The 56,003-nt window shown below is 70.3% G+C and carries 51 protein-coding genes (1 of these 51 running past the window's edge); 26 read left to right on the top strand and 25 right to left on the bottom strand.

Going from position 1 to position 56,003, the window contains the following annotated elements; genetic code table 11:
• The 3 genes in view from CLM62_RS24315 to CLM62_RS24305 are tightly spaced (at most 34 nt apart) and all read right to left on the bottom strand, a layout consistent with a single transcriptional unit that may run on beyond the window.
• Window positions 1-216 carry the start of a transporter gene (locus CLM62_RS24315; protein WP_095752018.1) on the bottom strand. Its footprint begins 1,386 nt before the window's first position, so only the first 216 of its 1,602 coding nucleotides appear in the window; it begins with the start codon at window positions 214-216; the stop codon falls past the left edge of the window.
• On the bottom strand, window positions 213-1,007 hold the full coding sequence (locus CLM62_RS24310; protein ID WP_095752017.1) for an ABC transporter ATP-binding protein: 795 nt from the start codon (window positions 1,005-1,007) through the stop codon (window positions 213-215). Before CLM62_RS24310 ends, CLM62_RS24315 begins: the two co-directional genes overlap by 4 nt.
• Window positions 1,008-1,041: 34 nt before the next feature.
• Window positions 1,042-1,704, bottom strand: coding sequence for a bifunctional DNA primase/polymerase (locus tag CLM62_RS24305; protein ID WP_095752016.1), 663 nt, complete (start codon window positions 1,702-1,704; stop codon window positions 1,042-1,044).
• Between the two features lie 553 nt (window positions 1,705-2,257).
• Here CLM62_RS24305 and CLM62_RS24300 point away from each other — a divergent pair.
• On the top strand, window positions 2,258-3,643 hold the full coding sequence (locus tag CLM62_RS24300; RefSeq protein WP_095752015.1) for a transcriptional regulator: 1,386 nt from the start codon (window positions 2,258-2,260) through the stop codon (window positions 3,641-3,643).
• A gap of 235 nt (window positions 3,644-3,878) precedes the next feature.
• The gene (locus tag CLM62_RS24295; protein ID WP_095752014.1) at window positions 3,879-6,002 is read left to right on the top strand and encodes a hypothetical protein; all 2,124 of its coding nucleotides are present in this window, start codon (window positions 3,879-3,881) and stop codon (window positions 6,000-6,002) included.
• 39 nt (window positions 6,003-6,041) lie between these two features.
• Here CLM62_RS24295 and CLM62_RS24290 read toward each other — a convergent pair whose 3' ends face one another.
• Window positions 6,042-7,346, bottom strand: coding sequence for an ABC transporter substrate-binding protein (locus tag CLM62_RS24290; RefSeq protein ID WP_095752073.1), 1,305 nt, complete (start codon window positions 7,344-7,346; stop codon window positions 6,042-6,044).
• A gap of 118 nt (window positions 7,347-7,464) precedes the next feature.
• Here CLM62_RS24290 and CLM62_RS24285 point away from each other — a divergent pair, with 118 nt between their 5' ends.
• Together CLM62_RS24285 and purU are read left to right on the top strand one after the other, a co-directional pair.
• Window positions 7,465-7,965 (top strand): hypothetical protein, encoded by a 501-nt coding sequence (locus CLM62_RS24285; protein ID WP_095752013.1) that lies wholly within the window; start codon window positions 7,465-7,467, stop codon window positions 7,963-7,965.
• A gap of 121 nt (window positions 7,966-8,086) precedes the next feature.
• The gene (purU, locus tag CLM62_RS24280; protein WP_095752012.1) at window positions 8,087-8,968 is read left to right on the top strand and encodes a formyltetrahydrofolate deformylase; all 882 of its coding nucleotides are present in this window, start codon (window positions 8,087-8,089) and stop codon (window positions 8,966-8,968) included.
• Between the two features lie 18 nt (window positions 8,969-8,986).
• Here purU and CLM62_RS24275 read toward each other — a convergent pair whose 3' ends face one another.
• The 3 genes from CLM62_RS24275 to CLM62_RS24265 form a co-directional block, all read right to left on the bottom strand.
• Window positions 8,987-9,220, bottom strand: a complete 234-nt coding sequence (locus CLM62_RS24275; protein ID WP_143659136.1) for a hypothetical protein — start codon at window positions 9,218-9,220, stop codon at window positions 8,987-8,989.
• Window positions 9,221-9,350: 130 nt separating this feature from the next.
• Entirely contained in the window at window positions 9,351-10,916 is a 1,566-nt protein-coding gene (locus CLM62_RS24270; protein WP_373559182.1) for a maleylpyruvate isomerase N-terminal domain-containing protein, read from the bottom strand.
• Window positions 10,913-11,494 carry a sigma-70 family RNA polymerase sigma factor gene (locus tag CLM62_RS24265; RefSeq protein ID WP_095752010.1) on the bottom strand — a complete coding sequence of 194 codons (582 nt, stop codon included), beginning with the start codon at window positions 11,492-11,494 and terminating at the stop codon, window positions 10,913-10,915. The genes CLM62_RS24270 and CLM62_RS24265 overlap by 4 nt, the downstream gene beginning before the upstream one ends.
• Window positions 11,495-11,833: 339 nt before the next feature.
• Between CLM62_RS24265 and CLM62_RS24260 the strand changes: the two genes are divergently transcribed.
• On the top strand, window positions 11,834-12,214 hold the full coding sequence (locus tag CLM62_RS24260) for an STAS domain-containing protein (protein ID WP_095752071.1): 381 nt from the start codon (window positions 11,834-11,836) through the stop codon (window positions 12,212-12,214).
• A gap of 15 nt (window positions 12,215-12,229) precedes the next feature.
• On the opposite strand, the gene CLM62_RS24255 is transcribed toward CLM62_RS24260, so the two are convergent.
• The gene (locus tag CLM62_RS24255; RefSeq protein ID WP_095752009.1) at window positions 12,230-12,697 is read right to left on the bottom strand and encodes a hypothetical protein; all 468 of its coding nucleotides are present in this window, start codon (window positions 12,695-12,697) and stop codon (window positions 12,230-12,232) included.
• 162 nt (window positions 12,698-12,859) lie between these two features.
• On the opposite strand from CLM62_RS24255, the gene CLM62_RS24250 reads away from it, so the two are divergent.
• Window positions 12,860-13,372: an EF-hand domain-containing protein gene (locus tag CLM62_RS24250; protein WP_095752008.1), complete on the top strand. Its 513-nt coding sequence runs from the start codon at window positions 12,860-12,862 to the stop codon at window positions 13,370-13,372.
• A gap of 114 nt (window positions 13,373-13,486) precedes the next feature.
• On the opposite strand, the gene CLM62_RS24245 is transcribed toward CLM62_RS24250, so the two are convergent.
• Window positions 13,487-15,025: a class I adenylate-forming enzyme family protein gene (locus CLM62_RS24245; protein ID WP_095752007.1), complete on the bottom strand. Its 1,539-nt coding sequence runs from the start codon at window positions 15,023-15,025 to the stop codon at window positions 13,487-13,489.
• Window positions 15,026-15,170: 145 nt separating this feature from the next.
• Here CLM62_RS24245 and CLM62_RS24240 point away from each other — a divergent pair, with 145 nt between their 5' ends.
• The 3 genes from CLM62_RS24240 to CLM62_RS24225 all read left to right on the top strand — a co-directional run bounded on the left by CLM62_RS24240 (window position 15,171) and on the right by CLM62_RS24225 (window position 18,378).
• Complete coding sequence (locus CLM62_RS24240; RefSeq protein WP_095752006.1) at window positions 15,171-16,325, top strand: acyl-CoA dehydrogenase; 1,155 nt, start codon at window positions 15,171-15,173, stop codon at window positions 16,323-16,325.
• Window positions 16,326-16,333: 8 nt separating this feature from the next.
• The gene (locus CLM62_RS24235) at window positions 16,334-17,389 is read left to right on the top strand and encodes an acyl-CoA dehydrogenase family protein (protein ID WP_095752005.1); all 1,056 of its coding nucleotides are present in this window, start codon (window positions 16,334-16,336) and stop codon (window positions 17,387-17,389) included.
• A 527-nt stretch (window positions 17,390-17,916) separates the two neighbouring features.
• A complete protein-coding gene (locus CLM62_RS24225; RefSeq protein WP_095752003.1) occupies window positions 17,917-18,378 on the top strand; it encodes an ATP-binding protein in 462 nt (153 codons plus the stop codon).
• Between the two features lie 439 nt (window positions 18,379-18,817).
• Here the strand turns inward: CLM62_RS24225 and CLM62_RS24220 are convergent, their stop codons facing one another.
• Window positions 18,818-19,753 (bottom strand): cyclase family protein, encoded by a 936-nt coding sequence (locus CLM62_RS24220; RefSeq protein WP_095752002.1) that lies wholly within the window; start codon window positions 19,751-19,753, stop codon window positions 18,818-18,820.
• A gap of 84 nt (window positions 19,754-19,837) precedes the next feature.
• Between CLM62_RS24220 and CLM62_RS24215 the strand changes: the two genes are divergently transcribed.
• The 3 genes from CLM62_RS24215 to CLM62_RS24205 all read left to right on the top strand — a co-directional run bounded on the left by CLM62_RS24215 (window position 19,838) and on the right by CLM62_RS24205 (window position 23,122).
• Window positions 19,838-20,749, top strand: coding sequence for an SDR family NAD(P)-dependent oxidoreductase (locus tag CLM62_RS24215; RefSeq protein WP_095752001.1), 912 nt, complete (start codon window positions 19,838-19,840; stop codon window positions 20,747-20,749).
• A gap of 132 nt (window positions 20,750-20,881) precedes the next feature.
• Window positions 20,882-22,048 carry an acyl-CoA dehydrogenase family protein gene (locus CLM62_RS24210; RefSeq protein ID WP_095752000.1) on the top strand — a complete coding sequence of 389 codons (1,167 nt, stop codon included), beginning with the start codon at window positions 20,882-20,884 and terminating at the stop codon, window positions 22,046-22,048.
• Between the two features lie 24 nt (window positions 22,049-22,072).
• Window positions 22,073-23,122 carry a Zn-dependent alcohol dehydrogenase gene (locus CLM62_RS24205; RefSeq protein WP_095751999.1) on the top strand — a complete coding sequence of 350 codons (1,050 nt, stop codon included), beginning with the start codon at window positions 22,073-22,075 and terminating at the stop codon, window positions 23,120-23,122.
• Window positions 23,123-24,388: 1,266 nt separating this feature from the next.
• On the opposite strand, the gene CLM62_RS24195 is transcribed toward CLM62_RS24205, so the two are convergent.
• On the bottom strand, window positions 24,389-25,546 hold the full coding sequence (locus CLM62_RS24195; RefSeq protein ID WP_257004061.1) for a GlxA family transcriptional regulator: 1,158 nt from the start codon (window positions 25,544-25,546) through the stop codon (window positions 24,389-24,391).
• A 72-nt stretch (window positions 25,547-25,618) separates the two neighbouring features.
• Between CLM62_RS24195 and CLM62_RS24190 the strand changes: the two genes are divergently transcribed.
• Both CLM62_RS24190 and CLM62_RS24185 read left to right on the top strand, forming a co-directional pair.
• The gene (locus CLM62_RS24190) at window positions 25,619-26,923 is read left to right on the top strand and encodes an MFS transporter (protein WP_095751998.1); all 1,305 of its coding nucleotides are present in this window, start codon (window positions 25,619-25,621) and stop codon (window positions 26,921-26,923) included.
• A gap of 223 nt (window positions 26,924-27,146) precedes the next feature.
• Window positions 27,147-29,351, top strand: a complete 2,205-nt coding sequence (locus CLM62_RS24185) for an MMPL family transporter (RefSeq protein WP_095751997.1) — start codon at window positions 27,147-27,149, stop codon at window positions 29,349-29,351.
• Between the two features lie 176 nt (window positions 29,352-29,527).
• Here CLM62_RS24185 and CLM62_RS24180 read toward each other — a convergent pair whose 3' ends face one another.
• Window positions 29,528-31,795, bottom strand: coding sequence for an MMPL family transporter (locus CLM62_RS24180; protein WP_095751996.1), 2,268 nt, complete (start codon window positions 31,793-31,795; stop codon window positions 29,528-29,530).
• Between the two features lie 379 nt (window positions 31,796-32,174).
• Here CLM62_RS24180 and CLM62_RS24175 point away from each other — a divergent pair, with 379 nt between their 5' ends.
• The gene (locus CLM62_RS24175) at window positions 32,175-33,380 is read left to right on the top strand and encodes a sensor histidine kinase (RefSeq protein WP_095751995.1); all 1,206 of its coding nucleotides are present in this window, start codon (window positions 32,175-32,177) and stop codon (window positions 33,378-33,380) included.
• Entirely contained in the window at window positions 33,377-34,054 is a 678-nt protein-coding gene (locus CLM62_RS24170; protein ID WP_095751994.1) for a response regulator transcription factor, read from the top strand. The genes CLM62_RS24175 and CLM62_RS24170 overlap by 4 nt, the downstream gene beginning before the upstream one ends.
• A gap of 60 nt (window positions 34,055-34,114) precedes the next feature.
• On the opposite strand, the gene CLM62_RS24165 is transcribed toward CLM62_RS24170, so the two are convergent.
• From CLM62_RS24165 to CLM62_RS24145, 5 genes are all read right to left on the bottom strand, one after another.
• Window positions 34,115-34,699: a flavin reductase family protein gene (locus CLM62_RS24165; protein WP_257004060.1), complete on the bottom strand. Its 585-nt coding sequence runs from the start codon at window positions 34,697-34,699 to the stop codon at window positions 34,115-34,117.
• A gap of 71 nt (window positions 34,700-34,770) precedes the next feature.
• Window positions 34,771-35,628, bottom strand: a complete 858-nt coding sequence (locus CLM62_RS24160; RefSeq protein WP_095751992.1) for an enoyl-CoA hydratase/isomerase family protein — start codon at window positions 35,626-35,628, stop codon at window positions 34,771-34,773.
• Window positions 35,629-35,665: 37 nt separating this feature from the next.
• Complete coding sequence (locus tag CLM62_RS24155) at window positions 35,666-37,891, bottom strand: acetate--CoA ligase family protein (protein WP_095751991.1); 2,226 nt, start codon at window positions 37,889-37,891, stop codon at window positions 35,666-35,668.
• A 111-nt stretch (window positions 37,892-38,002) separates the two neighbouring features.
• Window positions 38,003-38,419, bottom strand: a complete 417-nt coding sequence (locus CLM62_RS24150) for a transposase (RefSeq protein WP_179382206.1) — start codon at window positions 38,417-38,419, stop codon at window positions 38,003-38,005.
• Window positions 38,416-40,077 carry a recombinase family protein gene (locus tag CLM62_RS24145; protein ID WP_179382205.1) on the bottom strand — a complete coding sequence of 554 codons (1,662 nt, stop codon included), beginning with the start codon at window positions 40,075-40,077 and terminating at the stop codon, window positions 38,416-38,418. The genes CLM62_RS24150 and CLM62_RS24145 overlap by 4 nt, the downstream gene beginning before the upstream one ends.
• A gap of 299 nt (window positions 40,078-40,376) precedes the next feature.
• On the opposite strand from CLM62_RS24145, the gene CLM62_RS24140 reads away from it, so the two are divergent.
• The 3 genes from CLM62_RS24140 (at window position 40,377) to CLM62_RS24120 (ending at window position 42,891) form a co-directional block, all read left to right on the top strand.
• Window positions 40,377-40,679 carry a hypothetical protein gene (locus CLM62_RS24140; protein WP_095751988.1) on the top strand — a complete coding sequence of 101 codons (303 nt, stop codon included), beginning with the start codon at window positions 40,377-40,379 and terminating at the stop codon, window positions 40,677-40,679.
• 560 nt (window positions 40,680-41,239) lie between these two features.
• Window positions 41,240-42,301 (top strand): AAA family ATPase, encoded by a 1,062-nt coding sequence (locus CLM62_RS24125; protein ID WP_218835622.1) that lies wholly within the window; start codon window positions 41,240-41,242, stop codon window positions 42,299-42,301.
• Window positions 42,298-42,891: a hypothetical protein gene (locus CLM62_RS24120; RefSeq protein ID WP_257004059.1), complete on the top strand. Its 594-nt coding sequence runs from the start codon at window positions 42,298-42,300 to the stop codon at window positions 42,889-42,891. The genes CLM62_RS24125 and CLM62_RS24120 overlap by 4 nt, the downstream gene beginning before the upstream one ends.
• A 519-nt stretch (window positions 42,892-43,410) precedes the next feature.
• On the opposite strand, the gene CLM62_RS24115 is transcribed toward CLM62_RS24120, so the two are convergent.
• Complete coding sequence (locus tag CLM62_RS24115; RefSeq protein WP_095751985.1) at window positions 43,411-44,622, bottom strand: NAD(P)/FAD-dependent oxidoreductase; 1,212 nt, start codon at window positions 44,620-44,622, stop codon at window positions 43,411-43,413.
• Between the two features lie 250 nt (window positions 44,623-44,872).
• A complete protein-coding gene (locus tag CLM62_RS24110; RefSeq protein WP_257004057.1) occupies window positions 44,873-46,495 on the bottom strand; it encodes a subtype B tannase in 1,623 nt (540 codons plus the stop codon).
• 192 nt (window positions 46,496-46,687) lie between these two features.
• Here CLM62_RS24110 and CLM62_RS24105 point away from each other — a divergent pair, with 192 nt between their 5' ends.
• From CLM62_RS24105 to CLM62_RS24095, 3 genes are all read left to right on the top strand, one after another.
• Window positions 46,688-47,137, top strand: coding sequence for a DoxX family membrane protein (locus CLM62_RS24105; RefSeq protein ID WP_095751984.1), 450 nt, complete (start codon window positions 46,688-46,690; stop codon window positions 47,135-47,137).
• Complete coding sequence (locus tag CLM62_RS24100; protein WP_095751983.1) at window positions 47,134-47,544, top strand: Zn-ribbon domain-containing OB-fold protein; 411 nt, start codon at window positions 47,134-47,136, stop codon at window positions 47,542-47,544. The genes CLM62_RS24105 and CLM62_RS24100 overlap by 4 nt, the downstream gene beginning before the upstream one ends.
• Window positions 47,545-47,626: 82 nt before the next feature.
• On the top strand, window positions 47,627-48,229 hold the full coding sequence (locus CLM62_RS24095) for a GNAT family N-acetyltransferase (RefSeq protein WP_095751982.1): 603 nt from the start codon (window positions 47,627-47,629) through the stop codon (window positions 48,227-48,229).
• A 20-nt stretch (window positions 48,230-48,249) separates the two neighbouring features.
• Here the strand turns inward: CLM62_RS24095 and CLM62_RS24090 are convergent, their stop codons facing one another.
• The 5 genes from CLM62_RS24090 to CLM62_RS24070 form a co-directional block, all read right to left on the bottom strand.
• Window positions 48,250-48,915, bottom strand: coding sequence for a pyridoxal 5'-phosphate synthase (locus CLM62_RS24090; protein ID WP_095751981.1), 666 nt, complete (start codon window positions 48,913-48,915; stop codon window positions 48,250-48,252).
• Window positions 48,916-48,940: 25 nt separating this feature from the next.
• Window positions 48,941-49,384 carry a pyridoxamine 5'-phosphate oxidase family protein gene (locus tag CLM62_RS24085; RefSeq protein WP_095751980.1) on the bottom strand — a complete coding sequence of 148 codons (444 nt, stop codon included), beginning with the start codon at window positions 49,382-49,384 and terminating at the stop codon, window positions 48,941-48,943.
• Between the two features lie 102 nt (window positions 49,385-49,486).
• Window positions 49,487-49,825, bottom strand: a complete 339-nt coding sequence (locus CLM62_RS24080) for an XRE family transcriptional regulator (protein ID WP_095751979.1) — start codon at window positions 49,823-49,825, stop codon at window positions 49,487-49,489.
• Window positions 49,822-50,199, bottom strand: a complete 378-nt coding sequence (locus tag CLM62_RS24075; protein ID WP_095751978.1) for a type II toxin-antitoxin system RelE/ParE family toxin — start codon at window positions 50,197-50,199, stop codon at window positions 49,822-49,824. Before CLM62_RS24075 ends, CLM62_RS24080 begins: the two co-directional genes overlap by 4 nt.
• Window positions 50,200-50,278: 79 nt before the next feature.
• Window positions 50,279-51,451, bottom strand: coding sequence for an acetyl-CoA acetyltransferase (locus CLM62_RS24070; RefSeq protein WP_095751977.1), 1,173 nt, complete (start codon window positions 51,449-51,451; stop codon window positions 50,279-50,281).
• 111 nt (window positions 51,452-51,562) lie between these two features.
• Between CLM62_RS24070 and CLM62_RS24065 the strand changes: the two genes are divergently transcribed.
• Window positions 51,563-52,750 (top strand): acyl-CoA dehydrogenase family protein, encoded by a 1,188-nt coding sequence (locus CLM62_RS24065; RefSeq protein ID WP_095751976.1) that lies wholly within the window; start codon window positions 51,563-51,565, stop codon window positions 52,748-52,750.
• A 35-nt stretch (window positions 52,751-52,785) separates the two neighbouring features.
• Complete coding sequence (locus CLM62_RS24060) at window positions 52,786-53,253, top strand: nitroreductase/quinone reductase family protein (protein ID WP_095752067.1); 468 nt, start codon at window positions 52,786-52,788, stop codon at window positions 53,251-53,253.
• 107 nt (window positions 53,254-53,360) lie between these two features.
• Here CLM62_RS24060 and CLM62_RS24055 read toward each other — a convergent pair whose 3' ends face one another.
• The gene (locus CLM62_RS24055) at window positions 53,361-54,008 is read right to left on the bottom strand and encodes a TetR family transcriptional regulator (protein WP_095751975.1); all 648 of its coding nucleotides are present in this window, start codon (window positions 54,006-54,008) and stop codon (window positions 53,361-53,363) included.
• Window positions 54,009-54,130: 122 nt separating this feature from the next.
• Here CLM62_RS24055 and CLM62_RS24050 point away from each other — a divergent pair, with 122 nt between their 5' ends.
• Both CLM62_RS24050 and CLM62_RS24045 read left to right on the top strand, forming a co-directional pair.
• Complete coding sequence (locus CLM62_RS24050) at window positions 54,131-54,910, top strand: VOC family protein (protein ID WP_095751974.1); 780 nt, start codon at window positions 54,131-54,133, stop codon at window positions 54,908-54,910.
• 169 nt (window positions 54,911-55,079) lie between these two features.
• On the top strand, window positions 55,080-56,003 hold a 924-nt coding region (locus tag CLM62_RS24045; protein ID WP_143659133.1), incomplete at its 3' end, for a serine/threonine-protein kinase.

Raw genomic sequence — 56,003 nt, 5'->3', positions numbered from 1 at the left:
CAGCACTCCCACGAGCGGCACGACCACGGACGCGGCGTGCTCGTGGCCGCGCAGCGCGATCAGCCCGATCAGCTGCAGCGCGGAGAAGAGCAGTACGGCGACGGCCGAGGCGATGTAGGCGGCCCGCCGCCCGCTGGACTGCCGTAGGCCATTGCGCAGCAGCGACAGCTTCAGCCGTACGACGACAGGGGTGATGGAAGCCGTCGTGGTGCTCATCGGGCCGCCCCGCCGCCCAGCCAGTCGAGGTGGGAGCCGGTGTCGCGGCCGTCCGCGCCGACGAGTTCGAGGAAGGCCCGCTGCAACGAGGGCGCCTCGCCGCGCACTTCCGCGAGAGGTCCGTGGGCGCGGATGCGGCCGGCGGCCATGACGGCCACCCAGTCGCACAGGGACTCGACGAGCTCCATCACATGGGAGGAGAAGACGACGGTGGCGCCGGACGCCGTGTACCGCTCGAGCACACCCCGGATGATCTGCGCGGACACCGGGTCGACGCCCTCGAACGGCTCGTCGAGGAACAGCACTTCGGGGTTGTGGAGGAGGGCGGTGGCGAGCCCGATCTTCTTTCGCATGCCGGTCGAGTAGTCGACGACGAGCTTGTGCTGGGCGCCGGACAGGTCGAGGACGTCCAGCAACTGTGTGGCCCGTTTGTCGACCTCGGCGCCGGGCAGTCCGCGCAACCGCCCCGAGTAGGCGAGGAGTTCGCGTCCGGACAGCCGCTCGAACAGCCTGAGGCCCTCCGGCAGCACGCCGATCCGCGCCTTCACCTCGACCGGGTCCCGCCACACGTCGTGCCCGACGACCTCGACGCTCCCCTGATCGGGCCGCAGCAGCCCGGTCACCATCGACAGCGTGGTGGTCTTCCCGGCCCCGTTCGGCCCGACGAGCCCGATGAACTTCCCCGCGGGCAGCTCCAGATCGATCCCGGCGACGGCGACCTGCTGCCCGAAACGCTTCCAGAGCCCTCGCACACGTACGGCGGCTGCACCCACCACTGCTCCCGACGTCATGGGTGAACCCTACGGTCCGGGAGCTTGCCCGAGGTTACCGATCCCGCCCGCACGCGTAGGCGAGCGGCGAGATCAACTCCTCCGCGTCCGGCAGCCACCGGTTGGCCGGCGTGGGACGGCAGGCCCACTGCACCGCCCCCGACGACCCGTACCGCGTGGGAGGCGCCGCGACGTACTCGCCCTCCCCGAGCGCGATCAGATCAAGGGACGAAGGGGACCAGCCCAGCTTGCGCACGAGATCCGGCACCTTCACCGACGCGCCCGGCAGCACGAAGAAGTGCATCCGGCGGTCCGGCGCCAGCGTCACCGGCCCCAGCGTCAACTCCATCCGCTCCATCCGCGCCAGCGCCAGGAACCCGGCCGTCTCCGGGACGGAAATCGCGTCGAACGTATGCCCGGTGGGCAGCAGGATCGACGCCGTCGGCTGCTTCTGCCACATCCGGCGCGCGACGGTCGCACTGCCGGTGGCCTGCGTCGCCCAGTCCCCGTGCGCCGCGTGCGCGCCGGGTGCGGCGCACGCGGCATCGCCGCACGAGCAGCGCTGCACCCCGTCGACGGCTTCCAGCCAAGTGCCGGGGACGACGTCCCAGTGGCGCTCCTCGGCGTAGCGAACGGCTGCGTCCAGCAGCGATTCCCCGCGCTGCTTCGGAATCTGAGCGGCTTCGGTGCCTGCGATCGTCTCTTCCACGCTGAACACAACTCCCTGCCCCACCTCGGGTTACGGCCAGGCCCTGTCGCCGGACTGACTTCTGCCTCGCGGCGCTGGCACGCACTCCCCCACGCTCGGCTGCGCTCGCGCGGGGGGACCCCCAGCCGCGTTGCCGAAAGGCCCGAGCAGCTCCGCTACTAGGACCTTTCGGCGCCTTGCGATCGCACGCTCCCCCACGCTCGAACCGAGCTCGCGCGGGGGGACCCCCATCGCCACCGCGAGGCCCGCCCTCCGGGCGGACGAAGCCAGTCCGGCGACAGGACCTCCGCGCGCGGGGGAGGAGCATTGATTCCCCATTTGGGGCGCATGGGTGCATGTGTGGGGGCGCGCAGGAGGAAGCACGGCCTGAGCTGGGTAGCCAGGAGTGGGGTCGGCATCCGCCTTTACCCCGGCAATCCTCGCAAGCCTCGCATTTTCGCTGTCTGGGTGGGGCATTGATCTTCACGGCCGGATCCTTTCGCTCGGCAGGCGAGGGGTGGGGCCGTGGAAGACACATCAACTCGGTGCGTGGGCAGGCACCGCAGCCACAGGGGGTTACGCCATGGCCGCAAGGCCTCTCGTCGCGCGGCAGCCGAACGAACGGCTGCAGGCGCTCATCCAGGAAGCGGGCTGCTCGAACGCAGGGCTGGCCCGCCGGGTCAACATGTGCGGCGCCGAGCACGGTCTCGATCTGCGGTACGACAAGACGTCCGTGGCGCGCTGGTTGCGCGGACAACAGCCACGTGGACGTGCCCCGGCGATCATCGCCGAGGCGCTCGGCCGCAAACTCGGCCGTACGGTCACGATCGACGAGATCGGCATGGCCAACGGCAAGAACCTCGCCTCGGGTGTCGGCCTGCAGTTCTCGCCGACGGTCCTGGGAGCCATCGAGCAGGTGTGTGAGCTGTGGCGCAGTGACGTGGGCCGCCGGGACTTTCTGTCCGGCTCCTCCGTCGCCGCCTCGGCGCTCGTCGAGCCCAGCCGCGACTGGCTGATCTCCTCGCCCGACTCACAGGTGGCCCGCTCGGCGGGACCGCGCGTGGGCCAGTCCGACGTGGCGGCCGTACGCGCGATGACCCAGGCGCTGGTCGACCTGGACCATCAGTACGGCAGCGGGCACGTGCGCCCGGTCGTCGTGCACTACCTCAACAGCGTCGTCTCCGGGCTGCTGGCGGGCTCCTACCGTGAGGCGGTCGGCCGCGACCTCTTCGCCGCGGTGGCCCGGCTGACCGAACTCGCGGGCTACATGGCCGTCGACACCGGCCAGCCCGGCCTCGCCCAGCGCTACTACATCCAGGCGCTGCGGCTCGCCCAGGCGGCGGGCGACCGCGGCTACGGCGGATACGTCCTCGCCGCATCCATGAGCCACCTCGCCGCGCAGCTCGGAAACCCGCGGGAGATCGCGCAGTTGGCGCGGGCGGCGCAGGAGGGGGCGCGTGGGCGCGTGACACCGCGCGCGGAGTCCATGTTCCACGCGGCGGAGGCGCGCGGGCACGCGCTGATGGGCGACGCGCGGGCCGCCCAGGTGGCGTCCGGGCGGGCGGTGAACGCCCTGGAGCAGGCCGACCCGGACACCGGGGACGACCCGGCGTGGATCGCGCACTTCGACGAGGCCTACCTGGCCGACGAGTTGGCGCATTGCCACCGGGACCTGGGACAGGCCGAGGCGGCGGCGCGGTGCGCGCAGGAGTCCCTGGCCGGGCACCCCGAGTCGCGGGCGCGCCGTAGGGCCATCGGCTATGTGTTGCTGGCCACCGCGCAGGTGCAGCAGCGGGAGGTGGAACAGGCCTGCAACACCGGTCTGAAGGCCGTGGAGTTGCTGGAGACCCTGCGGTCCAACCGGGGGGCCGAGTATCTGGAGGATTTCCAGCAGCGGCTGGATCCCTTCCGGGACGAGCCGGTGGTAAGGGAGTTCGGAGCGCGGATGGAGCTCCAGGCGGCCGCGTGAAAGCGGAAGCTGCGGGGACGTGAACGGCCGGGAAACGAAGGTCTGGGGCGCGAAGGGGGGCTATATACAGCGGATGGGGGCCCGGTTCTGTCACCGCTTTGTCACCGTGGTCGCGGTGATCTGTTACGGCGGTCACAGCGACGCAGGTCAGGTCCTTGACTGCGTGGCACCGGGCTCTGGGGACCCGGTAGCGTGAGCCGACGATTCCGAAGGTCCCCCATTAGTAGGAGTCCCGGTGACGCAGAGTGGACAGGGCGAGGAGCCCTCGCCGCGCGAGGCGCGCGAAGGCATCGTGCTGCCCTCCGACGGCGGGGAACCCCTGCTGCCGGGTATGACGGGCGGATACGGCGGCCGACCGGCCGGCGGTCACAACGTTCCGGCGCCCGGCGCCCCGTCCGGGCCCACATCCGGCCCGGCCTCGGCCCCGCCCGGCGGCCAGTCCTGGGGCACCCCGTGGGGCCCCGACCAGCACCAGACCCCGGCCCCACCCCCGGGCCAGGGCTGGTCGACGCAGTCTGCCCAGCCCTGGAACTCCGCCGATCAGACACCGCCTCCCGCCTGGGGCAGCACGCCGGAAGCGCAGGGGGGCATACCCCAGCAGGGGGCTCAGGGATCGACGTACGGCACCGAGGGGTACGGGTCTGCGGCGGCGGGCGGCGGGGGTTATGGCTCGGGCGGCGGCGATCGCTCGCTGCCGGGTGCGGGACATGACGGCTCGGGTGGCGGTGGTTACGGCTCCATGCCGTCGGAGGGGTACCGGGGCCAGGGTGACGGTGGTTACGGCTCCTTGCCGCCCACAGGGCACGGTGCGTACGGCGCTTCCGGCGGTGGAGCGCCTCTGCCGTCCGCAGGGCACGACGGTGGGCCGGGCGCCGGCGGTTACGGCTCGGGTGGCGGTGACGGCTCGCTGCCGCCTGCCGGGCACGGTGGCCCTGGCGCGTACGGGCCTTCCGGCGGTGGGGCACCTCTGCCCCCCGTAGCGCAGAACGGTGGGCCGTTGCCGTCCGCCGGGGGCTACGGCTTTCCCGCCGGCGGGGCTCCGCTGCCCGCAGGCCCCGGTGACTCGAACGGCTACCTCCCGGCCACCAGACAGAGCGCGCCCGGCTCCGCCCCGCTGCCGGCCGCCGACGAGGGCGCCACCCAGTACATACCCCCGGTCCCGGCCGCTCCCGCCGCGGACGACGGGGCCACCCAGTACCTGCGGACCGCCCCCGCACCCGCCGACGAGGGAGCGACGCAGTACCTCCCGCCGGTGGGCCCCGGGGCGCTGCCGCCCGAGGTGAACGCCCAATCGTCCGCCCAATCGTCCGCGGAATCGCCCTCCGAGTCGACGCAGATCCTCCGCCGTGCGCGCCGAGGCGGCCCCCGGCCCGGAGCGGCAGCTCAGCCCTCCTCCGGCCCCGGCCCCATGCCGTCCCCCGGCCCGTTGCCGCCCGCCGCCGGCCCGGACGCCGAGGCCACGCAGTACATACCGCCCGTGCCCGGGCAGCAGCCCGCCGGGGCGGCGTACGGCGGGGACCGGCAGACTCCCGCCGAGTTCGACAACCTCTTCCGCAGCGAGCCGGGCGGCCCGGCCGCCACCCAGCAACTGCCGTACCTCCAGCAGCCCGAGGCCGCGCCCGGCGCGCAGCCGCCGTACGCGCAGCCGCCGTACGCGCAGCCGCCGTACGCGCAGCCGCCGTACGCCGGCCCGCCCTCCGCGTACGACGACGGCGGGGGCCGAGGCCGCCGAGGCGGATCGCGCGTGCCTCTCATCGCCGCCGTCGGCATCGGTATCGCCGTCCTCGGTATCGGCGCGGGCGCGCTGCTCGCGGGCGGGGGCGACGACAAGGGCGACGACAAGAACCAGACCGTCTCCGCGACCGCCCCGGCGACCGACGGGTCGGCCTCGCCGTCCGCCGACCCGGCGAAGCAGCAGGCCGTCGCCCTGGACAAGCTGCTCGCGGACAGTGGCGACAGCCGGACCTCGGTGATCAACGCGGTGGCCCACGTGAAGGCGTGCAAGAGCCTGGGCCAGGCGGCCAAGGACCTGCGTGCCGCGGCCGGGCAGCGCAACGGCCTGGTGACCCGCCTGTCCGCCCTCTCGGTCGACAAGCTGCCGAACCACGCCGCGCTGAGCGATGCCCTCACCAAGGCGTGGAAGGCGTCCGCGTCGGCCGACAACCACTACGCGGCCTGGGCCGACCAGGCGGCCGGCAAGAAGGGCTGCAGGAAGGGCCAGGCCCGTGTCACCGGGCAGACCCAGGCGGGCAACCGGGCGAGCGGCACCGCCAGCGCCGAGAAGGTCAAGGCGGCCCAGCTGTGGAACGCGATCGCGAAGACGTACGGCCTGACCCAGCGCCAGCCGGTCCAGCTCTGACCCGGACCTGACCGGAGGGGGCCGGAGCCGCCCGGCCCCTCAGTTCACTTCGGCGTTCCGCAGCGTGGCCGTCACGTCGGTGAAGCCCTTCTTGGCCGACACCAGCCGACCCTGCCGTACCAACTGCAGGGTCACGTCGGTGTTGACCAGGCGTGGGAAGCCGACGGCGGCCAGCGGACCCTGGAACCGCCACTGGAGCGGCGGCGTCAGTCCGCCCGTGCTGACCTTGATTCCGTTGTCCAGGGCCTTGCGCACGCTGTCGGCGGACACCTCACCGTCGCCCAGCGACTCGACGACCTTCTGGAACACGGTGTACGCGATCCATGTGGTCTGCACACCGGCGTCCGCCGCGTCGATGCGGTTGTCGCCGAAGGCCTTCTCGCTGATGACCTCCTTCATCGGGTCCCAGCGGGCGTCCGTCTCCACCGGGTACCAGCCGGTGATGTACGACCCCTCGTACGGACCGGACTGCCCGCCGGAGGCGTCGATCCCCGTCTGGTCGACGTCGCCGAGCACCGTGCCGGTGCGCACGGCGGGGTAGTCGTCGCGGGCGCGGCGGAAGGAGTCCATGAAGGTGCCGGTGCGGTCGCCGAGCGCGGGCACCACGCAGCCCTTCTTCTCCAGGTCGGTGGTGGTGCTCTCGAGCGCCTGTTCCGACTGCTCGGAGTACTCGGTGGCGTCGTCCGCCGCCCGCAGGTCCCGCGCGTCCTCGTGCCCGCCCGCCTTCAGGCCGGAGTCGAGCAGACCCGGCAGCTCGTCGCCCGCGATGGTGTCGGGCCGTACCAGCGCGACGGGACCGCAGCCGGCGAGCGACTTGCCGAGACCGGCCAGGAGCGCGGGCTGGCCGCCGTTGACGGGGTAGGAGAGCGGGCTGGTGAACTCGGCGCTGGTGACGCCGTAGCCGCCTATGTACGGGATGCCTGCGCCCTCCAGGGGCGGGAAGAAGGAGTCGGAGTGCTGGCTGTAGGAGCCGACGACCGCGACGACGTTCTCCTTGACCGCGCGCCGCGCGCACCGGGCGGCGGCCACACTGTCGTTGCGCTCGTTGCAGGTCAGTACGGTGAGCTCGCGGCCGTTGATGCCGCCGCGGGAGTTGACCCAGCGGGCGTAGGCCTGGGCGAACGCGGGCATGCCGGGTTTGTTGGTCGCGTTGGTGTCCTGCGGGGCCCAGGTCATCACCTTGATCGGGTCGTCCCCGGAACCCCCCGTGGTACCGGGGACGACCCCGCATCCGGCGGCGAGCGACGCACACGCCACCAGCGCCCCCGTGGCGAGGGCGGCGGCCCGGACGGGTCGGGTGAACGTGGGGAGGATGGTGCGTCGATTGCGTCGCCTGCTGGCCATGGACAGACACGCTTCCGCCACATCGCTAACCCGGGTGTGCTCCTTGGTTATCTGTTGGTGACCTGAAGGTGAACAGAGGGGGGCCGATGAGGCTTCTGTGGAGGGGAACGTACGATCGATGACCGTGCAGGATTCGGAGAACTCTTCCCGTCGCGGCCGTCGCTCCTCCACCATGGGCGGCATGCCACACAACGACATGCCGTGGTGGCGCTGGCGCAGCAATGTGCGCTCCGCGCTGCACATGCTCTCCGATCCGGTGTTCCAGCGGGACGTCTGGCTGGCCGGCGGCGAGGGGTACGGGGACGTCACCGACGCCGTGTACCGCCTGGTCGAGGACACCTGGCTGGACAACTGGTCCGCCGAGAAGTACGTCGGCACGATCTTCCGGGACTCCCAGGAGGCCGCGCTGGTCGACACCGCCGTACTCCGGGTGCTGCGGATCATGCACCAGGTCGGCCCGGACGCGCCCGTCTCCGCCTACGTCGACCACCAGGCGTGGCCGGAAGCGGTCAGGGCGGCGAGGGACGCGCACGTCCGGATGGCGATGGCCGACGGCGAGGACCCGGACGCGCCACCGCGCACGCTGGAGGTACTGCGGATACTCACGCGGTCGGCCTGAGGCGCTCGGCCTTGATGCGGCCGGCCTCGATGCGGCTGGCCTCGATACGGTCTGCCTCGATACGGTCTGCCTGACGAGACGGCGGGTGGGCCCGGGCGCCGCATATGGGACCCTGTCCCGCATGAACGAGCAGTCCACCCGAGCCGCCGCTCCCGCCGACCAGTACGTCCTGATCCTGTCCTGCCCCGACAAGCAGGGCATCGTGCACGCCGTGTCGAGCTACCTCTTCATGACCGGCTGCAACATCGAGGACAGCCAGCAGTTCGGCGACCACGACACGGGACTGTTCTTCATGCGCGTCCACTTCTCGGCGGAGGCGCCGGTGACCGTGGACAAGCTGCGGGCCAGCTTCGCGGCGATCGGTGACTCCTTCCAGATGGACTGGCAGATCCACCGGGCCGAGGAGAAGATGCGGATCGTGCTGATGGTCAGCAAGTTTGGCCACTGCCTCAACGACCTGCTGTTCCGCGCCCGCATCGGCGCGCTGCCGGTGGAGATCGCCGCCGTGGTGTCCAACCACACCGACTTCGCCGAGCTCGTGGGCTCGTACAACATCCCCTTCCACCACATTCCCGTGACGAAGGACACCAAGTCGGAGGCCGAGGCGCGGCTGCTGGAGATCGTGCGCGACGAGAACGTCGAGCTGGTCGTCCTCGCCCGCTACATGCAGGTGCTCTCCGACGACCTGTGCAAGCAGCTCAGCGGCCGGATCATCAACATCCACCACTCCTTCCTGCCCAGCTTCAAGGGCGCGAAGCCGTACCACCAGGCGCACGCGCGCGGAGTGAAGCTGATCGGCGCCACCGCCCACTACGTGACCGCCGACCTCGACGAGGGCCCGATCATCGAGCAGGAGGTCGAGCGCGTCGGCCACGACGTGACCCCGGACCAGCTGGTCGCGATCGGTCGCGACGTGGAGTGCCAGGCGCTGGCGCGGGCGGTGAAGTGGCACGCGGAGCGCAGGATTCTGCTGAACGGGCGCAGGACGGTCGTGTTCGCGTAGGGCGGTTCCCCACAGTCCCTAGCGCTCCAGCCGCCGCATGAGCAGTCTGTCCAGCGCCGTGCCGTAGTGGACCGGGTCGATGTCACCCTCGAACACGATGGCCAGCTCGGCGGACTTGACGTCCGGGGACACGCAGTAGTTGACCATGCCGCCGTTGGACGTGAGCAGCAGCCGGGTCGAGGCGATGTCCTGCTCCTCGTCCCAGTCGGCCACGCCGTCCGGCTCACCCGCCAGCTCGGCGAGCGTCTGCATGTGCCGGGGGTGCATCGGGCCGAACTCGCCGACATGGCGGGCACCCTTCGCATCGCGCTCAGCCGCGGCGAACGCATCCCCCGGAGCCAACCGTGAACATCACCCGGCCCTCGAAGCAACCGACGGCAACCTACATCCGGCTCAACGACGCCGCAGCGAACAGGACGTCCCTGATCGCCTCCCGGTCACCGAGTTGCCCCGCCGCCGCCTCCGCCGGAGACACATGGCCCGCCGCCAGCCGGCAGAACTCCACGCCGTCCAGCGCCACGTGCGCCACCTCGTGCTCGGCGGAGCCCACCGCGCCGGGGGAGTCCAGCGGGATCAGCCACTCGCCGCCCCCATGTCCCTCGATCTCCAGCCGCAGGCTGCGGCCGGGCGCGCCCGCCGGGACGAGGTGGCGTCCGAGTGCCGGTGAGGCCATCCCGTTCTGCCGCCGTACGGCCAGCGCGCCGGGCAGCATCCGGGCCGCGAGGTCGATCATGCGGTTGAGATGGCGCGGGGAGGGCGGCTTGTACGGATAGTCGACCGCCTCGGCGATGTCCTCCGCGTGCACCCAGCACTCGAAGGCGCGGTCCAGCATCGCGTCGTGCAGCGGCAGCTCGCAGCCGCCGTACGACACCGCCGGCTTCCCGGCGCCGCCGCCGGTGAACGACACCGTGCGCACCAGGTCGTGGCTCTGCTCCCGCCAGGGCGCCCGCACGGAGCGGGTGGGCGGGAAGTGCGAGGCCCGCCAGTACGCCTCGGTGCGGGCGGACGGCGTGGGAGCCTGCGCGACGACGCCGCCCAGCGGGTCGTCGAGCCCGAGGGCGACCGCGACCAGCCCGTCCACGGACAGCAGGTGGGCGATGACGCCGGCGACCGTCGTACGACGGCTCGTCTCCTTGTCGGCCCTGAACCAGCGCAGCCGCACGGGCGCGTGCCACTCGGCGTCGCCGAAGTCCTGCAACAGGGCGTCGAGGCGGGCGGCCTCGGCGTCGTACGGAGCCGCCCACTCGGGCACCGGGATGCGCGGCGGGCGCCGGTCCAGGCAGCTCTCCAGGACGCGGGTGCGCAGGCCGGGGTCCAGGTCGAGGCTCTCCGGGCGCTGCAACAGGCCGACCGCCTCGCGCAGCCGCAGCGCCTCGTCCGCGCAGGAGCCGCAGTCGCCGAGGTGTTCCTCGACGGCCGCCGTCTCCTGAGCCGAGCAGGCGGCCAGCGCCCAGGCACCGAGGAGCGACTTCAGGACGTGGTGCTCCAGGACGAGCGGGGCGGGGGCGGGCCGGGGTGCCAGGTCTCCCAGCTCCTCCAGCGTGGGCAGCGGCCGGTCGCCGTCCTCGACGGAGGCGCGGGGCATGGGTATGCGGGGCGGCGGCTGGTGGGGGTCGGGGCTGTTGCCGCCTCCGGGACCGCCGCCTCCCGGGCCGTCAGGGCCGTTCGGGCCGCCTGATCGGCCTGGATCGTCTGGACGGTCTGGATCGCCTGGACGGCCGGGACCGCCTGGACGGCCGGGACCGCCTGGGCGGCCGGGACCGTCTGGGCGGCCGTATTCGACCTGCTGCTCGTCCGTGTCGTCCTTGCCGTCCTCGCTGCTCTTAGCGCCCTCGTAGCCCTCGTAGCCCTCGTCGCCCTCCTCGCCCTCGCGGGGGCTGCCGTACCTCTCCTTTTCCTCGTCCTCGCCGTGCTCGTCGTATGCCTCGAAGCGCCCCGCTCCGCTCACACCGCACCCCCGTATCCGGGCGGAGCCCCCGGCGCCGCGGCGTTGTGGGCGGTGGACAGCAGTTGTAGGCCAAGGCGCAGGCGGCGTCGGGCCTCGTCCTCGGTGAGGCCCAGGTCGGCGGCGGTCTGGCGGTAGTCGCGGCGGTGGAAGTAGGCCATCTCCAGGGCGGCGCGCAGTGGGACGGGCATGGACTGGACGATGTAGTCGGCGCGGGCGGCGACCGAGGCGTGGCGGACCTTGCGCTCCAGTTCCTCGGTGGAGCCCTGGCCGTTCCGGGCGAGCGCGGCCGTTTCGGTGTCGCGCAGCCGCTGTACAGCCAGATGGTGGGTCAGCGTGGCCACCCAGGAGCGCAGGGGGCCCTGTTTGGGGTCGTAGGCGTCGGGGTGTTCCCAGACGTGGGCGAAGACGTCGCGGGTGGTGGCGTCGGCGGCGCGTTCGTCCCCGAGTACGCGGTGGGCGAGGCTGTATACGAGGGAAGCGAAGCGGTCGTAGAGCTCGCCGAGGGCGGCCGCCTCACCGCGTGCGAGCCGCTGCTGCATCTTGCGGTCCCAGCGGGGCGGTGCGTCCTTCTTCGCCATGCGGCCCCCTCACCCTGCCCGTCCCCGGGTCAAGCCTGTGCCCACCGTCTCCTCGAATGTAGTCGGCACCTCCGACAACGCACGCTCCTTTGTGGCAATGCGCGCCCCCTGACGGTCCGCAGGTGGTAGTGGACCTTGACGCGCACGGCCCCTCGCACGCGGCGTCTACCCACGCAGCGTGCGATCAGACCTGATCGAACAGGATCGATTGAGTCGGAAACAAGCCTCTTTCGATTAGTTTCCGTTTCTCGGGCTGTGTTTCAGGGAACGGCCGCTGGGCAGCCGCGCTGCAAGGAAGCGAAAGGATGGCTTCCGTTTGCGTTCCGGCGGATGAAGGGCATGGTGGTGGCGTTCAATGTGACCGACAGTGGGCAGGGCGAGTGGGCCGTGCTCAGGGTGTCGGGCGAGCTGGACCTGGTGACGTCGCCGGCGCTGCGTCAGCGGGTGCACGACGCGGTGGCCGAGGGCCGCCACAGCCTCGTCCTCGACCTCTCCGAGGTCTTCTTCTGCGACTCCAGCGGTGTCGGCGTCCTCATAGCCTCCCGTCGCCTCATCCGCTCCTGCCAGGGCCGCCTGCGCCTGATACTGCCGGCCAACGGAGCGGTGGACGGCTCCCACGTCAACCGGGTCCTGGGCGCGCTGGGCGTCCGCCGCCTGTTCGAGGTCCACGCGGACCTGGCGTCGGCTCTCGAGGAGGACGCCGATCCACTGTCGGCGTGATTCCGTGCGAGCCGGTCAGCCGACGTCCCGCCGTGAGGCCACGACGTACGACTGGATCAGTGCGTTGGTCTGCGCCCGCCGTCTCCGGTGTTCGCAGGCGTCGTCCGTCTTGTGCACCTCCGACACCTTCTTGAACGCCTCCCGGGCCTGCCGCCTGATCTCGTCCCCGCCCGCGAGCATCTCGACTCGGAACAGCGTCTGCTCCGCCTGGGACCGCAGATCGTCGGACCGGGCCTGCGCGGCCCTGTTGTCGTCCTCGTGCCCGGGCTCGTGCTCGTAGGACCAGCGGGCCACGAGCACACGCCGATAGCTCACCAGCGCGCCCGCATATGCCGAGTAGGCCTGCAGCCGCTCCTGCCGGAGCCGTTCGTCGCGCGCGAACCCCTCCGTCCGCTTCAGCGCCCGCCCCTGGAAGTAGTGCGTGACCGTGACGCCCAATAACGTCCCCACCACCGCTATGACACTCGCCGCAATCGCTTCCACACGGCAAGTGCAGCGCACGACACGCCTGCTCTGCCACACCGTTGTCCCGAAATTCCCCCGGTCTTGGCACAACCGTCCTTTTCGCGCGCCCGGAGGGCCCTCGGCGTCGTACGCTCCGTGCCAGCATGCACCCGACGTGACGTAAAGGCGGCTCGAAGAGACATGGTCAGCAGCGAGTACGAGCGCAGGATCGCCGCCCGGTTCGCCACCTTCGATCAGGACGGCAACGGCTATATCGACCGTGAGGACTTCAGCGGGGCGGCCAAGGCGCTGCTCGCGGAGTTCGGTACGGCGGCCCGCTCCGACAAGGGACAGGCCCTCTACCTCGGCGCCGAAGCGTTCTGGCAGGGCATGGCCGGCATCGCGGACCGGGACGGCGACCAGCGCATCACCCGGGACGAGTTCGTCGGCGGCGCGGTCAAGCGCCTGCGCGACAACCCGGAGCGGTTCGCCGAGATCGCCCGCCCCTTCCTGCACGCGGCCCTCGATCTGGCCGACTCGGACGGCGACGGAAAGGCCACCGTCGAGGACACCGTACGGGTGCTGAAGGCGCTCGGTGCGACCGAGGACATCGCCCGCACGGCGGCCGCCACGCTCGACCAGGACGGCGACGGCAGGGTGGCGGAGACCGAGATCGTGTCCGCCTTCGCCCGCTACTTCACCGTTCCCGAGTAGCGCTTCCGCTCCACCGGTCCCGCGTGACGCGCCTGTTCGCCGGTCCCGCGTGACGCGCCCGTTCGCCGGTCCCGCGTGACGCGCCTGTTCACCGTCCCCGCGTGACGCGCCCGTTCACCGTCCCCGAATGACCGTCACGTCACCATCCCCCGCCGTCCTCGAAAACCGCTCCCGGAGCTTGTACTTGAGCACCTTCCGCAGCGTCTCGCCCCGCGGAAGGGCGTCGACCACCTCCAGCCGCTCCGGCAGCTTGTGCACCGACAGCCCTTCCGCGCGCAAATACGACGTCACCGCCTCCAGGGTCAGCACCCCGGCCCCCGGCGGCTGTTCGACCACCGCGCACACCAACTCCCCGCGCGCCGCGTCCGGCAGTCCGATCACCGCCACGTCCCCCACGGCTGGATGCCGGTGCAGCAGGTCCTCGATCTCCTTGGCCGAGATGTTCTCGCCCTTGCGGATGATGACGTCCTTGAGCCGCCCGGTGAGCACCAGATGCCCGCTGTCCGTCAGCCGCCCGAGGTCACCGGTGCGCAGAAACCCCTCCTCGTCGAAGGCCTCCGCCGTCTGGGCCGGATCCAGATACCCCTGGCACACGGCCTCCCCGCGCAGCCGCACCTCCCCGTCCACGATCCGGATCTCCATCCCCTCCGGCGGTCGCCCCTCCGTGGTGGCCAGGTTCTCCGCCGTGTCGTCCGGCGCCCCCATGGTGATCATCGGCACCTCGGTCATGCCGTAGCCGTGGGTGAGCCGCACGCCCATCTCGCGTACGACGGCGTGGTACAGCTCCGGCGGCTTGGGCGCCCCGCCGCCCGCGAGCAAGCGCAGGGTCGGGACGACCGGGACGCCCGGCTGCTTGCGCTGCTCGGCCAGGAACATCGAGTAGAACGCCGTAGACCCGCCCGCCATCGTCACCCCGTGCCGGCGGTACCCCTCCAGCGCGTCCGGCAGCGTGAACTGCTCGAACATCACCGCCGGGAAGCCGTACAGCAGCTGCATCACCATGTAATCCGGGCCGCCTATGTGGGCGTACGGGAAGGCGATCGAGCCGACGTCGGACGCGGAGGGCCGTAGCGCGTGGGCGAGGCAGGAGCCGCCGGCGATCAGCGAACGGTCCGTGTGCAGCACGCCCTTGGGGGCGGACGTCGTCCCCGAGGTCCAGTAGATCCAGCGGACCGAGGTGCCCTCGGCGGGCGGCGGGGGCAGCGCGGACGGATCGCCGTCCGGCAGGCGGTCGTACGCCTCGAAGACCCCCTTCGCGCCCAGCCGCCGCGCCATCTCCGCGTGGTCGAAGCCGCGCCACTCGCCCGGTACGGCGAAGTACTCCGCCCTGGACTCCCGCAGCGCGAACCCGACCTCGCGGTCCCGGTAGAAGGGGATGACCGGCGTCTGTACGGCGCCCAGGCGGGCCAGCGCGGAGGACAGCACCGCCGTCTCGATACGGGTGGGCAGCTGCCAGGCGACGACCGTGCCGGGGCGCACGCCCATGCCGTACAGCCCGGCCGCCACCCGCTCGGCCCGGGCGCGCAGCTCGCCGAAGGTCAGGGAGCGGTCGTCCTGGAGGAGGACGGGGCGGTCGGGGGTGAGGTCGGCGCGGCGGGCGGCCAGGTCCCAGAGGGTGCGGGAGGTGCTGAGCTCGTGGGCGGTGTCGTTCACAGCGGCCCCCTGTGGCAGTTAGCTGACGGCTAGTCAGATCGTGGCAGAGCGTAGGGCTCGGCGCCTTGTCGGTCCAGAGGTGCGGGGCTAGCCTTCCCGGAGAGTCAGAGATCTGACGAGCCATCAGATCGGGTTGGGTGGGTGCATGGACCTCGCGGACACGCCCGAAGAGCGGGAGTTCCGGGCGCGGTTGAGGGAGTGGCTGGCGAAGGTGCTGCCCACGCTGCCCCGGAAGCCGTCCCCCGACGACTGGCCGGGCCGTCGCGCCTACGACCTCGGCTGGCAGCGGATGCTCTACGACGCCGGGTACGCGGGCCTGCACTGGCCCGTCGACGCCGGCGGCCAGGGCGCCACCCCCACCCAGCACCTGATCTTCCTGGAGGAGACGGAGAAGGCGGGCGCCCCCTATGTGGGGGCCAATTTCGTCGGACTGCTGCACGCGGGGCCGACGATCGCCGCCGAGGGGACCGCCGAACAGCGGGCGCGCTGGCTGCCGCCGATCCTCCGGGGCGAGGAGGTGTGGTGCCAGGGGTTCAGCGAACCGGACGCCGGCAGCGATCTCGCGGCGCTGCGCACGCGCGCGTGCAGGGACGGTGACCACTACGTGGTGAGCGGGTCCAAGATCTGGACCTCTCATGCCGAAGTCGCCGACTGGTGCGAGCTGTTGGTGCGGACGGACCCCGAGGCGCCGAAGCACCGGGGCATCACCTGGCTCGCCCTGCCCATGGACACCCCGGGCATTACCGTGCGGCCCTTGAAGACCCTCGCCGGCTCGGCCGAGTTCGCCGAGGTGTTCCTCGACGAGGTGCGGGTTCCGGTCTCGGGCCGGGTCGGGGACGAGAACGACGGCTGGCGCGTGACCATGGTGACGCTGTCCTTCGAGCGCGGCACGGCGTTCGTCGGCGAGGTCGTGGCGTGCAGGCGCGTGCTGGGCGAACTCGCCCGTACGGCACGGAAGAACGGCCGCTGGGACGATCCGGCGCTCCGGCGGAGGCTGGGCCGGCTGAACGCCGAGTTCCGCGCCCTGTGGCGGCTGACGCAGTGGAACGTCAGCGAGGCGGAACGCACGGGTGGCGTACCGGGCGTGGGGGGTTCGGTTTTCAAACTGAGGTACTCGCACGCGCGGCAGGAGCTGTACGACACCACAGCCGAGGTTCTGGGGCCGGACGCCCTCGATCTCGACCGGCCGTGGGTGCTCGACCGGCTGTCCTCGCTGTCTTACACCATCGCGGCCGGCACCTCGCAGATCCAGCGGAACATCGTGGCCGAGCGGATCCTCGGACTGCCGAAGGGGCGGTGAGAGCGAGCATGCGATTCCAACTCACCGATGATCAGCGGGCGTTGCGGGACGGTGTACGGCAGCTGCTGGCGCGGCGGTTCGACCGCGAGGCGCTGTGGGCGGCCGTTCGGGCGCCGGGGCTGGATCGGGCGCTGTGGCGGGAGCTGGGCGAGGCCGGGTTCTTCGCGCTGCGGCTGCCGGAGGAGGACGGCGGGGTCGGACTCGGCCTGCCGGAGGCGGTGTTGGCCTTCGAGGAGGCGGGACGCGCGCTGCTGCCGGGTCCCCTGGTGGCCACACACCTCGCCGCCGGGACCGTGCCGGGCGCGGCCACCGGGGAAGCGGTCGTGACCGCCGTGGACGGCGGGCTGGTGGAGTGGCTGGCGGAGGCGGACGTCGTGCGGGGGGACGCGTCGGGGGCCGTAGCGCTGCGGTCGGTGGATCCGCTGACGCCGCTGCATCGGGTGGCCGTCGGGAGCGCTGCGGAGGTGGCCGCCGGGGGCCCTGCGGAGGTGGCTGCCGGGGGCCCTGTGGAGCCGGCCGTCGTAAGCCCTGCGGAGGCGGCCGTCGTAAGCCCTTCGGAGGCGGCCGGGGTAACCCGTGCGGAGCCGGCCGCCGCATGCCCTCGGGAGTCGGTCGCCGTAGACCCTCCGGATCCGGTCGCCGTAGACCCTCCGGATCCGATCGCCGTGCTCCTCACCGCTGCCGAGCAGTTGGGCACCGCCACGCGCGCGTGCGAGCTGGCGGTGCAACACGCCCGGGCGCGTGAGCAGTTCGGGCAGCCGATCGGGGCCTTCCAGGCGGTGAAACACCTGTGCGCCGAGATGCTGGTGCGGGCGGAGGTGGCCCGCGCGGCGGTGTACGCGGCCGCCGTCACCGCCGACCCGGTCGACATCGCGGCGGCCCGGCTGCTCGCCGACGAGGCCGCCGTACGCGGCGCGCGGGACTGTCTCCAGGTGCACGGCGGCATGGGCTTCACCTGGGAGAGCGAGGTCCACCTGCATCTGAAACGGACATGGGTGCGAACACGACGTGGCAGCGAAGTTACGGAGAGTGAGGAAGTGCTCGCGGCCGATCTGCCGGCCTGAGGAGTCGTCGAGGGCGCTGGGCTGCGACATCACGCGGCCGGCCGGGACGGGTGTCACGGATCGTGGCATACCGGAATTACGGAGCGTTGATATCGGCTTGTGTCCTATGCGTGACTCGTCACGTCCCGGAGTCGGCCGCTTGCTCGGGTACCTTGTGTGGGATGCGAGTGGTTCCGAGCATGAGCCAGGCCGGTGTTGCCCCTGGGGCGGCTCCGGATCCGGCGGTGCGCGCCGCTGTTCGCAGGGTGGGAAGGCCTGTTGACCCCGCCTGTTCGACTCCCCGCGACGAGCGTCGCACAGTATGCCGCACGGGTACTCCTTCGCGCTGGAATATGCCCGAAGCGCTTGTTGGCGTGACTGTACGTCAACCATGCTGTCCCACAAGGGATTCACGTTCCGTGACCCCGACTTTGGCCATTGTTCTGGCCATGCAAAAAATGGCTACGATCGTGGCCCTCGTGGCCCCCGTGAGGCGCGAGGCTATGTGTCCACCGGTTCGGATGGTGTGAGCGGTGCAGGTGCTTCAAGTGCAGCTGGAGATCCGGCCCGACCCCGCGGAGGTGGGGCGAGCTCGGAAATGGGCCCGCTCGCGCCTCGCCGGGTCGGGCATAGAGGACGACGAGTCGCTCGCCGAGACGCTGATCCTGCTCGTCTCCGAACTCGTCACCAACGCCGTGGTGCACACCGGCTGTCCGGCCGTACTGCGGCTGTCCCTGCCGTCCGGAGCGGCGGAGTCGGCCACCGTCCGCCTCGAGGTGGCCGACCGCAGTGACCGCGCCCCGGTGCCCCGGTGCGTGGACGGCGAGCAGACCGGCGGCAGAGGCCTCGCTCTCGTCGACGGCCTCGCGGACCGGTGGGGGTGGAGCCCCGAGGGCGCGGGCAAGCGCATCTGGTGCGAACTGGACCGGTGCGCCCAGTCCCGGGAGGCCGCGGCGGCCTGCGGGGGCGGCGCTTCGGCGTACGAGGGGCTGGCCTTCGAGGCGGTGTGACCGGCGCACGGGTGCCGGCGCACAGGTGCGGCGGTCCGGTGACGGCTCGATAAGTCCCGGTGGTTCGGCGCACGGTCGCAGAAAGCGCTGTCCCCTCTGATCATCGGTAAATCCGTGCGCCGGGATGTGCTTCCGTGCGCGCCCATGACATAGAGGGCATAAGTAATAAATCCCCGTACGGGTGTTGACGCCGCGTGTCCGTTTGATCACGCTTATGGTCAGCGATTCGCCGCGAGGGGACGACGAGGGTTTCGGTGACGGAAGCCCTCGACGAGTGTGGGTCGTGATTCGGCGTCGGCTCCCTTTCGGGGCCAAGGGGGGCCGATGGGGGTCCCCCGCTCGAGCGAAGTCGAGAGCGGGGGAGGGTACGCCGGAGTCGGATGGCGGCGCGCGATGCCGTGCTCGGGGCGGGCAGGGGCGCGCCGCCAGTCGGCCTTCCTCAGAGCAGTGCGACCGGGGCCACCGGGGTCCCTGTCGCGCCGACGAACGGCTCGGGCATCGCCGACAGCAGGAACGTGTAGCGGCCCTGTTGTCCACAGGCTGTGGACAACTCTTCGAGATTCCAGTTCTGGCCCTGCAGCATCCCCATCTCCACGAGATCGAGCGCGTGCACAGGCAGCCACAAATCCTCTATCTCGGGCGGAAATATCTCAAAAGTGAGCGTGTCGTTCGCGACCGCGGCGACATCGCGCGCGTGGAACCACTCCGGGGTACGGATCGACAGCCCCGGCGACGGATAGCCGTACGCGTGCTTGTCGCCGGCGAGGTACACCTGGATCTGTCCGGTCCGTACGAGCACGATGTCACCGGCACGCACGCGCGTGCCCGCGAGTTCCTCGGCGGCCTCCAGATCCTCGGGGGTGACGGCGTGCGAGCCGTCGAGCCGGTCCTCGCCGCGCGCCCGGGCCACGTCGAGCAGCACCCCGCGCGAGACGACGTGCCGCGCCTTGTCGATGCCGCTGAACTCGGCGCCGCCGTGCGGGGTGATGGAGTCGGCCGGGCGGCCGTTGTAGAGCCTGCCCGAGTGGGAGACGTGGGTCAGCGCGTCCCAGTGGGTGGCCGCCTGAAGGCCCATGGTCACGGCGTCGTCGCTGCACGCCACCGTCCCCGGACCGAAGATCTCCTGGTTGATCTGCACCATGGCGTGCAGGGGGTTCACCCGCCCCGGCATCATCCCGGTCTGCACGCCGTCCTGCCGGAGCGGAAGCGCGAGGGGGACGCGCCGCCCGCTCCGGACGCACGCGGCGGCCTCACGCACGACCTCGTCGGTGATCAGGTTCAGCGTGCCGATCTCGTCGGCGGTGCCCCAACGGCCCCAGTTGTTCACGCGCTTGGCGATGTCTTGGAACGCGGGATGGAGCGCAGGCGATGACATCTGTCCTCCCCGGGGCTTGTGTGCGTCGGTGTGGCGGGCCCTAAAATCTAACGGACCGTCAGAAACCGCGGGAAGGGGCCGGGCGTGGGGAACTTCTTGGCAGGCAAGGTCGTCGCCGTGACGGGCGCCGGGCGGGGGATCGGGCGGGCGGTGGCGTTGGCCGCGGCGGCCGACGGGGCGCGGGTCGTCGTCAACGACTACGGCGTGGCGGTCGACGGTGCCTCGCCGACGAGCGAGGTCGCCGAGTCCGTGGTCAAGGAGATCGAGGCGGCGGGCGGGGAAGCGGTTGCCGTGGCCGACGACATCTCGACGATGGCGGGTGGACAGCGGGTCGTGGATGCGGCGGTGACGTCGTACGGCCGTATCGACGGGGTTGTGTGCGTGGCCGGGATCCTGCGGGAACGGATGCTGTTCAACATGGCCGAGGAGGAGTGGGATCCGGTCGTGGCGACCCATCTGAAGGGCACGTTCACCGTGTTCCGGGCGGCGTCGGCGGTGATGCGGAAGCAGCGGGCGGGGACCTTGATCGGGTTCACCAGCGGCAACCATCAGGGGTCCGTGTCGCAGGCCAACTACAGCGCGGCGAAGGGCGGGATCATCTCGCTGGTGAGGAGCGCTGCGCTGGGCTTGCACAAGTATGGGGTGAGCGCGAATGCCGTCGCCCCGGTCGCCCGTACGCGTATGTCGGCGAACGTCCCCATGGAGCTGACGGAGATCGGCGAACCCGAAGACGTGGCGGCACTGGTGGTCTACCTGCTCTCGGAGCGGGCGAAGGAGCAGGGTGTGACGGGCCAGGTCTACACGATCGCGGGCCCCAAGCTCGCGGTATGGGCCCAGCCGAGAGAACTGCGTGCCGCGTACACCGAGGGCTCTTGGACGCCGGAACGCATCGCGGATTTTCTGCCGGGGACGGTGGGGGTGGATCCGATGCCTTTGCTTGAGCGGGTGGCGGGGATGGAGAAGGCGGCGGCGCGGGGAGATCGGCCGAACGCCTGATGGCTCGGGGGGACGCGTTGTAGGGCGGCTGCGGGTTCGTTGTGGTTGCTCGCGCCCACGTGGCGGAGCCGCATATGTCACAGCCCCGCGCCCCTGGGGTCGCTGGACGCACCCCATGCTGAGAGGAGACCCGTGGACTTCGGATTCACCGTAGAGGACGAGACATTTCGAGCCGAGGCGCGAGAATGGCTCGCTGCCCATGCCGACGGCGCCCCGGACCGCCGTACCTGGGAACGCACCCTCGGCAAAGCCGGCTGGATAGGCCTCGGATGGCCCGAGCCCGGCTACGGCAACCGCACCGCCACCCTCACCCAGCAGGTCGCCTGGGCCGAGGAGTACGCCCGCTCGTCCGCACCTCCGCGCTCCGGGCACATCGGCGAGAACCTCCTCGCCCCAACCCTCCTCGCCCACGGCACCGACGACCAGAAGTCCCGCTTCCTCCCCCCGATCGCCGCCGGTGAGGAACTCTGGTGCCAGGGCTACAGCGAACCGGGCGCCGGCTCGGACCTGGCCGGCGTGCGCACCACGGCGGTGCGTGAGCCGCAGGGGGCGTATTACCGCGTCACGGGGCAGAAGATCTGGACCTCGCTCGCCCACGAGGCCGACTGGTGCTTCGTTCTCGCCCGTACCGAACCCGGCTCACGGCGTCACCATGGTCTGAGCTTCCTCCTCGTCCCCATGGACCAGCCGGGCCGTATCGAGGCCCGCCCCATCCGCCAGATGACCGGCACGAGCGACTTCAACGAGGTCTTCTTCGACGGGGCACGCGCGCGCGTGGAGGACGTCGTCGGAGGCGAGGGCGACGGCTGGCGCGTCGCGATGAGTCTTCTCGGCTTCGAACGCGGGGTCTCGACGCTCGCCCAGCAGATCGGGTTCGCACAGGAGTTGGGGCGGGTCGTGCGGACCGCTGTCGAGACGGGTGCGGTGCGCGATCCCGTCGTACGGGAGCGGCTCGTCCGTCAGTGGGCCGAGCTGCGGACGATGCGCTGGAACGCCCTGCGCACGCTGGGGAGTTCGGGTGAGCCGGGCGCGCCGAGCGTGGCCAAGCTGCTGTGGAGCGGGTGGCATCAGCGGCTCGGGGAGCTGGCGATGCAGGTGCGGGGCGCCCAGGCGGTCGTAGGACCGTCGCACTGGTCGCCTTCGGCGCCGTACGAACTCGACGCGTTTCAGCACATGTTCCTCTTCTCCCGGGCCGACACGATCTACGGCGGCTCCGACCAGATCCAGCGCACGATCATCGCCGAGCGCGTGCTCGGCCTGCCGAGAGAGCCGAAGGCCGACAGGGCCGACAAGGGCTGACAAGGGCTGACAGGGAGCTGCGTGATGCGAGGCGTCGTGTTCGACGGGAAGCGGGTCGAGGTCGTGGACGATCTCGTCGTACGGGATCCGGGTCCGGGTGAGGTCCAGGTGGCCGTGTCGGCGGCGGGGCTGTGTCACAGCGATCTGTCCGTGGTGGACGGGACCATACCTTTTCCCGTTCCTGTGGTGCTCGGCCACGAGGGGGCGGGGGTCGTGGCGGCGGTGGGGGACGGCGTCACCCATGTGAGCCCCGGCGACCATGTGGCCCTGTCCACGCTCGCCAACTGCGGTGCGTGCGCGGAGTGCGACCGGGGGCGGCCGACGATGTGCCGGCAGGCGATCGGGCGGCCGGGGCAGCCGTTCACTCGGGACGGGCGGCCGGTGTACCAGTTCGCGTCCAACTCGGCCTTCGCGGAACGGACCGTGGTGAAGGCGGTGCAGGCGGTCCGTATCCCGCACGACATTCCGATGCCGTCGGCGGCGCTCATCGGTTGCGGGGTGCTGACCGGGGTGGGTGCCGTGCTCAACCGGGCGAAGGTGGACCGCGGGGACAGCGTGCTGGTGATCGGGACGGGCGGGATCGGGCTGAACGTCATCCAGGGGGCGCGGATCGCGGGCGCGCTGCGGATCGTGGCGGTGGACGCGAATCCGGCCAAGGAGGCGGTGGCGCGACGGTTCGGTGCCACCCATTTCCTGACCTCGACGGACGGGGTGCGGGACATTCTGCCGACGGGGGTGGACCATGCGTTCGAATGCGTGGGCCGGGTGGAACTGGTCCGGGAGGCGGTCGATCTGCTGGACCGTCACGGCCAGGCGGTACTGCTCGGTGTTCCGTCGGCGTCGGCCGAGGCGTCCTTCCGTGTCTCCTCCATGTACCTGGACAAGGCGATCCTGGGCTGCCGGTACGGGTCGTCGCGCCCGCAGCGGGACATCGCGCTGTACGCCGAGCTGTACCGGGAAGGGCGGCTGCTGCTCGACGAGTTGGTGACCGAGACCTACCCGGTCGAGGACTTCGAGAAGGCGGTGGGGGACGCGGAGGCGGGGCGGGTGGCGCGCGGGGTGCTGACTTTCTGAGCGGGGTGCTGACTTTCTGAAGCGGTGCTCACGAGTTTTCCACAGGCGCTGGAAATCCTCTGGGGCGTTGTCAGTGCCGGCCTTTAGCGTCGTTGCATGAGTTACCGCGACGTCGCCTCCAAACAGGTCCTGATCTGGGCCTGCACCACCATCGGCGCCCGCATGCCCGTGGCCATGGCCCCGCTGGCCCTGGTCTTCCTGGTGCGCGAGCGGCCGGGCGGCTACTCGCTGGGCGCCATCCTCGCGGCGGCCTATGTCATCGGCGAGATCGTCGGCGCCCCCTTCCTCGGGATGCGTCTGCGCCCCGACCATGCCCGCGTTCACCTGGCCGTCGGCCTCGCGGTCGGAGCCGCCGCCTTCACGGGGCTTGGGGTGTTCCCCGACGCGCACTCAACAGTCCTCGCCGGGCTCGCGCTTGTCGCCGGTGCCGCCCCGGCCGCCGCCACCGGTGGCCTGCGCACGCTGCTCACCGTGCTCGTCCCGGAGCGTGCGGCGGCCCAGGCGCTGTCCGTCGAGTCGATACTGACGGCCGGGGTATGGGCCGTTTCCCCGGCCGCGGTCGCCGGCCTGGCCCTCGGCGTCGCACCGCCCGTCCCGCTGCTCCTCGCCGCCGCCCTGATGGCGTCGTCGGTCACGGGCCTGTGGCTTCTTCCGGCCGGCTGGGGCGCGGACGACACGGGCGGGGAGGACCGGACGGGTACGTCGATGCTCCGACTCCTGATCGGTGCCTGGCCGGTGTACGTCATGGGTGCGGCCAGTCTGGCCCTGCTCGGTCTGGCCGAACTCGTTCTGCCGGCCCTGCTCGAACAGCGCGGCGTCGGCGTCGGCTGGTCCGGACCGCTGCTGACGGGGATGGCGGTGGGCGGGGGGCTCGGTGCCTTCGTCCACGGTCTTCGTTCCTGGCCGGGGCGGCTGCGCACCCGCAGTGTGGTGCTGATGTGCGGGACGTCGGTCTGCGTGGCCCTCGCCGCGCTGATACCGGGCACGGCCGGGATCGCCGTCGCGCTGGTCGTGGGGGGCACGCTCCAGTCGTGCGCGATGCTCACCCGCAACCTGTCCCTGCGCGAGGCACTTCCGCCGGGCGCTCTGGCCGCGGGTTACTCGGTGATGTACGCGGCGGCGGGTGCGGGTTACGCGGCGACGGGGTCGCTCGCCGGTGCCCTCCTCAAGGTGGTGGCACCGTCCACGGCCATCCTGGCGGGGGTGGGCCTGACGCTGGTGCTGACGGGGGTCGGCTGGTGGGGCGAGGTGCGCCGGGCCGGCCGTTCAGCGCCGGGAGCCGACACCGCCGTAACTCTCGGTCCTGCCGCTTCCCGTCCTGCCGCCGCCCGTCCCGCCGCCGCCCGTCCCGCCGCCTCCGGTTCCGCCGCTTCCGATCCCGTCGCCCCCGGCCCGGAAGGTCCGGCGATAGGCGGTCGGAGTGACGCCGAGCGCCTGCTGTAGGTGCTGCCGCATCGACTGGGCCGTGCCGAAGCCCGCGTCCCTGGCCACCTGGTCGACGGACAGGTCGGTGGACTCCAGGAGGTGCCGGGCGCGTTCCACCCGCTGCTGGGTGAGCCACTGTCCGGGGCTGACGCCGACCTCCTCGCGGAAGCGGCGCGTGAAGGTCCGTACGGACATGGCTTCCTGCTCGGCCATGTCGCGCAGCTGGATCGGCTCGTGCAGACGGCCCAGCGCCCAGGCGCGGGCGGTGGTCGTGGACGCCAGCTGCGGGTCGGGCACGGGACGGTGGATGTACTGCGCCTGCCCGCCGTCGCGGTGCGGCGGTACGACCGTGCGGCGAGCCACCTCGTTGGCGACCGCCGTGCCGTGGTCGCGGCGCACCATGTGCAGGCACAGGTCGATTCCGGCCGCGACCCCGGCGGAGGTGAGCACTTCGCCGTCGTCGATGAACAGGACGTCCGCGTCGACCGCGATCTGCGGGAAGAGCCGCTGGAGGCGCTCGGCGTCCGACCAGTGGGTGGCGGCCGGGCGGCCGTCGAGGCGGCCGGCGGCGGCGAGGACGTAGACGCCGGTGCAGATGGAGGCGAGGCGGGTGCCGGGCCGGATGCGGGCGAGGGCGGCGGCCAGCTCGTCGGTGAGCACGCCCTGCTCGTAGACCGGGCCGAGTTCGTACGACGCCGGGACGACGACCGTGTCGGCGGTGGCCAGGGCCTCGGGGCCGTTGCCGACGTGGATGGCGAAGTCGGCGTCGGTCTCGACCGGGCCCGGCGGCCGGATCGAGCAGGTGACGACCTCGTACAGATGCCGTCCTTCGGCGTCCTTGGGCCGCCCGAAGATGCGGTGCGGGATGCCCAGTTCGAAGGGGAGCAGACCGTCGAGGGCGAGGACGACTACGCGGTGGGGACGGAAGCCGGTGGATGAGGTGTTGGGGGAGGTGGTGGAGGAGGTGGTGGAGCCTGTGGGGCCCTTGGCCGTATCCATGGCCCGATCCTAGCGAATGCTGTCCTTCGGGCCAGTGGAAGGGAGGAGTGATCTGAATGGAAGCTCTATGTCGTGACTCAGACGACCGAAGCCGCCACTGCCATAGAGGAAACCCCGCCCACGACGAAGCGCCGCATCCACCGCGCCTGGTTCGTCGCCGCCGTCACCTTCGTGACGATCATCGGCGCGGCCGCCTTCCGTTCCCTGCCGGGGCTGCTCATCGACCCGTTGAACCAGGACTTCGGCTGGTCGCGCGGCACGATCGGCGCCGCGGTCTCCATCAACCTCGCGCTCTACGGGCTGACCGCGCCCTTCGCGGCGGCCCTGATGGACCGGTTCGGGATCCGGCGGGTGGTCGCGGTCGCGCTGACCGTGATCGCGATCGGCTCCGGCCTGACGGTGTGGATGACGGCCGCGTGGCAACTGCTGCTGTGCTGGGGGCTGTTGGTCGGACTGGGCAGCGGTTCGATGGCGCTGGCCTTCGCCGCGACGGTCACCAACCGCTGGTTCACCGAGCGGCGCGGCCTGGTCACCGGCATCCTCACCGCCGCCTCGGCCTCCGGCCAGCTGATCTTCCTGCCCGTACTGTCCTGGATGGTCGAGACGCACGACTGGCGCCCGGCCGCCGTCACGGTCGCTCTCGCCGCCCTCGCGGTCGTCCCCTTCGTCTGGCTGCTGCTGCGCGACCACCCGGCCGACGTGGGTCTGAAGCCGTACGGCGCGAAGGAGTTCGTACCGAAACCGCCGCCCGCGCGCGGGGCCGCCCGCCGGGCGATCACGGTCCTGTTCTCGGCGGCCCGCACCGGCCCCTTCTGGCTGCTGGCCGGCACCTTCGCGATCTGCGGCGCCTCCACCAACGGCCTGATCCAGACCCACTTCGTGCCCGCCGCCCACGACCACCACATGCCCGTCACGACGGCGGCCTCGCTGCTCGCGGTCATCGGCGTGTTCGACGTGGTCGGCACGATCGCCTCCGGCTGGTTCACCGACCGCTACGAACCGCGCCGGCTGCTCGCGGTGTACTACGCGCTCCGCGGGATCTCCTTGCTGTTCCTGCCGATCCTGCTGGCGCCGAGCGTCCACCCGCCGATGCTCTTCTTCATCGTCTTCTACGGCCTGGACTGGGTCGCCACCGTCCCGCCCACCGTGGCGCTGTGCCGGGAGCAGTACGGCGAGGACAGCGCGATCGTCTTCGGCTGGGTGCTCGCCTCCCACCAGGTCGGCGCCGCGCTCGTGGCCTTCCTCGGGGGCGTCGTCCGGGACGTCTCCGGCTCGTACGACATGGTCTGGTACGCGTCCGGTGCGCTGTGCGCGGCGGCGGCGCTGATGGCGTTGGTGATCCGGCGGCGGGCGGAAGCTCCTGCCGCCGCAGTTTGATTCGTCATCAGCGGGAACTCAGCAGCCGTGATGGGGAGAAGACGGGCTTCTGATGCCACGATGACGCCCGAGGGAATGATCTTGGTTTGTGGTCACTACGATCGGGTCCAAGACACCAAGACAACCGTTCGGCCGGCCCGATGGTGAGTGCCGGTCGGGGTCGCCGATGCCAGGGTCCGCTCCCCGGGCTGCGGTGATCTTCCTACACAGGAGGACCTCCCGCATGTTCCGACGTATTGGGAACACTGTCGTCCGACATCCCGTCTGGACGATCGTGGCATGGTTAATCGCCGCGGTGGCGATCGTCGCCACCGCTCCGAGTCTCCCCTCAACCAGCGACGAAAGCAGTTTCCTCCCCAAGAGTTATGAATCCATCAAAGCCGCGGATGTCCAGCAGGAGGCGTTCCCCAGCGCCTTCACCCCGTCCGCGATCGCGCTGTACCAGCGCACAGACGGCGGCAAGCTGACCGCCGCCGACAAGCAGGATGTCGCCCGGATCACCACCGAACTGGGCCGGAAGAAGATCGACCAGGTGCAGAAGGTCGTCCCCGGCCAGCCGTCGAAGAACGGCGAATACGCCCTGACCCTGGTCCAGATGGACGACAAGTACGCCGGCCAGCCCAAACAGGCGGAGGCGGCCGAGGAGTTGCGCGAGCAGGCGAAGGAGCTGGCCAAGGGCAGCGATCTCGACGTCAAACTCGGCGGTTCCGCCGCGCAGGCCCTCGACCAACAGGATTCGTCCGAGCGCGGTGAAGCGCTCATCGGTATCGGCACCTTCGTGATCATTCTGGTGACGCTGCTGATCATCTTCAGGGCGCCGATCCTCGCCGTATTGCCCCTGATTCTGATCGGATTGGTGTCCGCGATCGCCAACGGGCTGATTGCGTACGCGACCAAGCTGTTCGATCTCCAGGCCAACAGCTCGATCTCGGCGATTCTGATCGTCGTACTGTTCGGCGTCGGCACGGACTATTTCCTGTTCCTGATGTTCCGTTACCGCGAACGTCTGCGTCTCGGTGACGAGCCCAAGCAGGCCATGATCAACGCGGTCGACCGGGTCGGCGAGGCCATCGCCTCGGCCGCCGGGGCGGTCATCATCGCCTTCCTCGCGCTGGTGCTGTCCACGCTGGGCTTCCTCAAGCAGATGGGCCCGGCGCTCGCCATCGCCGTCGGCGCGACCCTGGTCGCGGGCCTGACCCTGATCCCGGCCGCGGTCTCGCTGATCGGCCCGAAGGTCTTCTGGCCGTCGAAGTCCTGGCAACGCGAGCCGGAGAACGCCCGGTTCGCCGCCATGGGTCGCGGCGTGCAGCGCCGCCCCGCGCTGTTCGCCGTGGTGTCCGGCCTCGTCCTGGTCGTGCTGTCGCTGGGGACGTTCGGCTTCAACGCCACCTTCGACCTGGCGTCGGGCTCCATGCCCAAGACCAAGGAGTCCATGGTCGTCCAGGACGAGATGCAGAAGGCGTACTCGGCGGGCGCCGCCGCACCCACCGACGTCTACCTCTCCAGCACCGACGGCAAGCCGCTGGACAGGTCCGCCTTCGACGCGTACGCGCAGAAACTCGGCGCCGTGGACGGTGTCGCGAGCGCGAGCATGACCCAGGTCGACAAAGACGGCACCACCGCGGACTTCACCGTCACGCTCAAGTACGAGGCGTCGACGGACCAGGCGATCGACGCGGTGGAGCGGGTCCGGGACATCGCGCACGCCGACGCTCCTGACGGCACGGAAGCCCTGGTCGGGGGCATGTCCTCGATCTACAAGGACATCGACACGGCGGTCAACCACGACTACAAGACGGTCTTCCCCGTCGCCGCCGTCCTGATCATGGTCATCCTGGGGCTGCTGCTGCGCAGTGTGGTCGCCCCCTGGTATCTGATGGCCTCGGTGGGTCTCGGGTTCGGTGCCACGCTGGGTGCCACCGTGTGGATCTTCCAGGACGGGCAGGGGCATTCGGGCCTGATGTTCATGCTCCCGGTGATCATGTATCTCTTCGTGGTCGCCATCGGCACCGACTACAACATCCTCATGATCGCCCGGCTCCGCGAGGAGGCCCGCGAGGGCCGCGAACCGCGCGAGGCGGCCGGCATGGCGCTGCGACACGCCGGACCGACCGTGGCCGCGGCGGGCTTCATCCTGGCGGCGACCTTCGCCACGATGATGCTGGCGGGCAACGCGCTGCTCACGGAGATGGGTTTCGCGGTCTCCTTCGGCATCGCCATCGCCGCCTTCGTGATGGCGATGTTCTTCACGCCGAGTCTCACCGCGCTGATCGGCCATGCGGCGTGGTGGCCGGGGCACGGGGACCGGGCGGAGGAAGCGGCCATCGGCACAGGCGCCGGAACCAACGGTTCCGGGTCGGCCTCCGGGTCGGCCTCCGGCGAAGGCCGGGACACGGCCGCGCACGATCCGTCGGGGCGCCGCGGCTAGGGCCTGCCCGGCGGATCAGGACGCACAGCACTACTGGGCAGGCTGGGCACGGTCCGGACCGAAGGGGCCCAAGTCCAGCCGCAGGCGGACATAGTCCGCACCGGCTGGGCCTGGGCGCCGGTGGCCGTCCCGGGCCCAGCCGTGGACGGCTTTCACGGGGGGTGAGGACTTCCCTGTTACTGGCGGTTGGGGACGAGCGCGGGTTCGGGCGGGGACGGGACGTCGGCGCCCTCCGCGCCGATGCGGGGCAGTCGCCGGTCGAGGGCACGGGGCAGCCACCAGGTCGCGCGGCCCATCAGCGCCATGGCCGCCGGCACGAGCACCATGCGGACGATCGTCGCGTCGAGCACGATCGCGGTCGCCAGGCCCAGGCCCATCATCTTGACGAGCGGTGAGGGGTTGGCGACGAAGCTGAGGAAGACCACCGTCATGATCAGTGCGGCGGAGGTGATGACGCGGCCCGTGGCCGCCATGCCCCGTGCCACCGACTCGGTGGTGTCGCCCGTGGCGGCGTACTCCTCGCGGACGCGCGAGAGCAGGAACACCTCGTAGTCCATGGACAGGCCGAAGAGAACCGCGAAGAAGATCGTCGGCAGGGGTGAGGCGATCGGCAGGGTCTCGTCGAGGTTGAACAGCTCGCCCAGCCAGCCCCATTGGAAGACGGCCACCACGACGCCGTACGCGCCGCCGATGGACAGCAGGTTCACCACGGCGGCCTTCAGCGGTACCGCGATGGAACGGAACACCAGCATCAGCAGCAGGAACGACACCACGATGATCGCGGCGATGAAGACCGGAAGAGTGTCGGCGAGTTGCCGGGTGAGGTCGTCGGTCATGGCGGTCAGGCCCGACACGGCGACGTTGTCGGGGACGATGTCGCGGATGCGTTCGAGGGTGTGGGAGGTCGCGGCGTCCGCGGGGGCGGTGGTGGGGAGCGTGGGCAGTACGACGGTGTCCCCCGCCGTGGAGATCAGGGGCTCGCCGACCGACGCGATGCCGGGGTCGTCGGCAAGGCGGCGGGACAACTCGGGAATGCCCTCGGCGTCCACGCCGGAGCCGCGCAGGTCGGCGACGATCAGCAGCGGGGCGTTGAAGCCGGGACCGAAGCCCTCCGCCAGCAGGTCGTAGGCACGGCGGTGCGTGGTACTGGTCGCGTCGTTGCCCGCGTCGGGAAAGCCCGTCTCCATGCGCAACGCCGGGAGCGCCAGCACCAGCAGCGCCGCGGACGCGGCGAGCAGATACGGCCACGGCCGGCCGGAGACGCGGTGGGCGAACCGCCACCATGCCGTGTTCTCGGGGTGCTCGGGGTTCCCAGGGTTCCCAGGGTTCTCGGGGTTCCCAGGGTTCCCAGGGTTCTCGGGGTTGTCCGTGCTCTCGGGGTTCTCCGGGTTCCCAGGGTTGTCGAGGTGCTTCACCCGGCGCGTACGGGAGCCCCGGCGCCGCCCCTTGTGGATGCGGTCGCCCAGCAGGGACAGCAGTGCGGGCAGCAGCGTCAGGGCGGTCGCCACGGCGAGCAGCACGACCAGCGAGGTGCTCAGACCGATCGAGGTCAGAAAGCCCAGGCCGGTCAGTGCGAGCGCGGTCATCGCCACGACGACGGTGCCGCCGGCGAACAGGACGGCCGTGCCCGACGATCCCATGGCGTTCGACAGCGCGGTGGAGTTGTCCTGACCGGCGGCGCGGTTCTCGCGGTAGCGGGCCACGATGAACAGGGCGTAGTCGATGCCGACGCCCAGGCCGATCATCGCGCCGATCGTGGGAGCGGCGGTGGAGACGTCCATCGCATGGGCCAGCAGCGTGATGCCGCCCAGTCCGGCGGCGACGGCGACGAGGGCGAGCGCGATCGGGACCAGCGCGGCCACGATCGTGCCGAACGCGACCACCAGGATGACCAGGGCGGCCAGCAGGCCCGCGGCCTCCGAGCCCGATGTCGGGGTCTCGGCGTTGATGAAGACGGTGTCGCCGCCGAGTTCGGCGACGACACCGTCGCCGCGTACGGGTTCGATCGCGCTGTTCAGGGCATCGATCTGGTCGGGATGCACGTCCATCGTCGGTATGTCGAAGGTGACGTGGGCCAAGCCGATCCGCCCGTCGGGCGAGACCGTGCCGGTGGTGAAGGGATCGGTGACCTTGGCGACGTGCTCCACATCGGCGATCCGGGCGACCGCCGCCTCGATGGCGGGCCGGTGGCGGTCGATCCGTTCCCCTTCCGGCGCGGCGAACACCGTCGTGGCGCTGCCGCCGGATGCTTCGGGGAAGCGTTCTTCGAGGAGTTCCATCGCCTCCTCGCTCTGACTGCCGGGAGCGACGAGGTCGTCGACGAACGAGCCGCCCGCAAGGCCGGCCAGGGGCAGCACGAGTGCCAGGGCGGCCAGCCAGGCGGCGATGGTCACCCACGGTCGGCGGGCGCTCGCGTCGCCGATGCGGCGCGTGAGTCGGTTCATGGTGGTGGGCTCCTGTGGGACGGGTGCCGACCGGCGGCACGTGTCGGCCGGGCTCCTGCGGTCTGCTGCCGAGCGACGTCAACTGTCGGCCTGGATCCCGTGGTTGGCCGCCGGCCGGCCGCACCGGACCGGCGTTCGGCAGCAGTGGGAGCGGGCAGTCCCATCGTGGGCGCCGGCACCGGTGCCGTCTCCCGCCGCACGGCGGGTTCGGACCTCCCGCGCGCGACGGGGAGAACAGGGCGGTTGCCTCCTGCCGGCGGCGGAGGACCGGATCCGTCCACAGGCGGGTGACGGTGCCTGTGAGCCGGACTTACGATGACCTGCCCGGTGCGTCCCGAAGACCCGCGCCAGGCCCCGGACGCCTCTTGATGGAGCGACGATGAATCGCAGGGCGCCGCATGCCGAGACGCCGGGCCGCAGCGTGCCGGGCAGGTTCCGCGGCCCGTTCACGCGCTGGCCGCGGGCCGCGGACGCCGTCCTCGCGGCGGCGCTGTTCCTGTGGGTGGCGCTCCTCGAGGAGGCCGCGGGAGATTCGATGGCCGTCCGCCCGGCCACCGGCATCTTCCACCCCGCCCTGCTGCTCTCCATGGTGGCCGGTGCGACGCTCTACGTCCGCCGTACGCGGCCGGTCGCGGTCGCGTACGTGGTGCTGGCCATGTGGGCGCCGACGCTGGGCAGCAGCTATTCCACGCTGGGCGTCCTGGTGATCGTCGCGCTGTACAGCGTCGGGCGGCACGCCGACGACCAGCGGTGGGGCCCGCTCGCCGTCGTCGCGGCCGTCGCCGGCCTCGTCATCGACGGCCTTCTCCTCAACACTCCCTCGGGGGACCTCTTCGGCGCCCTCGTCATGTCCGGGGCCTGGTATCTCGGCCGGCGCCTGCGGCTTCGAGCCGAGCGAAAAGCCCGGCTCGTCGAGGACCGGGCCGCCGAGGCGCGGCGGATCGTGACCGAGGAGCGCACCCACATCGCCCGTGAACTGCACGATGTGGTCGCCCACCGGGTGAGCATGATGACGGTGCAGGCCGGTGCGGCCCGGATGGTGGCCGCCGAGGATCCGCAGGGCGCCCTGGAGGCGATGGCGGCGGTGGAGGAGGCGGGACGCCAGGCGCTGGACGAACTGCGGCACCTGCTGGGAGTGTTGCGGCCGGACTCCGAGCGCGACGGTCTGGGGCCCCAGCCGGGTCTGGCCGATCTGCCCCGGCTCGTGGCCGAGGTCCGCGAGGCGGGCCTTGACGTCTCGGTCACCAACGGCATCCGGGGCCCTGTCCCGGCCCGCGTCGATCTCTCGGCGTACCGCATCGTCCAGGAGGCCCTGACCAACGTGCTCAAACACAGCGGACCGCGCACCCACACCCACGTGCACCTGCGCGAAGAAAGCGACGGCCTCACCATCGAGGTGCTCGACGACGGCCACGGCGCCACCGTCCAGTCCATGCCGGCCGCACACAAGGGCCCGCCCGGCCACGGCATCGTCGGCATGCGGGAAAGAGCCCACCTGCTCGGCGGGAGCCTCGACGCCGAGCCTCGTCCCGGCGGCGGATTCCGCCTCACCGCCCGTCTGCCCGTCAAGGGGGAGCCCGCGTGAGCATCCGCGTCGTCGTGGCCGACGACCAGGCACTGGTACGGCGAGGCTTCACCATGATTCTCCGCGTCCACCACGACATCGAGGTCGTGGCCGAGGCGGGCACCGGCCTCCAGGCGGTCGAGGCGGCACGCCGACACCGCCCGGACGTGATCCTCATGGACATCCGCATGCCCGAGATGGACGGCCTCGAGGCGACCTCCCGGATACTGGAGGAGGCCGACTGGGGTCCTCGGGTACTGATCCTGACCACGTTCGACCCGGACGAGTACGTCTACGAGGCGCTGCGCTCCGGCGCCAGTGCCTTCGTGCTGAAGGACATTCCCCCCGAACAACTGGCCACCGCCGTACGCACCGTGGCCGAGGGTGGGACGCTGCTGGCCCCCTCGATCACCCGGCGCTTCATCGACCGGTTCACGCGGCGTCGCATCGTCAACACCGCCGCCGCTGCCCGCCTGGAACGGCTCACCGGCCGCGAACGCGAGATCATGACCGCGGTCGCCCGCGGCGCGAGCAACGCGGAGATCGCCGAACAGCTCGTCATCGGTGCCGCCACCGTCAAATCACACGTGTCGAGCATCCTCACCAAACTCGGGCTGCGCGACCGCATCCAGATCGTGATCTGCGCATACGAGAGCGGCCTCGTCGAAGCGGGCGACCACGACGTCGGCCACTGAGCCACGGCCTTGTTCTGGTGGCTGGTCGTAGGCGCTCAGCAGGTGCCGACGCTCTGGCTGTCAGAGGAACCGCCCCTTGTGGAACAGCAGTGGCGGCTCGTCCGTGTCGGGCGCTCCCAGGGCGTTCACCCGGCCTACGACGATGAGGTGGTCGCCGCCTGTGTGCACCGCGTGGATCGTGCAGTCGATCCATGCGAGCGTGCCCGTCAGGCGCGGGGCGCCGGACGCGGGGGCGGGGTCGTAGTGCACGCCTGCGAACTTGTCCGCGCCGCTTACCGCGAAGGCGCGGCACAGTGCCCCCTGGCTCGCGCTGAGGACATTGACGCAGAAGACACCCGCGCGGGCGATGCGCGGCCACGTCGCTGATGTACGGCCCACCATGAAGGCGACCAGGGGTGGGTCGAGGGAGAGGGACGCGAAGGACTGGCAGGCGAAGCCGGCGGGGGAGGTCTCGCCCTCGGCGGGCGGTGCCGTGACAACGGTGACGCCGGTCGCGAAGTTCCCCAGTACGCGCCGGAAGTCGTCCTGGTTCACCGGCGCTCGTTCGTCCTCGCGGACGCATCGCAGCTCCGGGCGCGGCAACGCCTCGACAGGTCGTGCCTGGAGGTAACGGACGGCGGCTGCCGCCATCCCTGCTTGTCCCATCACGCCATCCATTGAAACTGACGCTCCGTCAGATTGGAAGAGGTGGGAGGGTGATGGCTGCTGCCTGATCCTCAACGGCCCCTGAACTCGGGCGCTCGCCGCTCCACGAAGCCGGCCACCCCCTCCTGTGCGTCCGCGGTCGTCATGTTGATCTCCTGCGCGGCGGCCTCGGCGGCGAAGGCGGTCGTGCGGTCGGTGTCGAGGGAGGCGTTGACCAGCTGCTTGGTGAGGGCGAGGGTGCGGGTGGGGCCCGTGGCGAGGCGTTCGGCCCACGCGCGGGCCGTCTTGTCCAACTCCCCGTCCGGTACGACGCGATTGACCAGGCCCAGACGCTCGGCTTCCTTCGCGGCGAGCGTGTCGCCGAAGAACATCAGCTCCTTCGCCCGCTGCGGGCCGATCAGACGGGGCAGGAGATACGCGCCGCCGCCGTCCGGGACGAGCCCGCGTCGTACGAACACCTCGATGAACCGGGCGGATTCCGCGGCGAGGACGAGGTCGCAGGCGAACGCGAGATGGGCGCCGATGCCCGCCGCCGTCCCGTTCACGGCGGCGAGCACCGGCTTCTCGCAGTCGAGGACGGCGGCGATCAGCCGCTGGGCGCCGGAACGGATCGTGCGGGCGACATCGCCGGCGATCCGCTCCCCGGCCACGGACGTGCCGCGGAGGTCCGCGCCGGCGCAGAACCCACGGCCCGTGCCGGTGATCACGACCGCCCGTACGTCCGGGTCGGCGGAGGCCTCCGACAGCAGCCGGATGATGCGTTCCCGCTGGTCAGGAGTGATGGCGTTGAGGGTCTCGGGCCGGTTGAGGGTGATGTGCGAGACGTGATTGTCAGTGGCGTGCTGTACCAATGACTCAATGGAATTTTCCGTCGTGTCGGGACATTCCGGCTGCTCTTGGTTTGCGTAAGTACGGGGGGAATCAGGCATGTTCAACTCAGACATGTTCGACCCAGACATGTTCATCTCAGCGGCACACCGCCAGCGCGTCCAGCGCCACGGCTCCCTGCCCCCTGGGCAGCACCATCAGCGGATTGATGTCGAGTTCCGCGAGGTCGTCCCCGAGCTCCAGCGCCATGCGCTGCACCCGCAGCACGACCTCGACGAGCGCGTCCAGATCCGCCGGGGGGCGCCCCCGGACCCCCTCCAGCAGGGCCCGCCCGCGCAGTTCGGCGCACATGTCCCGCGCCTGCTCCTCGCCGAAGGGCGGCACGCGTACGGCCACGTCCCGCAGCACCTCGACGAGCACCCCGCCGAGCCCGACCGTCACGGTCGGCCCGAACAGCTCGTCGTGGGCGATGCCGACGACCATCTCCACGCCCCGCTCGACCATCTGGCACACCAGTACGCCATCCAGCGAGACACCCTCGTAGCGGGCGATGTCGGTCAACTCCCGGTAGGCGTCCCGGACCTGGCTGGCCGAGGTCAGCCCGATCTTCACCAGGCCGAGCTCGGTCTTGTGGGCGATCTGCGCGCCGGACGCCTTCATCACCACCGGGTAGCCCACCAGCCCCGCCGCCCGCACGGCCGCCGCCGCGCTGGTCACCAACTGCTCGCGCGGTACGCGGATGCCGTACGCGCGCAGCAGCTGCTTCGCCGCGTGCTCGCTCAGCTGTTGTCCTGGCCGCATCAGCTCCTGCGCCTTGCGGAAGGAGGGCGAGGGGGTGCGGGGGGCCGAGTCGAAGGGGGAGCGGTAGCCGGTCACGAACCGCTGGTGGTCGAGGTGGGCGCGGACGGCGGTGAGGCAGTTCGTGACCGTGCGGAAGGTGGCCACGCGCGAGGAGCCCAGCAGCACCTCGCGGTACGCCGGCTCGGTGCCGACCGGCGACCCCCACACCACGCACACCAGCTTGTCCGTCCGCTCGGCCGCGTCCACCAGGTCCTGGACGAGGCGGTCACTGAGCGGCGGGAACGGACCGGTGACCGGGCAGATCAGCACGCCGACCTCCGGGTCGTCGAGGATCGCGTCGATGATCTTCCGCCCGCGCCAGTCGCCGACCGGGTGCCCGCCGTTGTCGACCGGGTTGGCCACGCTGAGGTACTCGGGTATCCACTGGTGCAGTTCGGCCTGCTTGGCGTCCGACAGGACGGGCAGCCGCAGCCCCGCCTCGGTGGCCAGATCGGCGACGTGCGCGCCCGTGCCGCCCGAGATCGAATAGACGACGACTCCGTCGGCGCGGGGCGGCCGAGCGCGGGCCAGCAGGGCGGCGGTGTCCTGGAGTTCGTCGAGACCGTCGACGCGGATCACCCCGTACTGCCGCATCGCCGCGTCCACCACCGTGTCCGCACCGGTCAGCTTGCCGGTGTGCGAGGCGGCCGTGCGGGCGCCGGTCTCGGTGCGTCCCACCTTTACGGCGACGATCGGCACGCCGCGCCGGGCGGCCCGGTCGGCGGCGAGCAGAAAGGAGCGGCCGTCCTTCAACCCCTCGACGTAGCAGGCGATGACACCGACCTCGGGCTGCTCGGCGAAGTAGGAGAGGAAGTCGGCGGTCTCCAGGTCGGCCTCGTTGCCCGTGGGCGCCCAGTGGGAGAGACGGATGCCGAGTTCCTGGAGGGCGAAGACGGGCCGGCCCTGGTGTCCGGACTGGGTGATGAGGGCTATCGCCGGGCCGTCCAGGTCCTCCCGGAACCGTTCGAAGGCGTTGAGGTTGGTGTTCGGCCCGAGCATCCGTATCCCGGACCTCGCGACGGCGGCGGCGAGCCGGTCCTGGGCGGCTGCGCCCTCCTCGCCGGTCTCCGCGAAACCGGAGGCGAAGACGACCGCGAACTTCACCTTGGTCTCGGCCAGTTCCTCGATCACGGGAAGGGGGTCGGCGACCAGCAGCACGGCGAGATCGACCTGCTCGGGCAGGTCGGCGACGGAAGGGGAGCAGGGGATGCCGAAGACGGACGGGCGGCTCGGGTGCACCGGGTGCAGCCGCGCCCCGACGCGCTCGGCCCAGGTGATCAGCTGCCGGGTGACACCGGTGTTCGGCCGGCCCTCGGTGTCCGAGGCGCCGATCACGGCGACGGACTCGGGACGGAAGAGGCGGTCCAGATCGGGGACGTCCGTATACAACGGCCGGCCGCTGACATCGAGATCGTCGACCTCGGCCGGGCGGCCGTGGACGGCGGGCCCGGGCTGCTCGCCGCAGGCGATGACCCGGGCCCGGCGGGAGTCGGTGGTGAGGGTGCCGTGGGTTGATCCAAGCATCGGTCCGCCCGCTCCTGTGTGACAGCGATTAACTGACGCACTGTCAGATTACTGAACTGACGCTGTGTCAGGAACGGCTGTGCAGGCAAAGTTGGGTACCGACGGCTGCGGTCATGTCATCGACAACGGGAACGCCTTCCGGTCGCCGTTCCCGGCGATCGCCTTCACGATCTTCTGTGCGTCGATGGCCAGTTCGCGGAACATTCCGCTGATGGGGTTGCCTGATCCACCATCCGTAAGTTCCGTGAGGTCGTCCGCCGCGGCTCCCAACAGGGTCAGGACACCAGAACGGATCTCACCCACCACATGCAGCAGCGGAATCATCGGGTGGTGGTACGCCACCGTCCCCCGCCCGTCGGTGGTCAGATACTCCATGAGGGCCTGCCATGCGCCGCTGCGGAACCAGACTCCCTGCCGCTGGCGGATCGCCTCTGCGTGTCCCCAGGATTCGATCTCGGACCACTCCGCCCCATGGCGGAGGCGGTGCAGCATCCCGTTCAGGGCCTGCCGCAGGTCCAGGTTGGTCATCGAGAAGTGCCGGGGACCGTGGTACTGAGCGATGATTTCCCGTGCTGCCTTCCACTGTGTCGCGCTGACGTCCGGCGGCACGAGCGTGCCGGTTTGGTGGTGCCAGGTAGTGACCTGCAGGGGGCTCCGGACCGCTTGACGAAGCGGCCGTTCTCAGGGAGAACGGCGATGCGGAACATGTCGAAGATCTCGGCCTTCTCGGCTGCATCCAGCTTCGCCAGCCGCTCCCGGGAGGAGCGGGCGAGCGAGACGATGGCGTTCGCCCTGGCTTGTGTCTGCTCATACTCGGACAGCCAGTGCTGCACCTCTTCGAGCTGCTTCCTCCAGCCCTCGACTTCCTCCCGCAGCCTCTTGACCGCGGCCGCGGCCACGGCAGGCTCCATGCCCGCCTTGATGTACTCGGGTACGGCGTCCTCGATCAGCTTCTCTTGCTTCTCGATGCTCGTGGCCAGGCTCTCCTGGCGCTCCAGGTACTTGTGCCGGTCGCCCGGGAGGGAAACGACCCAGCGGTCTGCGAGAGCCCTCAGGCGGGCCTCGTCCGCAAGGAGCTCGGTCACCTTGGACCAGACAGCGTTCTCGGTCTCGGTCGCATCCAGGTTCGTGCAACCGCAGCCCGACTTGGTGGAGCTGTTGCCCTGACAGCGGTAGGCGCGCTGCCCCGTCCGCCCTCCTCCGACGTAGACCCGTCCGCAGTCGCTGGCGATGTGGCCGCTGAGGGAGTAGACCCGGGTGGGCTTACGGGGCTTGTTGATGGACCGCTTCTTGAGGGCAGCCTTCAGCTCCTCGGTCCGGTCGGGAGTGAGGATCTGCGGTACGGCGATGCGTACGGGCTCGCCGTAGACCGGCGTGCCGTCCTCGTAGAGCCTGGTGGCCTTCTTGCGGTCGCCGCGGTTGGTCTTGCGGTATGTGGTGTAGCCGTCGAAGGTCTCCGAGTGCATGCGCTGGTAGAGGTTGGTGGCCGTCCATGGCTTGCCGCTGCGTGTGTACATCGCCAGCCGGTTCAGCTCGTCTGCAACCTTCTCGAAGCTCTTCTTGTCGTCGACCAGCAAGGCCACGGCCTTGAGGATGACGCGGGCCTCGTCCTCGCAGACGACGAGGAAGGAGCCCTTCTGGCCCTTGCCTTCGATCCGGTAGCCGTACGGCGCCGGGCCAGCGGGCCATCCGCCGTACTCGATCTTCTTGTTCCGGCCGTCCAGCGTCCGCTGGCGGATGCGGTTCCACTCCATCTCGGCGAAGAACATGTACTGCTGGAACATCGTCCAGCCCAGCTCGGTGCTGGTGTCGATGCGCTCCTGGATGGAGATGGAGTGGACGCCGATGTCCTGCATGCGCCAGGCCCAGTTGAAGGCAGCGCGGGCCGTACGGCCTACGCGGTCCACCTTCGGGACCACGATGCGGTTCGCCTTGCCCTCCCGGGCCCGCTCCTCCAGGCGGAGCATGTCTGGGCGGCGGTCCAGAGCGCCGCTGACACCCTCGTCGGAGAAGGTCTCCAGGATGGTACGCCTGGCGTCTTCGGCCTCCCAGGCGCGCAGTTCATCGTCCTGGACGTCGAGCCCGTAGCCCTTTAGCTGCTCCTCTGTAGAGGCCCGCTTGTAGGCCAGTGCGATGATCTCCGTCTCCGTCGTGGCAGGTTTGGGGCGGCGCATAAGCTTGGTCATGTCAGTCCCTCCGTGACTGGCCAGGCCCCGGGGTATGTGGCGTACCGCCGGGGTCACCCATGTGGCGCAGATCTTATGGGGTGCCACTGTCAGTGCGTGGGCCGAACAGGATCTCCAGCAGCCGCTGCCCCGGGCCATCGTCGGGTCGCCACGTTCCAGGTCATCTTGAGCCGGCCGCCTCGGCCGGTCCTTCCCGTTCTGCACGGGTCCTTCCTGCGAGCCCTCTTGCTCCTCGGCCCGCAGGCGGTGCTGCCAGCGGACGCTCTGCTCCGCGACCGCGGCGCCAACCAACCGGTCTCGTGCTGCTCTCGCTGGCTTCCTTTGAGCCGTTCTGCGACAGCGTGCAAGCGCGGTTGCGGCGCCAGCTCACCGCTGATTACCCCGTACTGGCCGACACCGACACCTACGGGCCCAGCGCGATCGAGGACCTGCTCGCCGAAGGCCATGTCCTGCCTGCACTCGACGCCCTCGATGACCGCTCCGAGCCCGGCCGCGCGGCAGTGGTCACGGTTCTCAACGACACCCTCGACCCGCACACCCCCATGGTGCTCACTTGCCGCACCGCCCTCTCATCACCGCTGTGGCCGAGGCAGGCGTCCTGATCGGCGCGGCCGTCATAACCCCCGCGCCCGTACGCCCCGACGACGCCCTGGTCCTGCTACGCCTGGCCACTGCGCCCGGCCCGCGTCAAGAACCGTGGAACGCGTTGGCCGAACGTCTGACGCAAGAGCCTCAGGGCGCGGTTGCCCAAGCCCTGGCCAGTCCCCTGACAGTAGCGCTGGCCCACGCTGTCTACGCCGACGCTCACGGTGACCCGGGTGAGCTTGCCGACACCCGCCGCTTCCCGACCACTGAAGCCAGCGAACACCATTTGCTGGACGCTCTCGTCCCCATCGCTCTGTGCAAGCGTCTATAGGCAGAACCCAGCCGATCGGCGCCGATACGCTCCGGAGCTTCAAGGCTGAGGCACTTTCCCAGATCGCACCCCAGTACGACGAGATCTCCTTGCTCCGAAGGGAGTTGGCTGCCGCTGCGGATGCCGAGATCTACACGCTCCCGTCTCAACCGACCAATGTCAGAGGGGCGTTGGAGTCTTGACAGGTGCTGTGAACGTCATTCACGCTTGACCGGCAATCGTGAACAGCGTTCACAGGGAGGTGTCTTGCCGGACACATCCGAGTCGGGCGACCAGCTCGTCGGACTGTTCGAAGTGGCCGAGATGGCTGGAGTCAGCCGGACAGTCATTGCGAATTGGCGCACGCGCGACAAGCGTTTCCCGGCCCCCATCGCGGATCTACGCAGCGGCCCAGTCTTCCGGGCGAGCCAGATCCGTCGCTACCTCAAGCGGAGGAAGAAGCATATGGCCCATGTCATCTCGACCATCAACTTGAAGGGTGGTGTCGGAAAGACCACCACCACGGCCGCGCTCGCGGAGTTTCTCTCCGCAGAGTTCAACAAGAGAGTCCTAGTCATCGACCTCGACCCGCAGACCAACCTGACGACGGTCCTTATCGGAGAACAGAAGTGGGAGAACCTCAATGACAGTGGGTACACACTGGCAACCCTGTTCCGGGATGCCCTCCGCCCCGAAGGTGAGTCTCCGCAATTTGACCTAGGGAAGACCCTCCAGCGAAATGTCTCGTCGGTCGACTCGGTCCGACGGGTCGACCTCCTCCCCTCCTCGCTTGACCTGATCGATGTCCAGGACCGATTGGCGTCCATGCCTTCGGGACGCTTCTACTCCAACAACCCGACCGATCTTCTACGCAAGGCGGTACGGAAGATCCTCGACGATTATGACTATGTGCTGGTGGACTGCCCGCCCAACCTCGGAATCGTCACCTTGAATGGTCTGCGAATCTCCGATGGCTACATCATCCCAACGATTCCGGATGTTCTCTCAACCTACGGAATTCCTCAGATCCAACAGCGTGTGCGAGCCTATGCGGAGGGCATTGGGGAGACGATCACCGAAATCGGAATCGTCGTGACGAAATACAAGGCAAACTCTCCCGTACACCGGAACACCGTCCTAAGGCTTGAAGATGACGAAGAACTTCCAGTTGTGCTGCCAACCTATATCCCGGAGAGAGACAAAATCGCTGGTTCGGCTGACTTCGTCGACCGCAGCACCCTCCGACAGAAATACGGGTATCAAGGCGAGTACGATGCATTCCGTTCGATGACGAAGCAATTCATCGAGCTGGTTGAGGAGAACGCATGACCGAGCGGAGCAATAGCCAGTCCGATACCGTGGGCGATGACCTCTCCACCGAAGGCGCTCTGAACCAGAGCGGCAGTAGCACCTTGCACGCGGAAGTGCAGCAGGCCGGCGAAGCCCTGCTGAAACTCGGAGCATCCGACCCGGAGCTTGCAGGAACGCTCGCGCGCGTCCTCGGCGTAGTCGCATCTGAAGCCGCACGCACGTCACGCTTCTCCAAGGCGCTCAACAAAGCACTGGCCAGTCCTGAGCCGCCCACGGCGTCACGCTCGACTGAACGTCCGAGGCGTCCGAGCAGACGAGCCCCCGGCGTAATCGAGCCATTTGCAATCTTCGCTGAGTCTGGCGAGGCGGGCCTACGCTCGCGGCTCAAGGAGCTTAACCTCGAACAGTTGCGTGACGTCATCGCCGAGCACGGAATGGACCACGATCGGTTGGCCATGAAGTGGAAGGACCCGCAGCGGGTCATCGACCGCGTCGTTGAGCGAGTCGAATCCAGGGTCATGAAGGGTTCGGCTTTCCGGGGACGACCAAGTCAATCTACGACGCAGCCAGGTGAAGACAATCCGAAGGCAGACGATCCGTCAGAATAACGTGAGACACGGAAGCTCCATGTCGTTCAGCACGTGAACCTCTCGACACCCAGCGAGGCATGAGACATCCTCGTACGGACATGTCTCATGCCGAGCTATCGCGCGTGTTTCCAGAAGGTCACTACTCCGCCGCGGATCAGGAGCGGTTGTGCTATGCCTGTCGGCAGCCGCGTGGCCGGGAAGTCGGTCAACTCCAGCCACCGAGCCACCGACACGGCACGCTATGTCTCCGCCAGGACCGCAGAATCACGAGCACCCGAATGATGACCGGCAAGGACGCATGCTGGTAACCCGCATTCGACCCAAGCCGCAGCAACTGGGATCTGTTCGGGTCCAGTCCAGCAGCCTCGCACACATCCCGGAGGATGGTCTCCACGCCTTGTGCCATGAACTCCGTACTCCCGTCGTCCTGGCCCTGCCGTCGCCCGCGATCATGCCATCGGCCCACCGTCGTGTGTGCCGCCCCGTGCATGAAGCCGCTCCAGTATTCGGAGGTTTCGTACGGCCCAGTGACGGTGTCTACGTCAGACGGGGGAGTCGGGAGACCTGTCGTCCGCCGTCCCTGGCGATGACCTTCGCGATCTTCTCCGCGTCGATCGCCAGTTCGCGGAGCATGCCGCTGATGGGGTTGGCGTAGCCGGTAAAAAAGAGGCCGCGGGCGTTGTCCGGGGTGCGGGCGCCGTGCACGACCGGCTTGCCATGGGGGTCGAGCACGTCGAGGTGGCCGACGAGGCCCTCCAGGGCGCGCCGGTAGCCGGTGGCCGCGATCATGGCGTCCGGCTCGACGCGGGTGCCGTCGGCGAGGACGACCTTGCCGTCCTCGAAGGCCTCCACGGCGGCCACGATCTCGACCCGCCCCTTGCGGACGGCGTCGATCAGGCCGACGTCCTGCACCGGGATGGAGCCCTCGGTCACCCGGCTGTACAGGCCGGTGTCGGGGCGGGGCAGGCCGTGGGCCGACAGGTCGGGCACGCTCAACTTGGCCACGGGCCTGGCGAGCCGGTCGACGAGGCCGACCGGCAGCCGCCGTACGAGCACGGCCGTGTACTGGGCGGCCCAGCCCGCCGTCGTGCGGCGCACGATGTGCGGAGCGGTGCGGACGGACAGCCGTACGCGCGAGGCGCCGCCCTCCACCAGGTCGACGGCGATCTCGGCGCCGGTGTTGCCGATGCCGACGACGAGGACGTCACGGTCGGTGAAGGGCTTCGCGTTGCGGTAGTCGGCGGCGTGCAGGAGTTCGCCGGTGTAGGTGTCGCGGCCGGGCCAGTCCGGGATGCGCGGGGTGTGGTTGTAGCCGGTGGCGACGACCACCGCGGCGCCGGTCAGCTCGCGGCCGCCGGTGGCGTGCAGCAGCCAGCCGGTGCCGTCGGGCGAGCGGTCGATGCGGGAGACCTCGACGCCGGTGACGATCTCCAGTTCGTGGTGCTCGGCGTACTTCTCCAGATAGCGCACCATGTTGTCCCGGGAGACCCAGCGCCCGAACCGGCGGGGCATCGGCAGCCCGGGCAGGCCCGACAGGCGGCGGGTGGTGTGCAGGTGGAGCCGGTCGTAGTGGCGCCGCCAGGACGCCCCGACGCGGTCGGACTTCTCCAGGACGACGGCGCGGAGACCCCGGGCGCGCAGCGCGTACGCGGCGGCGAGCCCGCCCGGTCCGCCGCCGATGACGTACACGGGGCGGTCTGTGTGGTTCGTCGGCTCCGCGGGGTTCGCGGGCGCTGGGGAGTCGGCCATGTGCGGGAGCGTAATCACGAGCGGGGTTGATGGGTCTCGGTCAAGACCGGAATTGGTTGCGGATTGATCACGGCTGTAGGAGGAGTGGGTGGGGCTCGTGGCGTAGGGCGCGTGGTTGTGGTGGCGGCGTGGGTACGGGGGCATGCCACGGCGCCGGGCCCGACCGGTGCGAAGGGCTCGGCGCCGTGGGGCGGTGACCGGGTATGACGGGAAACCGGTACCGCGTTCTGGGGGAGTGGCCTGTCGGCGGCTACTTCCTCTTCTGGCCCGACACCTTGGCGACCCAGGTGAAGAAGTCGGCCGGGTCGGTGTTCGCGCCGTGGCCCTCGTCCCAGTAGTAGAAGTGGTTGACGTCGTCGCCCAGACCGGCCGCGGCGGCGGCGATGTTGGCGGAGACCGTGTGCGAGGTGTCGGTGTCCTTGGTGCCGAGGCGGATCCACCAGTGCTTCGAGCGGCCGGGGTTCCGCTGCCCGAGGTGGTACATCGGGTTCATCAGCCGCAGCTTCTCGGGGATGTCGGCGGCGAGGCGCTTGCCGGTGGCGCCGGTGGTGTCGTTCTTGAGGCTGTATGCCGTGAAGTGGCGTGACTCGGTGGTGCCCGTGCCGAACAGGTTGTTCTCGCCGGTGGAGAGGTCGAAGGCGTCGAAGGCCGGCGTGGTCTTCTTGCGGGCGCCCACGTGGGTGAGGAAGCCGGCCCAGGTGAAGGTGGCCTTGCCGTTCTTCCAGGTGATGAACGTGTTGTCGGCGAGGTAGGAGGCGCGGTCGGAGTCGGACAACTGGCTGAGGTACCGGGTGGCCGACGGCTCCAGGTACTGCTCGACCAGGTACTCGTCGTAGTTGCGGGCGGTCAGCGGACCGAAGCCGCTCAGGCCCTTGAGCTTGAGGGAGGCCTGGTACTCGGCGAACTGCGCCTGCAGCGCCTTGGACACCGTCTGATCGACGACCTTGCCGGTGGACTGGGTGACGTTGGAGCCCCAGTTCCACTCGTAGGCGCCGTCGGCGTGCTCCAGGTCGGTGATCGGGCACCAGGCGCCGGTCGCGAAGATCGCGTCGGACGCGGCGGCCGCGCCGAGCTCCGCGAGGTACTTGTCGTAGATCCCGCTGTCGCCGGACGCGCCGAGCAGTGAGGACAGGGCGCCGCCCGCGCTGGTGCCGGTGGAGACGATCCGGTCGGTGTTGCCGGGGATACGGCCCTTGTTGAACCGCACGTACCGCACCGCGGCCTTCAGGTCCACGATGGCGGCCGGGGCGGTGCCGTAGTACTCGCCGTCGGCGTTCTTCAGCGTACGGCCGCGGGCCCCGGGCTCCACGACCACGTACCCGGCGGCCAGGCCGAGCTCCGCCATGCCGGGCATCTTGGACGTGTCGACGCCGCCGCCCGTGGACCCGCCGGTGGACCCGCCCGTGGACCCGCCGGTAGAACCAGCGGGCGGCATACCGGCGATGCCGCCACCGCCCACCCCGTCGGCGTCCGAGACGCTGGACGGCATGTAACCGCCGACCGAGTTGGCGAGGATGATGGGCGCGTCGGAGGCGTCGACCGCCTTGCCGTCGATCTCGACCGGCACGCTGACGTTCAGGCTCTGGTAGGTCTCGTCGACCGGGTCGGCGACGTAGGTGAGGGCCTTCCAGAAGTGGTAGGTCACCTCGCGGTCGGTGCCGGAGGCGTCGGTGATGGTCGTCGTCAGCTTCGTGTAGCCGTCGGGGTCGAAGGCCAGCGCGTCCGAGGACGAGGCGGACGAGGAGGCGGCGGACGAGCCGCTCGTTCCGCTGGAGGCCTGTGCGCTGAACGCGATGCCGCCGACCGCAGCGGCACCGGCGGTTGCCCCGATGCCTATGACGACGTTCCTGCGCTTGACTGCCCTGTGCTTCACGATGTGGTCTCCTCGGCTGCGGTTGTGCTTGCGTCTGTGAACGTAAGGCAAGCGCCGACAAAATTGCCAACAATCCAGTCCGATTCATTGTGGACGCACAGCTTCACCGGGAATGCACAGGTTGCTCTCATGGGCAGCCTCATGAACGCAGCGGGCTTCCCGAACCCCAGAATCTGACGTACCGTCAGATCCATGGACACGATCTGGCTCACCGGTGCGCAGTGGCTGGCGGTCCTGCGCATAGGACTCGGGTTGTGGTGGCTGGAGAGCTGGCGGCACAAGGACAAGAAGAGCTGGTTCGAGGGCGGCGGGATCACCTGGGCGGCGGACGTGGCGGCCGAACACCGCTGGAACGCGGTGCGCAGCGGCTTCGACGTGGTCGTCGCGCCGCGCCCGAGGACCATGGCGTACGTCGTCGCCTACGCCGAACTGGCCCTGGGACTAGGGCTGATCCTCGGCTTCCTGACCCCGCTCGCGCTCGTCGGCGGCCTGCTGCTCAACGTCCTCTACTTCACCCTCATGATCCACGACTGGGCCGAGCAGGGGCAGAACTCGATGATGGCCCTCATCTCCCTGGTGGCCCTGTTCGGGATGTCGTGGCAGTCCTGGTCGATCGACAACGCGCTGGGGCTCTTCCAGTGAGCGCGCCCACCCCGCAGAGCGCGCGCTACGACCTCCCCGAGGCGGACGCCTTCACCCGGACCTACTGGGACGCGGCGGAGCGGGGGCGGCTGCTGCTGCGCCGCTGCGGGGCGTGCGGGCGGGCCCACCACTACCCGCGCGAGTTCTGCCCGCACTGCTGGAGCGAGGACGTGACCTGGGAGCAGGCGAGCGGCCGGGCCACGCTCTACACCTGGTCCGTCGTCCACCGCAACGACCTGCCGCCCTTCACCGGGCGCACACCGTACGTCGCCGCGGTCGTCGACCTCGCCGAGGGCCCGCGGATGATGACGGAGATCGTGGAGTGCGGCCGAGACGAGCTGCGGGCGGGGATGGGGCTGGAGGTCGCCTTCCGGGACGGGGTGCCCGTGTTCCGGGCCTGCCGGTGAGGTCGCGAGGGGCCACAGCCCGCGAGGGGCGACAGCCGAGGCCGAGCGGCAGCCGGCGGGGCGCAGCGGCTTCAATGGCCTGATGGCCCACGTCGACGAGCAGTACGCCGCCCACCCCTTCCCCGACCTGCACGGCCCCGGCATACGCCTGCGCCCCTGGGACCCCGAATCCGACGCCGACGTCGCGACCTGGCTGCGCGGGACGACGGACCCGGAGTTCCGGCGCTGGAACACGCCTCTCAAGCCGGTCAGCGACGCCGACGGCGCACGCGAGTCGCTGCGCTTCAGGGCGATGCAGGCGGCGGAGGGGAGAGCGGCGTCGTACTGCGTCACGGACACCGACACCGGTACGCCCCTGGGTCACATCGGCGTCAACGGGATCAACCCCGACATGCGCTGCGCGCGCGTCGGCTACTGGGTCCTCCCCGAGGCCCGAGGCCGCCGCGTCGCCACCCACGCGCTGGCCCTCACCGCCCACTGGGCCCTCACCGACCTCGGCCTCCACCGCCTCGAACTCGGTCACGTCGTCGGCCACGAGGTCTCCTGCCGTGTGGCCGAGCGGTGTGGGTTCGTCCACGAGGGGACGCTGAGAGGTGCGATGTTCGAGGCGGGCCGGCACGACGCGTTCCGCGACATGCACCTGCATGCGCGGCTGGCGACGGACCCGGAGCCGGCGGTGGGGTAAAGGGCAAGGCCGGCAAAGGGTCACGGCCACAGCAACTCCTTGGCCCAACGTCCCCCCTTCCTCCGGTAGTTGAGCCGCACATGCCGCCGTCGCTCATCGCCCTGGAAGAACTCCACCTCCTCCGGCTGGAGGTGGTAGAGCGTCCAGGACGGCACCGGGGAGTCCGGTTCCCGCTGGGCGTGCTCCCAGGCCGCCTCGGATGCTCGGGCCAACTCGTCCAGGGAATCGAGGACTTCGCTCTGACGCCCGGTCAGCGCGGCCGCCAGCGCTCCCGTCGACCGCGCGTGCAGATCCGCCTGGCCCGCCTCCGCCGGAGCCGCGGTGACCGGGCCCCGGACCCGCACCTGGCGGCCGAGGACCGGCCAGTAGAAGCCGAGGGCGGCGTACGGGCGGGCGGCGAGGTGGCGGCCCTTGCGGCTGGTGGCATGGCTCGCGAAGGACCAGCCGTCCGTGTCGGCGCCGTGCAGCATCACGGTCCGTACGTCCGGCAGGCCGCCCTCGTCCGCCGTAGCGAGGGACATGGTGTGCGGCTCGGTCTGCCCGGCCGCCACGGCCTCCGTGAACCACGTGGTGAAGAGGGGCAGGGGGTCGGCGGGGGCGGCGGCCGGGTCGAAGGGTGGGAGCTCGGTGACGTCCGGGGCCCACACCCGTAGTGACCTCAGCAGCTCGTCAAGATCCGTTGTCATCCCACGATTGTCATGCGGGCCCGGCTCACTCCGGCGCGTAGTCGTCCGCGGTACCGAGGTCGGACGACACCCAGCGTTCGGGCCGCATGCGGATGACGACCTGCTCGCCGTGGTTCTTCCAGGAGAAGTCGACATAGGCGTCGACCTGCTCGGCCGGGAGGTAGCGGGCCGAGATCTCCCGGAGCTGTTCGAGGGTGGTGGGCGTCGTGTCGACGACCGGTCCCTCGACCGACACGTACCGGATGGTGGGTTCGAGCCGGTCGACCATCAGCGAGAACCGGCCCGCCGCGCTGATCAGCTGGTTCTTGCGGGAGTCGAGCTCGGTCGTGATCCAGATGTCGCCGCCGGGCTCGTACTGGTACCAGATCGGTACGGTGAGCGGGGCGCGCCCCGCTCCCGCGTCGACCGCCAGCGCGGCGACGTGCGGCTCGGCCAGGAACTGTTCACGCTGTTCGCGGGTCAGGGCCATGTCGGTCTCCTCCAGCGGCTCGGGCCTTTACTTCACAACAACGCCTGCCCCGCGGGAGCGTGTTCCCCTCCGACGCCGTACGCCGACCTACGCGGCCCTGGTTCAGGCGACCGTGTACGCGGCGTCGCCGAAGTCCGCCACCACCCGGAGCTCCCCGCCCAGAGCCCGTACGTAGGCGCGCAGGGTGGCGACCTCCGTACGGTCGATCTCGCCGTGCTCGATGGCCGAGATCCTGGGCGTGGAGACACCCATCGAGTCCGCGATGTCGCGCTGGGTGAGTTCCTGCTCGCGGCGGATCTCCGCCAGCTTGTAGGCGCGGACCTCGGCGAGGAGCTGCTCCTTCGCCGCCTGCTTCTCCTCCGGCGTCATCACCGGGATCCCAGCGGCCCGCTGCCGCTCGTGTGCCCGGCGCTTGACTTCCTCCCAGGGAACGGTGCTCATTCATACTCCCTTGTGTGCAGCTCGGCGATGTGGTCCCAGTAGCGCTTCTCGGCGATGGGGATGTTGGTGTCGTACCAGCCGTTCCAGTTCCCCGCCTTGTCCCCGGCAACCAGTAGAACAGCGCGGCGCACCGGGTCGAAGGCGAACAGAATGCGGATCTCGCTGCGTCCGGCGGATCCGGGCCTCAACTCCTTAAGGTGATGCTGCTCAGAGCCCTTGATCCGGTCGACCAACGGACGGCCGAGCGACGGGCCCTCGTCCACCAGCGTGTCCACGGCGACTTCCACTTGCTTGGCGCTGGCAGGGTCGGACTCGGCCAGCTCGTCGAACCACGTCGCCACTTCCGCGACGAGAATTACTTCCCATTGAGCCATGAGAAGAGGATTAATGCAAGTGTTAACCTCGAGGCTCTGATCAGGCCTGATTCACCCAAACGGGTGGCCCTTGCCCGTCTCACCCTCGCCCCAGCACCACCGTCCCTGACGAGCAGAACCACCCACCCGTCCCCGAGGCCACCGCCACCCCCGGAAGCCGCCCGCCCGCCTTCCGTACCTGCCGTTCCCCCGCCTCCCCCCGCAACTGCCGCACCGCCTCCACCAGCAAGAACAGCCCCCGCATCCCCGGATGCTGCGCCGACAACCCACCCCCGTCCGTGTTCACCGGCAGCTCCCCGCCCTCGACCAGCAGCCGGCCCTTCTCCACGAACGCCCCGCCCTCGCCCTTCGCGCAGAAGCCCAGGTCCTCCAGCGTCACCAGGGTCATGTAGGTGAAGGCGTCGTAGATCTCGGCGAAGTCGATCTCGTCCGGCCGCACCCCCGCCCGCTCGAAGGCGAGCCGTCCGCTCACCGCGGCCGGGGAGACCGTGAAGTCCGGCCACTCGGACATGGCGGCGTGCGAGACGTGCTCCCCGCTCCCGAGCACCCACACCGGCTCCGTACGGCAGTCCCGTACGTACTCCTCGGCCGCCAGCAGCACCGCCGCCCCGCCGTCGGAACGGATGCAGCAGTGCAGCTTGGTGAACGGGTCCGCGATCATCGGGCCGGAGAGCACGTCGTCGACGGTGATCGGATCGCGGAACATGGCCTCCGGGTTCAGTGCCGCATTGGCCCGCGCCTGGACGGCGACGGAGGCCAACTGCTCGATCGTCGTGCCGTGTTCGAGCATGTGGCGGCGGGCGGCCATCGCGTACTTGGCGATGAGGGTGTGGCCGTAGGGGACCTCGAACTGGAGCGGGCCCCGGGACCCGAAGGACAGGTTCCCGGTCCTGCGTCCCGCCCTGATGTCCGCGCGGGCGGTCGAGCCGTAGGCCAGCAGCACCGCGTTCGCATGCCCGGCGGCGATCGCGTCCGCCGCGTGGGCCGCCATGACCTCCCAGGTCGAGCCGCCGACCGAGGTCGAGTCGACCCAGGTGGGGCGCAGGCCGAGGTATTCGGCGACCTCCACCGGCGCGAGGGTGCCCGTGCCGGCCGAGGCGAAGCCGTCGATCAGTGAGTGGTCCAGGCCCGCGTCGGCCACGGCCCGGCGGGCCGCCTGGGCGTGCAGGGCGTACGGGGTGGCGTCGTCCACGCGGCCGCAGTCGGAGAGGGAGACACCGACGATCGCGACATTCCGTGATGCCCTCGTCATGAAACTGACGGTACATCAGATAGGGGCGGCGTCGGCAGGTGTCGTACCCCTGGGCATCCCGATCCCCGCGCCCTAATATGACGCACCGTCAGATCGGAGAAGGGGGTCCCCATGGACGCCGGCTTCACCGCCGAGCAGGACGAGATCCGCCGTACCCTCCGCGAACTGCTCCGCAAGCGGTGCGGACCGGGTGAGCTACGGGCCGCCGTGGACAGCCCCGCCGGACACGACCCCGCCCTGTGGACCGCCCTCGCCGAACGCCTCGGCCTGCCCGGACTCGCCCTCCCCGAGGCCTACGGGGGTGTCGGCTGCTCGGCGACCGAGCTCGTCCTCGCCTGCGAGGAGACGGGGCGCGCGCTGGCCCCCTCGCCGCTGCTCGCCACCGCCGTACTCGCCGGGCCGCTGATCCTCGCCCTGGGGACCGGCGCCCAGCGGGCCGAACTGCTCCCGCGGATCGCCTCCGGCTCCCTCACCGCCGCCCTCGCCGTACCCGGCACCTCCCTCGCCACGGCCCTCGCGCTCACGGGGGAGAACGGCGGCGACTGGGCCGGCGGCGGACGCGCCGGGGGGGTGCAGGCCAGGCGGGCGGGGGACGGCTGGCGGCTGTACGGGCAGGCCGACCAGGTGCTCGACGGACACAGTGCGGGCCTCCTCGTGGTCGCCGCACACGCCGGCGGCTTCGCCCGCTCGCGGACGCTGCTCTTCCTCGTGCCCGGGGACGCGGACGGGCTCATGCGCGTACGGCAGACCGCCCTGGACGCGACCCGGCCGCAGGCGCGGATTCAACTGCGGGACGTAAAAGCGGAGTTGCTGGGCGGCGACGAGGAGACAGGCGTACTCGCCCCCCTCGCCACCGTCGGCGACACCGCCGCCGCCGTCCTCGCGGGCGAGGCCGTGGGCGCCGCCGATCAGGCGCTGGCCCGGACCGTCGAGTACGTCCGGCAGCGGGAGCAGTTCGGGCGGGCGATCGGGTCCTTCCAGGCGGTGCAGCACCGGCTCGCCGACGTGTACGTGCAGGTGCAGGCGGCGCGCTCGGCCGCCTACTACGCGGCCTGGGCCACCGCAAACGGAGAGCGCGTCGCAGGACTCGCCCTCGCGCAGGCCCTGGAGGCACTGCGGTCCGCCGCCGCCGAGGCGATCCAGCTGCACGGCGGCATCGGTTTCACCTGGGAGCACGAGGCTCACTTGTACTTCAAGCGGGCCTCGGGAGACGAACTTTTGTTCGGTCCGATGCACCGGTTGCGGGCGCACGCCGCCGACGCGGCCCAACTCTTCGAGGTGAAGGAAGTGACGGTGTGATCGACGTCCGGACGGCCCGGAACGTGGCCCAGAACATGATCCAGAAGGCGGTACAGAAGATCTCGTCGACCCGTGGCTTCGCCAAGGTCGCCCCCCATGTCGTCCCCGCCCTCGACCGTGCCGTCCACCGGCTCTCGCGCGGCCGAGTGCTGCTCAGCGCGCAGCTGCTGCCGGGGGTGATCCTGACCTCGACGGGGGCGACGAGCGGCCTGCCCCGGCGGACGCCGCTGGCCTGTATGCCGGAGGAGGGCGGCGAGAGCTGGATTCTCATCGGCTCCAACTTCGGGCGGCCCGGTCATCCCGCCTGGACCGGCAACCTGCTCGCCCATCCGGACGCCTCCATCAGCTGGCAGGGACGGGACATCCCCGTCAGGGCCCGGCTGCTGGAGGGCGAGGAACGGGCGGCCGCCTGGAAGGCGGTGCTGGCCTTCTGGCCGCCGTACGCCACGTACCAGGCACGGGTGGAGCGGGAGATACGGCTCTTCAGGATCGTACGAAAGTGAGCGCACACAGCGCCGCACGCAACGCCGCACACAACGCCGCAGGCGGCAGCCCACCGGGTGGACTGCCGCCTGCGTGACAGGACTTGGGAACCTGAATAAAAGAGGTATTACCTGGTGGGCTTCTTGCCGGTCACGCCCAGATGCACCAACAGGGCGAGATTCGGCTTGAGTTCAGCCTGCTTCACGCCCCATGTCTGGAACCCCTTCTGGTGCGAGGCGACGGCCGCGAGCATCGCGACGATCGAGCCCGCGATGGCAGCCGGGTTGACGTCCTTGTCGACCCGGCCCTTGGCCTGCAACTCGGAGACGGCGTCCACCAGCGAGTTGTTCACGGAATTGAGGATCTTCATACGGATCTTGTAGAAACGTTTGTCGCCTTCGGCGGCGCCCAGGTCGACGACTCTCAGAATCGCGTCGTGCTTGCGCCAGAACTCCAGAAATCCGTCGACGAGTTGCTGCGCGGTCTGCCAGCCGGCCTTGCCGACCCAGGACCGCCCTTCGAGCAACTCGGTCAACCCGGCGCCCTCGGCGGCCATTTGCTCGGCGATCTCCAGGACGGCGCCCTCGACATCCGGGAAGTACTGGTAGAAGGTCGCGGGCGAAGTGCCCGCTTTCCGGGCGACATCGATGACTTTGACGTCCCGGTAGGGAGAGGAGCTGAGCATCTCGCTGAGGCAGTCGAGCAGCTTCTGCCGGGTCGCCTGCCCACGCCGACCGGCCACGCGGCCGTCGACGGTACGCACTTGTCCTGTCATGAAGTCAGCTTACCGAGGGGTGATGGGAGCGCTATTCGGCCGACTGCAAATGGGGTGCGCGAAGGTGCGGGGGATGGTGTGCCTGGTCTGCGAGGTGCGTGCGACGCCGTTACTTTGGCGACATGGCCGAAAACAGGGCATCGTGGTACGGAGAGGACGTCTACGGAGAGGGTGTCCCCTGCTGGGTCGACGCGCAGCTTCCCGACGTCGAGGCGGGCAAGCGGTTCTACGGCGAGCTCTTCGGGTGGACCTTCGAGGAGGCGTACGGCGGTTCGGTGTGGGCCCGTCGCGAGGGCAGGCCCGTCGCAGCTCTCGACCGCAAGGTGGACGGACGTATGCCGACCGTCTGGACGGTGTACTTCGCCACCCCGGACATCGAGGGGCTGGCCGACCGCGTCTGGGCGGCCGGCGGTCAGGTCGTCACCGCGCCGGTGCCGGTCGGTGACCTGGGCGCGGCCGCACTGGTGGCCGATCCCGAGGGCGCCGTCTTCGGTCTCTGGCAGCCGGGCAGCCACGCGGGCTTCGGCAGCCGGCACGAGCCGGGCACCTTCGTCTGGGCCGAGCTGTACACCCGGGACATCGAGACCGCCAACGCCTTCTACGGCGGGCTCTTCCACGACGCCCTCTTCGGGCCGCAGGCCCACCCCGACTTCGGCCGCGCGCTCGTCTCCGAGGTCTTCCCGGCCGAGATGCCGCCTCACTTCCTGGTCCATTTCGGCGTCGAGGACTGCGAGGCCGTCCTCGGGACGGTGAACCGGCTCGGTGGACGTGTCCAGGCGCCACCCTTCGAGACGTCGTACGGCAGGGTGGCGGTGGTCACCGACAATCAGGGGGCGTCGTTCGCGGTGCTGGAACGGTCGTTCGCGGTGCCGGAGCGGGAGATCGTGGTGCCGGAGACGTAGATCATTCTGCTTTGATGTGAGACACCCCATTTGTCACCGGGTTCGCAACCAGGGCCCCGGCCAGGAAGAATCGGGGTGCGTGCCGCCATGGCGGTGCGGTGGTGAGACGCTGCACGGGGTCGCGTACATATGTGGAATGACGTGGCCCGTACGGGGAGGTGGCAGGCAAGTGGTGGATCAGCTGACGCAGCACGATCCGCGGCGGATCGGGCCGTTCGAGGTGCTGGGACGGCTGGGTGCCGGCGGCATGGGGCTGGTCTATCTCGCGCGCTCGGCGTCCGGCCGGCGCGTGGCGATCAAGACGGTCCGCACGGAGCTCGCCGAGGACCAGCTCTTCCGCGTCCGCTTCACGCGTGAGGTCGAGGCGGCCCGAGCGGTCTCCGGCTTCTATACGGCGGCCGTGGTCGACGCCGATCCTCGCGCGGCCGTGCCGTGGCTGGCCACCGCGTACGTTCCCGCGCCCTCGCTCGAGGAAATAGTGAACGAGTGCGGGCCGCTCCCGGCCCAGGCGGTGCGCTGGCTGGCGGCGGGCGTGGCGGAAGCCCTGCAGTCCATTCACGGTGCCGGTCTGGTGCACCGCGACCTCAAGCCGTCCAACGTCCTCGTGGTCGAGGACGGGCCGCGGGTGATCGACTTCGGTATCGCGTCCGGTGTATCGAACACACGTCTGACGATGACGAACGTCGCCGTCGGTACGCCCGCCTACATGTCGCCGGAGCAGGCGAAGGACTCGCGCAGCGTCACGGGCGCGAGTGACGTGTTCTCGCTCGGCTCCATGCTGGTCTTCGCCGCCACGGGACACCCGCCCTTCCACGGCGCCAACCCGGTCGAGACGGTCTTCATGCTGCTCCGGGAGGGCCCGGACCTCGAAGGCCTCCCGGACGAGCTGCGCCCCCTGATCGAATCCTGTATGCAGATGGAGGCCACGGCCCGCCCCAACCCGGCCGACCTCCAGGCCCAGCTCGCCCCCCACCTCTTCGGCTCCGGCTCCGACGACAGCGGTACGGCGTCGGCGTGGCTGCCCGAGCGGGCGGTCAGCCTGATCGAGGCGCGGCGCGGCGGCCGCCCCGCGGCGAAACCGACGCAGGGCGGT

The sequence above is a fragment of the Streptomyces sp. SA15 genome (genome assembly GCF_002291145.1).
In the GTDB taxonomy this organism is placed as follows: domain Bacteria; phylum Actinomycetota; class Actinomycetes; order Streptomycetales; family Streptomycetaceae; genus Streptomyces.
The sequence above is the reverse complement of the archived record's forward strand: the minus strand, read 5'-3'. Positions and strand labels throughout refer to the sequence as shown.

What these genes read in the sequence shown, in the direction of transcription:
- CLM62_RS24060 (WP_095752067.1), top strand. Translation starts at nt 52,786, where the DNA reads ATGATCCAGAAGGCGGTACAGAAGATCTCGTCGACCCGTGGCTTCGCC.
- CLM62_RS24075 (WP_095751978.1), bottom strand. Translation starts at nt 50,199, where the DNA reads ATGGCTCAATGGGAAGTAATTCTCGTCGCGGAAGTGGCGACGTGGTTC.
- CLM62_RS24105 (WP_095751984.1), top strand. Translation starts at nt 46,688, where the DNA reads ATGGACACGATCTGGCTCACCGGTGCGCAGTGGCTGGCGGTCCTGCGC.
- CLM62_RS24205 (WP_095751999.1), top strand. Translation starts at nt 22,073, where the DNA reads ATGCGAGGCGTCGTGTTCGACGGGAAGCGGGTCGAGGTCGTGGACGAT.
- CLM62_RS24145 (WP_179382205.1), bottom strand. Translation starts at nt 40,077, where the DNA reads ATGACCAAGCTTATGCGCCGCCCCAAACCTGCCACGACGGAGACGGAG.
- CLM62_RS24310 (WP_095752017.1), bottom strand. Translation starts at nt 1,007, where the DNA reads ATGACGTCGGGAGCAGTGGTGGGTGCAGCCGCCGTACGTGTGCGAGGG.
- CLM62_RS24235 (WP_095752005.1), top strand. Translation starts at nt 16,334, where the DNA reads ATGCGATTCCAACTCACCGATGATCAGCGGGCGTTGCGGGACGGTGTA.
- CLM62_RS24115 (WP_095751985.1), bottom strand. Translation starts at nt 44,622, where the DNA reads ATGGCCGACTCCCCAGCGCCCGCGAACCCCGCGGAGCCGACGAACCAC.
- purU (WP_095752012.1), top strand. Translation starts at nt 8,087, where the DNA reads ATGAACGAGCAGTCCACCCGAGCCGCCGCTCCCGCCGACCAGTACGTC.
- CLM62_RS24195 (WP_257004061.1), bottom strand. Translation starts at nt 25,546, where the DNA reads ATGGATACGGCCAAGGGCCCCACAGGCTCCACCACCTCCTCCACCACC.
- CLM62_RS24080 (WP_095751979.1), bottom strand. Translation starts at nt 49,825, where the DNA reads ATGAGCACCGTTCCCTGGGAGGAAGTCAAGCGCCGGGCACACGAGCGG.
- CLM62_RS24165 (WP_257004060.1), bottom strand. Translation starts at nt 34,699, where the DNA reads ATGGGACAAGCAGGGATGGCGGCAGCCGCCGTCCGTTACCTCCAGGCA.
- CLM62_RS24250 (WP_095752008.1), top strand. Translation starts at nt 12,860, where the DNA reads ATGGTCAGCAGCGAGTACGAGCGCAGGATCGCCGCCCGGTTCGCCACC.
- CLM62_RS24175 (WP_095751995.1), top strand. Translation starts at nt 32,175, where the DNA reads ATGAATCGCAGGGCGCCGCATGCCGAGACGCCGGGCCGCAGCGTGCCG.
- CLM62_RS24285 (WP_095752013.1), top strand. Translation starts at nt 7,465, where the DNA reads ATGACCGTGCAGGATTCGGAGAACTCTTCCCGTCGCGGCCGTCGCTCC.
- CLM62_RS24095 (WP_095751982.1), top strand. Translation starts at nt 47,627, where the DNA reads ATGGCCCACGTCGACGAGCAGTACGCCGCCCACCCCTTCCCCGACCTG.
- CLM62_RS24160 (WP_095751992.1), bottom strand. Translation starts at nt 35,628, where the DNA reads ATGCCTGATTCCCCCCGTACTTACGCAAACCAAGAGCAGCCGGAATGT.
- CLM62_RS24290 (WP_095752073.1), bottom strand. Translation starts at nt 7,346, where the DNA reads ATGGCCAGCAGGCGACGCAATCGACGCACCATCCTCCCCACGTTCACC.
- CLM62_RS24055 (WP_095751975.1), bottom strand. Translation starts at nt 54,008, where the DNA reads ATGACAGGACAAGTGCGTACCGTCGACGGCCGCGTGGCCGGTCGGCGT.
- CLM62_RS24185 (WP_095751997.1), top strand. Translation starts at nt 27,147, where the DNA reads ATGTTCCGACGTATTGGGAACACTGTCGTCCGACATCCCGTCTGGACG.
- CLM62_RS24220 (WP_095752002.1), bottom strand. Translation starts at nt 19,753, where the DNA reads ATGTCATCGCCTGCGCTCCATCCCGCGTTCCAAGACATCGCCAAGCGC.
- CLM62_RS24050 (WP_095751974.1), top strand. Translation starts at nt 54,131, where the DNA reads ATGGCCGAAAACAGGGCATCGTGGTACGGAGAGGACGTCTACGGAGAG.
- CLM62_RS24300 (WP_095752015.1), top strand. Translation starts at nt 2,258, where the DNA reads ATGGCCGCAAGGCCTCTCGTCGCGCGGCAGCCGAACGAACGGCTGCAG.
- CLM62_RS24260 (WP_095752071.1), top strand. Translation starts at nt 11,834, where the DNA reads ATGGTGGTGGCGTTCAATGTGACCGACAGTGGGCAGGGCGAGTGGGCC.
- CLM62_RS24070 (WP_095751977.1), bottom strand. Translation starts at nt 51,451, where the DNA reads ATGACGAGGGCATCACGGAATGTCGCGATCGTCGGTGTCTCCCTCTCC.
- CLM62_RS24120 (WP_257004059.1), top strand. Translation starts at nt 42,298, where the DNA reads ATGACCGAGCGGAGCAATAGCCAGTCCGATACCGTGGGCGATGACCTC.
- CLM62_RS24275 (WP_143659136.1), bottom strand. Translation starts at nt 9,220, where the DNA reads ATGCAGACGCTCGCCGAGCTGGCGGGTGAGCCGGACGGCGTGGCCGAC.
- CLM62_RS24065 (WP_095751976.1), top strand. Translation starts at nt 51,563, where the DNA reads ATGGACGCCGGCTTCACCGCCGAGCAGGACGAGATCCGCCGTACCCTC.
- CLM62_RS24240 (WP_095752006.1), top strand. Translation starts at nt 15,171, where the DNA reads ATGGACCTCGCGGACACGCCCGAAGAGCGGGAGTTCCGGGCGCGGTTG.
- CLM62_RS24150 (WP_179382206.1), bottom strand. Translation starts at nt 38,419, where the DNA reads ATGACCAACCTGGACCTGCGGCAGGCCCTGAACGGGATGCTGCACCGC.
- CLM62_RS24265 (WP_095752010.1), bottom strand. Translation starts at nt 11,494, where the DNA reads ATGGCGAAGAAGGACGCACCGCCCCGCTGGGACCGCAAGATGCAGCAG.
- CLM62_RS24180 (WP_095751996.1), bottom strand. Translation starts at nt 31,795, where the DNA reads ATGAACCGACTCACGCGCCGCATCGGCGACGCGAGCGCCCGCCGACCG.
- CLM62_RS24085 (WP_095751980.1), bottom strand. Translation starts at nt 49,384, where the DNA reads ATGGCCCTGACCCGCGAACAGCGTGAACAGTTCCTGGCCGAGCCGCAC.
- CLM62_RS24155 (WP_095751991.1), bottom strand. Translation starts at nt 37,891, where the DNA reads ATGCTTGGATCAACCCACGGCACCCTCACCACCGACTCCCGCCGGGCC.
- CLM62_RS24090 (WP_095751981.1), bottom strand. Translation starts at nt 48,915, where the DNA reads ATGACAACGGATCTTGACGAGCTGCTGAGGTCACTACGGGTGTGGGCC.